The sequence below is a fragment of the Acinetobacter gyllenbergii CIP 110306 = MTCC 11365 genome, assembly GCF_000413855.1.
GTDB classification, from domain to species: Bacteria; Pseudomonadota; Gammaproteobacteria; order Pseudomonadales; family Moraxellaceae; genus Acinetobacter; species Acinetobacter gyllenbergii.
The window spans coordinates 57,672-106,828 of record NZ_ATGG01000024.1; the positions used below are offsets into that span (position 1 = coordinate 57,672).

Annotated in this window: 52 protein-coding genes, 2 tRNA genes and 1 riboswitch (1 of these 55 only partly in view); of the genes, 24 read left to right on the forward strand and 30 right to left on the reverse strand. The window is 42.8% G+C overall.

The window, feature by feature from the left end:
- Positions 1 to 119, forward strand: partial view of a tRNA pseudouridine(38-40) synthase TruA gene (gene truA, locus F957_RS06000; protein WP_016542416.1) — the end only. The gene continues 679 nt to the left of window position 1, outside the view; 119 of the gene's 798 nt are visible here — the last part of the coding sequence; its start codon lies beyond the left edge, outside the window; its stop codon occupies positions 117 to 119.
- 46 nt (positions 120 to 165) lie between these two features.
- Here truA and F957_RS05995 read toward each other — a convergent pair whose 3' ends face one another.
- A complete protein-coding gene (locus F957_RS05995) occupies positions 166 to 1,173 on the reverse strand; it encodes an AraC family transcriptional regulator (RefSeq protein ID WP_004656037.1) in 1,008 nt (335 codons plus the stop codon).
- A 229-nt stretch (positions 1,174 to 1,402) separates the two neighbouring features.
- On the opposite strand from F957_RS05995, the gene infA reads away from it, so the two are divergent.
- Entirely contained in the window at positions 1,403 to 1,624 is a 222-nt protein-coding gene (infA, locus tag F957_RS05990; RefSeq protein ID WP_001284370.1) for a translation initiation factor IF-1, read from the forward strand.
- 62 nt (positions 1,625 to 1,686) lie between these two features.
- On the opposite strand, the gene F957_RS05985 is transcribed toward infA, so the two are convergent.
- Positions 1,687 to 2,058, reverse strand: a complete 372-nt coding sequence (locus F957_RS05985; RefSeq protein ID WP_004656039.1) for a lysozyme inhibitor LprI family protein — start codon at positions 2,056 to 2,058, stop codon at positions 1,687 to 1,689.
- A 175-nt stretch (positions 2,059 to 2,233) separates the two neighbouring features.
- On the opposite strand from F957_RS05985, the gene F957_RS05980 reads away from it, so the two are divergent.
- A complete protein-coding gene (locus F957_RS05980) occupies positions 2,234 to 2,632 on the forward strand; it encodes a hypothetical protein (protein WP_016542415.1) in 399 nt (132 codons plus the stop codon).
- Between the two features lie 54 nt (positions 2,633 to 2,686).
- Here F957_RS05980 and leuB read toward each other — a convergent pair whose 3' ends face one another.
- The 4 genes from leuB to leuC form a co-directional block, all read right to left on the reverse strand.
- Positions 2,687 to 3,766 carry a 3-isopropylmalate dehydrogenase gene (leuB, locus tag F957_RS05975; RefSeq protein WP_016542414.1) on the reverse strand — a complete coding sequence of 360 codons (1,080 nt, stop codon included), beginning with the start codon at positions 3,764 to 3,766 and terminating at the stop codon, positions 2,687 to 2,689.
- Between the two features lie 49 nt (positions 3,767 to 3,815).
- Entirely contained in the window at positions 3,816 to 4,391 is a 576-nt protein-coding gene (locus F957_RS05970; protein WP_004656044.1) for a hypothetical protein, read from the reverse strand.
- 135 nt (positions 4,392 to 4,526) lie between these two features.
- The gene (leuD, locus tag F957_RS05965) at positions 4,527 to 5,177 is read right to left on the reverse strand and encodes a 3-isopropylmalate dehydratase small subunit (RefSeq protein ID WP_016542413.1); all 651 of its coding nucleotides are present in this window, start codon (positions 5,175 to 5,177) and stop codon (positions 4,527 to 4,529) included.
- 12 nt (positions 5,178 to 5,189) lie between these two features.
- Positions 5,190 to 6,608 carry a 3-isopropylmalate dehydratase large subunit gene (gene leuC / locus F957_RS05960; RefSeq protein WP_016542412.1) on the reverse strand — a complete coding sequence of 473 codons (1,419 nt, stop codon included), beginning with the start codon at positions 6,606 to 6,608 and terminating at the stop codon, positions 5,190 to 5,192.
- A 376-nt stretch (positions 6,609 to 6,984) separates the two neighbouring features.
- Here leuC and F957_RS05955 point away from each other — a divergent pair, with 376 nt between their 5' ends.
- The 3 genes from F957_RS05955 to F957_RS05945 all read left to right on the forward strand — a co-directional run bounded on the left by F957_RS05955 (position 6,985) and on the right by F957_RS05945 (position 9,126).
- Complete coding sequence (locus F957_RS05955) at positions 6,985 to 7,533, forward strand: hypothetical protein (protein WP_016542411.1); 549 nt, start codon at positions 6,985 to 6,987, stop codon at positions 7,531 to 7,533.
- 468 nt (positions 7,534 to 8,001) lie between these two features.
- The gene (locus tag F957_RS05950; RefSeq protein WP_016660478.1) at positions 8,002 to 8,241 is read left to right on the forward strand and encodes a DUF2061 domain-containing protein; all 240 of its coding nucleotides are present in this window, start codon (positions 8,002 to 8,004) and stop codon (positions 8,239 to 8,241) included.
- 21 nt (positions 8,242 to 8,262) lie between these two features.
- A complete protein-coding gene (locus F957_RS05945; protein WP_016542409.1) occupies positions 8,263 to 9,126 on the forward strand; it encodes a LysR family transcriptional regulator in 864 nt (287 codons plus the stop codon).
- An 8-nt stretch (positions 9,127 to 9,134) separates the two neighbouring features.
- Here the strand turns inward: F957_RS05945 and F957_RS05940 are convergent, their stop codons facing one another.
- The 4 genes from F957_RS05940 to F957_RS05925 form a co-directional block, all read right to left on the reverse strand.
- Positions 9,135 to 9,923: a glycine-rich domain-containing protein gene (locus tag F957_RS05940; protein WP_016542408.1), complete on the reverse strand. Its 789-nt coding sequence runs from the start codon at positions 9,921 to 9,923 to the stop codon at positions 9,135 to 9,137.
- A 72-nt stretch (positions 9,924 to 9,995) separates the two neighbouring features.
- The gene (locus F957_RS05935; protein WP_016542407.1) at positions 9,996 to 10,742 is read right to left on the reverse strand and encodes a sporulation protein; all 747 of its coding nucleotides are present in this window, start codon (positions 10,740 to 10,742) and stop codon (positions 9,996 to 9,998) included.
- A 58-nt stretch (positions 10,743 to 10,800) separates the two neighbouring features.
- The gene (locus F957_RS05930) at positions 10,801 to 12,234 is read right to left on the reverse strand and encodes a DUF2252 domain-containing protein (RefSeq protein ID WP_016542406.1); all 1,434 of its coding nucleotides are present in this window, start codon (positions 12,232 to 12,234) and stop codon (positions 10,801 to 10,803) included.
- A 132-nt stretch (positions 12,235 to 12,366) separates the two neighbouring features.
- Entirely contained in the window at positions 12,367 to 13,017 is a 651-nt protein-coding gene (locus tag F957_RS05925) for an HAD family hydrolase (protein ID WP_016542405.1), read from the reverse strand.
- 184 nt (positions 13,018 to 13,201) lie between these two features.
- Between F957_RS05925 and F957_RS05920 the strand changes: the two genes are divergently transcribed.
- Positions 13,202 to 13,678, forward strand: coding sequence for an RNA pyrophosphohydrolase (locus tag F957_RS05920; RefSeq protein ID WP_004656060.1), 477 nt, complete (start codon positions 13,202 to 13,204; stop codon positions 13,676 to 13,678).
- Between the two features lie 93 nt (positions 13,679 to 13,771).
- The gene (gene ptsP, locus F957_RS05915; RefSeq protein ID WP_016542404.1) at positions 13,772 to 16,066 is read left to right on the forward strand and encodes a phosphoenolpyruvate--protein phosphotransferase; all 2,295 of its coding nucleotides are present in this window, start codon (positions 13,772 to 13,774) and stop codon (positions 16,064 to 16,066) included.
- Between the two features lie 77 nt (positions 16,067 to 16,143).
- On the opposite strand, the gene F957_RS05910 is transcribed toward ptsP, so the two are convergent.
- Positions 16,144 to 16,593, reverse strand: coding sequence for a hypothetical protein (locus F957_RS05910; protein ID WP_016542403.1), 450 nt, complete (start codon positions 16,591 to 16,593; stop codon positions 16,144 to 16,146).
- A gap of 584 nt (positions 16,594 to 17,177) precedes the next feature.
- On the opposite strand from F957_RS05910, the gene F957_RS05905 reads away from it, so the two are divergent.
- The 3 genes from F957_RS05905 to F957_RS05895 all read left to right on the forward strand — a co-directional run bounded on the left by F957_RS05905 (position 17,178) and on the right by F957_RS05895 (position 19,635).
- Positions 17,178 to 18,698, forward strand: a complete 1,521-nt coding sequence (locus tag F957_RS05905; RefSeq protein WP_016542402.1) for a catalase — start codon at positions 17,178 to 17,180, stop codon at positions 18,696 to 18,698.
- Between the two features lie 92 nt (positions 18,699 to 18,790).
- On the forward strand, positions 18,791 to 19,231 hold the full coding sequence (locus F957_RS05900; protein ID WP_016542401.1) for a thiol-disulfide oxidoreductase DCC family protein: 441 nt from the start codon (positions 18,791 to 18,793) through the stop codon (positions 19,229 to 19,231).
- Positions 19,228 to 19,635 (forward strand): DoxX-like family protein, encoded by a 408-nt coding sequence (locus F957_RS05895; protein ID WP_016542400.1) that lies wholly within the window; start codon positions 19,228 to 19,230, stop codon positions 19,633 to 19,635. The genes F957_RS05900 and F957_RS05895 overlap by 4 nt, the downstream gene beginning before the upstream one ends.
- On the opposite strand, the gene F957_RS05890 is transcribed toward F957_RS05895, so the two are convergent.
- Complete coding sequence (locus tag F957_RS05890) at positions 19,622 to 20,674, reverse strand: MBL fold metallo-hydrolase (protein WP_016542399.1); 1,053 nt, start codon at positions 20,672 to 20,674, stop codon at positions 19,622 to 19,624. The two genes, F957_RS05895 and F957_RS05890, sit on opposite strands and share 14 nt — an antisense overlap.
- Positions 20,675 to 21,064: 390 nt before the next feature.
- Between F957_RS05890 and F957_RS05885 the strand changes: the two genes are divergently transcribed.
- Positions 21,065 to 21,979 (forward strand): LysR substrate-binding domain-containing protein, encoded by a 915-nt coding sequence (locus F957_RS05885; RefSeq protein ID WP_016542398.1) that lies wholly within the window; start codon positions 21,065 to 21,067, stop codon positions 21,977 to 21,979.
- Positions 21,980 to 22,030: 51 nt separating this feature from the next.
- Here F957_RS05885 and F957_RS05880 read toward each other — a convergent pair whose 3' ends face one another.
- The 4 genes from F957_RS05880 to F957_RS05865 form a co-directional block, all read right to left on the reverse strand.
- On the reverse strand, positions 22,031 to 22,639 hold the full coding sequence (locus tag F957_RS05880) for a glutathione S-transferase family protein (protein WP_016542397.1): 609 nt from the start codon (positions 22,637 to 22,639) through the stop codon (positions 22,031 to 22,033).
- A gap of 52 nt (positions 22,640 to 22,691) precedes the next feature.
- A complete protein-coding gene (locus tag F957_RS05875) occupies positions 22,692 to 23,390 on the reverse strand; it encodes a helix-turn-helix transcriptional regulator (RefSeq protein ID WP_016542396.1) in 699 nt (232 codons plus the stop codon).
- A gap of 75 nt (positions 23,391 to 23,465) precedes the next feature.
- Positions 23,466 to 24,140 (reverse strand): HAD family hydrolase, encoded by a 675-nt coding sequence (locus F957_RS05870; RefSeq protein ID WP_016542395.1) that lies wholly within the window; start codon positions 24,138 to 24,140, stop codon positions 23,466 to 23,468.
- Complete coding sequence (locus tag F957_RS05865) at positions 24,137 to 25,069, reverse strand: RluA family pseudouridine synthase (RefSeq protein ID WP_016542394.1); 933 nt, start codon at positions 25,067 to 25,069, stop codon at positions 24,137 to 24,139. Before F957_RS05865 ends, F957_RS05870 begins: the two co-directional genes overlap by 4 nt.
- 432 nt (positions 25,070 to 25,501) lie before the next feature.
- Here F957_RS05865 and F957_RS21675 point away from each other — a divergent pair, with 432 nt between their 5' ends.
- The 5 genes from F957_RS21675 to F957_RS05845 all read left to right on the forward strand — a co-directional run bounded on the left by F957_RS21675 (position 25,502) and on the right by F957_RS05845 (position 31,700).
- Positions 25,502 to 25,648 (forward strand): hypothetical protein, encoded by a 147-nt coding sequence (locus F957_RS21675; protein ID WP_016542393.1) that lies wholly within the window; start codon positions 25,502 to 25,504, stop codon positions 25,646 to 25,648.
- A 211-nt stretch (positions 25,649 to 25,859) separates the two neighbouring features.
- The gene (locus F957_RS05860; RefSeq protein WP_016542392.1) at positions 25,860 to 29,216 is read left to right on the forward strand and encodes an Rne/Rng family ribonuclease; all 3,357 of its coding nucleotides are present in this window, start codon (positions 25,860 to 25,862) and stop codon (positions 29,214 to 29,216) included.
- Positions 29,217 to 29,412: 196 nt separating this feature from the next.
- Positions 29,413 to 31,254: a long-chain-acyl-CoA synthetase gene (locus F957_RS05855; RefSeq protein ID WP_016542391.1), complete on the forward strand. Its 1,842-nt coding sequence runs from the start codon at positions 29,413 to 29,415 to the stop codon at positions 31,252 to 31,254.
- A gap of 174 nt (positions 31,255 to 31,428) precedes the next feature.
- Positions 31,429 to 31,504: transfer RNA gene (locus F957_RS05850), tRNA-Lys, on the forward strand.
- Positions 31,505 to 31,624: 120 nt separating this feature from the next.
- Positions 31,625 to 31,700: transfer RNA gene (locus F957_RS05845), tRNA-Lys, on the forward strand.
- Between the two features lie 122 nt (positions 31,701 to 31,822).
- Here F957_RS05845 and hemW read toward each other — a convergent pair.
- Positions 31,823 to 32,977 (reverse strand): radical SAM family heme chaperone HemW, encoded by a 1,155-nt coding sequence (gene hemW / locus F957_RS05840; protein ID WP_016542390.1) that lies wholly within the window; start codon positions 32,975 to 32,977, stop codon positions 31,823 to 31,825.
- Between the two features lie 139 nt (positions 32,978 to 33,116).
- Between hemW and F957_RS05835 the strand changes: the two genes are divergently transcribed.
- The 4 genes from F957_RS05835 to F957_RS05820 all read left to right on the forward strand — a co-directional run bounded on the left by F957_RS05835 (position 33,117) and on the right by F957_RS05820 (position 36,921).
- A complete protein-coding gene (locus tag F957_RS05835) occupies positions 33,117 to 33,578 on the forward strand; it encodes a DMT family transporter (protein WP_016660479.1) in 462 nt (153 codons plus the stop codon).
- Positions 33,579 to 33,608: 30 nt separating this feature from the next.
- On the forward strand, positions 33,609 to 34,967 hold the full coding sequence (locus F957_RS05830; RefSeq protein WP_016542388.1) for an MATE family efflux transporter: 1,359 nt from the start codon (positions 33,609 to 33,611) through the stop codon (positions 34,965 to 34,967).
- 196 nt (positions 34,968 to 35,163) lie between these two features.
- A complete protein-coding gene (locus F957_RS05825) occupies positions 35,164 to 36,456 on the forward strand; it encodes an ABC1 kinase family protein (RefSeq protein ID WP_016542387.1) in 1,293 nt (430 codons plus the stop codon).
- Positions 36,457 to 36,666: 210 nt separating this feature from the next.
- Positions 36,667 to 36,921, forward strand: coding sequence for a type B 50S ribosomal protein L31 (locus tag F957_RS05820; RefSeq protein ID WP_004656092.1), 255 nt, complete (start codon positions 36,667 to 36,669; stop codon positions 36,919 to 36,921).
- A gap of 91 nt (positions 36,922 to 37,012) precedes the next feature.
- Here F957_RS05820 and F957_RS05815 read toward each other — a convergent pair whose 3' ends face one another.
- The 3 genes from F957_RS05815 to F957_RS05805 all read right to left on the reverse strand — a co-directional run bounded on the left by F957_RS05815 (position 37,013) and on the right by F957_RS05805 (position 38,870).
- Entirely contained in the window at positions 37,013 to 37,342 is a 330-nt protein-coding gene (locus tag F957_RS05815; RefSeq protein ID WP_016542386.1) for a DUF190 domain-containing protein, read from the reverse strand.
- Positions 37,343 to 37,358: 16 nt separating this feature from the next.
- Entirely contained in the window at positions 37,359 to 37,739 is a 381-nt protein-coding gene (crcB, locus tag F957_RS05810) for a fluoride efflux transporter CrcB (protein ID WP_016542385.1), read from the reverse strand.
- 132 nt (positions 37,740 to 37,871) lie between these two features.
- A riboswitch (Fluoride riboswitch) is annotated at positions 37,872 to 37,938 on the reverse strand.
- A gap of 80 nt (positions 37,939 to 38,018) precedes the next feature.
- Entirely contained in the window at positions 38,019 to 38,870 is an 852-nt protein-coding gene (locus F957_RS05805) for a DUF2071 domain-containing protein (RefSeq protein ID WP_016542384.1), read from the reverse strand.
- Between the two features lie 140 nt (positions 38,871 to 39,010).
- Here F957_RS05805 and F957_RS05800 point away from each other — a divergent pair, with 140 nt between their 5' ends.
- A complete protein-coding gene (locus tag F957_RS05800) occupies positions 39,011 to 39,343 on the forward strand; it encodes a HopJ type III effector protein (protein WP_016542383.1) in 333 nt (110 codons plus the stop codon).
- Positions 39,344 to 39,388: 45 nt separating this feature from the next.
- Here F957_RS05800 and F957_RS05795 read toward each other — a convergent pair whose 3' ends face one another.
- The 5 genes from F957_RS05795 to F957_RS05775 form a co-directional block, all read right to left on the reverse strand.
- Complete coding sequence (locus tag F957_RS05795; protein WP_016542382.1) at positions 39,389 to 39,991, reverse strand: flavin reductase family protein; 603 nt, start codon at positions 39,989 to 39,991, stop codon at positions 39,389 to 39,391.
- A gap of 18 nt (positions 39,992 to 40,009) precedes the next feature.
- On the reverse strand, positions 40,010 to 40,420 hold the full coding sequence (locus tag F957_RS05790) for a GFA family protein (RefSeq protein WP_016542381.1): 411 nt from the start codon (positions 40,418 to 40,420) through the stop codon (positions 40,010 to 40,012).
- A gap of 124 nt (positions 40,421 to 40,544) precedes the next feature.
- A complete protein-coding gene (dctA, locus tag F957_RS05785) occupies positions 40,545 to 41,807 on the reverse strand; it encodes a C4-dicarboxylate transporter DctA (protein ID WP_016542380.1) in 1,263 nt (420 codons plus the stop codon).
- A gap of 118 nt (positions 41,808 to 41,925) precedes the next feature.
- Positions 41,926 to 43,128 carry a TIGR03862 family flavoprotein gene (locus F957_RS05780; protein WP_016542379.1) on the reverse strand — a complete coding sequence of 401 codons (1,203 nt, stop codon included), beginning with the start codon at positions 43,126 to 43,128 and terminating at the stop codon, positions 41,926 to 41,928.
- Positions 43,121 to 43,765, reverse strand: a complete 645-nt coding sequence (locus tag F957_RS05775) for a class I SAM-dependent methyltransferase (protein ID WP_016542378.1) — start codon at positions 43,763 to 43,765, stop codon at positions 43,121 to 43,123. Before F957_RS05775 ends, F957_RS05780 begins: the two co-directional genes overlap by 8 nt.
- 90 nt (positions 43,766 to 43,855) lie before the next feature.
- Here F957_RS05775 and F957_RS05770 point away from each other — a divergent pair, with 90 nt between their 5' ends.
- Positions 43,856 to 44,047: a DNA gyrase inhibitor YacG gene (locus tag F957_RS05770; RefSeq protein WP_016542377.1), complete on the forward strand. Its 192-nt coding sequence runs from the start codon at positions 43,856 to 43,858 to the stop codon at positions 44,045 to 44,047.
- A 27-nt stretch (positions 44,048 to 44,074) separates the two neighbouring features.
- Here the strand turns inward: F957_RS05770 and F957_RS05765 are convergent, their stop codons facing one another.
- From F957_RS05765 to F957_RS05745, 5 genes are all read right to left on the reverse strand, one after another.
- Positions 44,075 to 44,719: an MBL fold metallo-hydrolase gene (locus F957_RS05765; protein ID WP_016542376.1), complete on the reverse strand. Its 645-nt coding sequence runs from the start codon at positions 44,717 to 44,719 to the stop codon at positions 44,075 to 44,077.
- A 29-nt stretch (positions 44,720 to 44,748) separates the two neighbouring features.
- Positions 44,749 to 45,765, reverse strand: coding sequence for a ferrochelatase (gene hemH / locus F957_RS05760; protein WP_016542375.1), 1,017 nt, complete (start codon positions 45,763 to 45,765; stop codon positions 44,749 to 44,751).
- Positions 45,766 to 46,130: 365 nt separating this feature from the next.
- The gene (locus F957_RS05755; protein WP_016542374.1) at positions 46,131 to 47,159 is read right to left on the reverse strand and encodes a DUF4062 domain-containing protein; all 1,029 of its coding nucleotides are present in this window, start codon (positions 47,157 to 47,159) and stop codon (positions 46,131 to 46,133) included.
- 95 nt (positions 47,160 to 47,254) lie between these two features.
- Complete coding sequence (murI, locus tag F957_RS05750; protein WP_016542373.1) at positions 47,255 to 48,142, reverse strand: glutamate racemase; 888 nt, start codon at positions 48,140 to 48,142, stop codon at positions 47,255 to 47,257.
- 43 nt (positions 48,143 to 48,185) lie between these two features.
- The gene (locus tag F957_RS05745; protein ID WP_016542372.1) at positions 48,186 to 48,809 is read right to left on the reverse strand and encodes a DUF1285 domain-containing protein; all 624 of its coding nucleotides are present in this window, start codon (positions 48,807 to 48,809) and stop codon (positions 48,186 to 48,188) included.
- A 186-nt stretch (positions 48,810 to 48,995) separates the two neighbouring features.
- On the opposite strand from F957_RS05745, the gene F957_RS21275 reads away from it, so the two are divergent.
- The coding region (locus tag F957_RS21275; RefSeq protein ID WP_016660480.1) for an NAD(P)-binding protein at positions 48,996 to 49,157 on the forward strand (162 nt) is incomplete at its 3' end.

Consider the following 49,157-nt stretch of genomic DNA (forward strand, 5'->3'; position numbering starts at 1 on the left):
CCGCTGCAGGTATTACCGCGCCACCTGATGGTTTATATTTTATTCAGTCTTATTATCCTGATGAATTCGACTTACCTCAGCTACCTTTAGGGCCACACTGGTTGAATTTAGCTGAATAATAAAAGGCCTTATCACTGTGATAAGGCCTTTTTTATTTGCAACCAATTAACGTTGTTTACGCTTGCGATATTCAACAGGCGTTTCATTGGTCCAGCGCTTAAAGGCGCGATAGAAGGTACTTGGTTCAGAGAAACCCGTTAAATACACAATACGTTCTACACTTTCATTGGTATTTGCTAATAGCTTTTTCGCTAAACGGCAACGATAATCCGAAAGAATTTGCTGGAAGCTGGTATTGGCTTCGCTGAGCTGGGTTCTTAAACGACGTGGCGTGATATTCAACTGTGCCGCCACTGTCTCCAATGTGGTTTCACCACTTTCAAGAGTTGAACCAATGGCACGGCGCACTTCACCCACTAAATCATAACGTGCTAGTTCTTGTAATTTTTCAATCGCCAATTGCTCATGCAATTGCAATAACTCAGGTTCTGCTTGCCATAACGGATAATCCAGTACAGCGGCATCAAAATAAAGACGGGTTTCTTTTTGCCCCAGGCTCACTGGACAACCATAGACTCTAAAGTATTCGTCATCAGCAGCACCCTCATTGAAGTTAAAATCAATATAAATTGGGTGAAACTGACCTTCAGTAATAAATTTAAAGAAACGTAAAATGCCTGACATGGCACATTCAGAGAAATGACGGTTAACTAAATTATCTGGCCAATACTGTTCGCCATTGCTTAAATAGCAGCGACCATCTTCAATCACCAGTTTGGCGTCAAAAGCATCACTGATCAGACGTTGATAGGCCAAAGCACGCTTCAAGCCTTCGCCAAAGGTTTCACTGCTGATAAAGAGATGTTCAATGACTTGACCACGATATAACGGTAAATGCTCACCCAGATGTAGCCCAATATCAGGATCATTACTGACATCCTGTGCAGCAATCCAAAATGCATTTTGTGCACTTAACGGCGTTCTTGCATTGGTATCCACCTGATTTAATGCTACACCGGCCTTTGTTAAAATCTCTTCAGTTGGTAATCCTGCTTTACGAATTGCCTGATAACCAAAGCGCAATACAACTGATGCATCTGTTAGCTGACCCACGCAGTGCCCTTCCCTGTAGATACGTTATTATGACAATGAACAACAATTTTAGATTAACGTTGATTGACCAAACTGACAACAATATTCTGCTTATTTTGTTAAAAAAATTCCAAGATTGTCTGACAGTTTCTTTCGGTTAATATCTGACAGCCTCTCACCGACTTGATCTTGTAAATTTTAAATAAATTGACTATAATTTGCGCCTTCCCAATTTGATCTCAGGTAGGCTATGGCCAATAAAGAGGAACTCATTGAGTTCGAAGGCGTTGTCACCGAAACGCTTCCTAATACGATGTTCCGTGTACGTTTAGAAAACGGTCACGAAGTTATTGCTCACATTTCTGGTAAAATGCGTAAACACTATATTCGTATTTTGACAGGTGACAGTGTTAAAGTTGAAATGACGCCTTATGATTTGACGAAGGGTCGTATCACTTATCGTGCACGCTAAGTCAGATTAGTGAATGCAAAAAAGCCACATTATGTGGCTTTTTTTATTGCTCATGCGAACGTTTATTCACTCAGGCGTGTCGTTTTACAGCCCACTGTCTGACATTCACGGATACGCTCTTGCAACCAGTTGTTGCGTTCTTGCGTTGCATTCAATTGGCATTGCACATAAACCGTACTTTTGGAGTCATCACTACACTCTGCATCACGATGGCGAATCCACGCCAGTTGTGATTTTTTCAAAATTTTTTGTTGTGTATCACTCAGTTGTTTGCGTAATTGCTGATAGTTTTTATTTAAATCAGCATCTGCACTAGCAAAAATTTTATTGGTGCAGTAGATATCATCATAAGTATTACGGGCATTTTCGCAGTTATCAGCATAGCTCAAAGTTGCCATTGCCCCACAGATCAAGCCAAATATTATTTTGCGCATGAAGTTGTCCAAATCGCTTAATTATCATCATTATCTAAGCATATTTTTCTGGGCTTGAACATTGCCCAAAAGTAGACAAGATTGTATCTTTTTAGCAATTCACAGAAATGCTCTCGACACTCCTGCACTTTTGCCATTGAATAAAAAAAGATCAAAAAGATAAAGGATGATCATAATGAAAAATTATAAGTATCTGTTGTTCTGTACACTTCTCGGTTTACAAGCTTGTGCGACATCAAAGCAGCCAAATATAAGCCTGCCCGACTATCTAAAGCAGTTTATTGGGCAATCTGCGAACACCATCCAGCAACAGCTCGACTTAAAACCCTTAGGTTTCCAAACATTAGCCCGACCAGTTAAGCAAAATAATCAACTGATTTATACCGTGATTCGTCCCATCCGTATCCCAATTCCGATAGCACAATCAACCGAACTTGGCGCTCAGAATATTCCGATTCAAAGTGCTGGCAATGCAGGCAGTGCTTATGATCTGAACTTAAAATGCCATATTATTTTTGAGCTTGATCAGCAACAAATCGCACGATCTATTCGTTATGAAGGTAAAGCCTGCTAATCAAAGCAATAAAAAAACGCAGCTATTGCTGCGTTTTTTTATAGACTTCAGTGCTTAGTTTAATGCTGCAACCACAGCTTCACCCATCGCATCTGTCCCGACTTTGTTCATGCCTTCAGACATAATATCGGCGGTACGTAAACCTTGGTCTAAAACTTGACCGACCGCATCTTCAATCGCTTTTGCAGCCGCTTCCTCACGGAAGGTATAGCGCAGCATCATCGCCACTGAAAGTACCGTCGCCAATGGATTGGCAATATTTTGACCTGCGATATCTGGCGCAGAACCATGACATGGTTCATACATGCCTTTGCCATTTTCATCTAAAGACGCCGATGGCAACATCCCAATCGAACCGGTCAACATCGCTGCTTCATCAGACAAGATATCACCAAATAAATTGCCTGTGACGATGACATCAAATTGCTTTGGTGCACGCACCAATTGCATTGCCGCATTATCCACATACATATGCGATAACTGGATATTTGAATACTGTGCTTGCTGTAGGTCAGTGACGGTTTGCTTCCACAACTCAGTTACTTCAAGAACGTTGGCCTTATCCACCGAACAGACCTTGCCACCACGCAATCCAGCCAACTCAAAAGCGACTTTGGCGATACGTTTGATTTCACTTTCTGAATAGACGTCAGTGTTATAGCCTTGTTTCTCACCATTTTCGAGTTCACGAATACCACGTGGTTGACCAAAATAGATCCCCCCCGTTAATTCACGAACAATCAGAATATCAAGGCCAGCAACGATTTCAGGTTTTAAGCTCGATGCATCTGCCAATTGTGGATACAAAATCGCAGGGCGTAAATTGGCAAATAGATTGAGTTCACTACGAATTTTTAACAAACCGCGTTCGGGACGGATTGAACGCTCAATGCTATCCCACTTCGGACCACCAACCGCACCCAATAAAATCGCATCGGCTTTTTTCGCCTGTTCGCTGGTCACAGCAGGATAGGGTTCGCCATGTGTATCAATTGCAGAACCACCAAGCAAACCATGTTCCCATGTCAAAGCTAAATTAAATTTATCATTGACCTTGGTTAAAACCTTTTCAGCAGCAGCTACGATTTCAGGACCAATGCCATCACCCGCTAAAATTAAAATATGCTTAGACATCTATTCTACTTCCAATTTTCCTATGTGCAACGAAGACGCTGCGAGCCAATTAAACCTTTTTCTCAACAAACTCACCTAAACCGGTACTGACGTCAAATGGACGGCAGAAACGGCGAATGGTGTGTTGCTCTTGCTGTAAATCCACACACAATGGATCAGGTACGGAAACATTAAGCAAACTACCTGAACGACGTGTTCGATCTCGGTACATTTTAAAGGTATAGCGCACATGCGGTTTAAATGCATGAATCACATGGAAAGTTTCGGAACGGTCAGGAGAAATAGGATAAAAGCGAATCACGACTTCGTATTGCTTGGCTGGCACACTTAAATAGACCTGCTGTTTGCGGCTAAATACTGAGCCATGTAAGCGTACAATACCGCGTTCCATTGCCTTTTGGCTAATCCGATGAGTCTTTGCATCAATGACATCGATATCACCAATACGTTCAAACTCACAATTCTCAACACCTGAACAATATAAAGTTGTGTTGTCCGCCTTACTTTCCAATGTGTTCTGTGCAATACGAACTTGATCCACCACATTGGGTGCATTTTGACACGCAGTCAAAGTCGTAACAGCGCCTAGACACAGTAAAATACTGCGAGCGAGTCTTCTTTTCATTATTCAAGCCCAGTCCTCATGTCTTGTAACATGTAAGCAAAATATTATCCGCTAGCATGTTAACAAGAGTTCAATCTCTGCGCTACGCCTATGTTAAAAATGTCTAAAACCTAGTGTAATTTCCCTGATCCAAACCTAGGCTTGGATCTCTTGAAACACCCATGGACGTGCTTGTTTCGCCTTTGCTTCAAAAGCACGAATATCATCTGCCACTTGTAAAGTTAAACCGATATCATCCAAACCATTCAATAAACAGTGCTTACGGAATGGATCAATTTCAAATTTAAATGCTTCACCCGTTGGGGTTCGAACTTCCTGAGCCTCTAAATCAATTGTTAACTGATAGCCCTCATTCTCAGCACATTCCTTAAATAACTGATCCACCACCTGTTCAGATAAAATCACAGGTAACATGCCATTTTTAAAACAGTTATTAAAGAAAATATCAGCAAAGCTTGGCGCAATGACGGTACGGAAACCGTATTCATTCAATGCCCACGGCGCATGCTCACGACTAGAGCCACAACCAAAATTGGTCCGTGCTAATAAAATACTTGAACCTTGATAACGCGGTTGATTTAACACGAAGTCAGGATTCTTTGGGCGTTTACTAATATCTTGACCTAAATAACCTTCATCCAAATAACGCAATTCATCAAATAAGTTATCGCCAAACCCTGTACGTTTAATCGACTTTAAAAACTGTTTTGGAATGATTAAATCGGTATCGACATTGGCACGATCTAAAGGCCCAACAATACCTTGCTCTACAGTATATTTTTCCATGCTTGTGCTCCTTTAGAATGAACGAACATCAACAAAATGACCTGCAATCGCGGCTGCGGCTGCCATCGCTGGGCTGACCAAATGGGTACGTCCGCCGTTACCTTGACGACCTTCAAAATTACGGTTTGAGGTCGAAGCACAATGTTCACCCGGCTGTAATTTATCTGCATTCATTGCTAAGCACATCGAACAACCTGGTTCGCGCCATTCAAAACCTGCTGCCAAGAAGATTTGATCTAAACCTTCTTGTTCGGCTTGCTGTTTCACCAAGCCCGAACCTGGCACGATCATCGCCTGTTTGATGCTCGACGCAACCTTACGTCCCTTCACCACATCTGCAGCAGCACGAATATCTTCAATCCGCGAGTTGGTGCATGAGCCAATGAAAACGCGGTCTAACTGAATATCAGCCAAAGCTTGACCTGCAGTTAAGCCCATATATTGATAAGCACGGGTCCAGTCATTGCGTTGTACATCATCTTTGGCTTGTTCTAAAGTCGGTACTGCTTGTGAAACAGGAATCACCATTTCAGGAGAAGTTCCCCAAGACACTTGTGGCTCAATCTCTGCACCATTCAAAACCACCACCGCATCAAATACGGCATCTTCGTCTGAATGTAAGGTATTCCAGTATTCAACCGCTTGATCCCACTGTTCACCTTTTGGTGCATAGTTACGATCTTTGACATAGGCAATAGTTTTATCATCGACTGCAACCATACCCACTCGAGCACCCGCTTCGATCGCCATATTACATACAGTCATACGACCTTCAATCGACATATCACGGAACACTTGGCCACCAAACTCAATGGCATAACCTGTACCGCCCGCAGTCCCAATTTTGCCAATAATAGCTAACACCACATCTTTTGAAGTGACACCAGTACCTAATACGCCATCAACACGCACCAACATGTTTTTCGACTTCTTCTGTACCAAACACTGCGTTGCCAACACATGTTCCACTTCCGACGTCCCGATACCATGTGCCAAACAGCCAAAAGCACCATGTGTCGCTGTATGCGAGTCACCACAGACCACGGTCATTCCCGGCAAAGTTAAACCTTGTTCTGGGCCAACGACATGGGCAATACCTTGACGGATATCATTAATCCCGAACTCAACGATATTAAAGCTTTTACAGTTGTCATCTAAGGTTTGTACCTGAATACGAGAGGTATCATCTTCAATCCCTGCGATGCCCTGTTCACGCTCTTTTTTAGAGGTTGGTACGTTATGGTCAGGTGTTGCAACGTTAGCACTTAAACGCCAAGGTTGGCGATCGGCAAGCTGTAAGCCTTCGAAAGCCTGAGGGCTGGTCACTTCATGTAATAAATGGCGGTCGATATAAATTAAGCTCGAACCATCATCGCGTTGTTTTACTAAATGGTCATCCCATAATTTGTCATATAATGTTTTGCCTGCCATGTCGTCGCCCTCCATCGTGCTTGCCATTGGTCTGGGTATTTTTGATCTTAAATTGATTATAGCAATCGCTTCACATAAATCTAATTTATCATTTTTATAAATTAACAAACTTTTAGGAATGATTCTCAATTCCCTTGATAAACTTAATGTACTTTATAAGATACGAATACCTTTTGAATAATTCATAAAATAGCTATCCGCAAAATAACTAATTTTATACAATATTTCACAAATATATAAAACAACTCATACCTTAGGATACAAAATCAATGCAGAAAGTGATATTCTTATCTTTATAGCTCTATTAACTGGATGTGCAAGCACCCAAACCCAAAAACTGAATATAAATGCTGTAAAAGCATCAAATCCAACATCCGTGATTATCTCTAAACGAGAGAAACCACCTTTCCTTGCAACTACAGCATTAAATGTACAGTTTGCTCTTCTTGGAGTGGCTGCTCAGATATCTAGTGGTAACAAGATCATTAACGAAAATCAGGTAGAAGATCCCTCAATCTATATCGCTAACGAGCTATCGAAAACACTAGAGAGTCAGCTAGGGATAACGAATATCACAACAAGCACATCTAAAACTACAACGAATAATGTTAAGACACTTGCTGAACAATACAAAGGCGCAGATCTTTTACTCGACGTCCAAACCACACACTGGCAGTCTATTTACTACATTTCAGATTGGAATAACTATAAAGTTTTATACGCTGCAAAACTAAGATTGATTGATACGAAGAATCAAAAAGTCCTTGCTGAAAGCAGTTGTTCAAAAAACCAAGACGACAAAGAGAACTCACCATCTTATGACCAGTTAATTGCAAATAATGCTGCTGTATTAAAGGCCGCACTTAAATCACATGCAGATGCCTGTATCAGCGAGTTTAAAACAAATGCTTTAAGCTCAATCTAAAATTTCATATTAACGCTAGCCCAAAGCACTCGTTTGGGTTAGCCTGATACAGATAGAATCCCCCTTAACTGAATGATCATCCTATAACTTGTCATACAAAGTTTTATCTGTTTGAGTCTTGCCAGCCATATCGTCACCCTCCACCGTGCTTGCCATTGGTCTGAGTATTTTCATCTTGGATTAATTATAGCAATCACATCACATAAACCTAATTTATCATTTTTATAAATTAACAAACTTTTTTGGAATGATAAATTGAAATTTTAGATCCTGATCATCTCATTAAATAAAAAATTTTAAATCATCTTCGCTGAGCACATTTCATACGTGCTCTGGTTTTGAGCTACTTATTTAAATGAATCACTTCACGATTTATAAATCCAATCGTCCTAAATTGAAATTTCTTTTTTACATTTTATTCGATAATGATTATTATTTACATTAATAGAGCATCTTAAGGGCATTCCCATGACTCGTATTCAAAAATTTGTACATAACAATCGTCGAACTTTTAAAAAAACTTTAAGTTATTATATTGTACATATTAGTGTGGCAATGATGGTTGCTTATGTGATTACAGGAAACTTTTGGATTGCAGCAACCTTAAGTTTGCTTGAACCAACAGTACAAGCCTTTGCTTTTTTCTTTCATGAGAAAATTTGGAATCATTTCGAATTTAAATTAAATAAAGATACTCAACAGCTTTAAAATTTCTTTGGATACTTTTGTATGAATCTCGCTGCTTTTGAAGCATTTGTTAAAGTCATGGAAACCGGTTCAATTTCTATCGCAGCAGAACAATTATTTATTACCCAACCCGCAGTCACTAAGCGGATTCATAGCCTAGAAGACTACTTCGGGGTCAAACTGTTTGAATCAGCCGGCCGGGGCATCCAACCTACTCATGCCGCACATTCTCTATTACCTAAAGTCCGGACTTGGCTGAATGAATTAGGGGAAATTCATCATACCTTGAGTCATGAACAAGCGCAGGTGCAAGGCCGTTTAAAGATTGGCACCAGTCATCATATTGGTTTACATCATTTAGCTGAACCGCTTAAAAACTTTGTGCAGCATTATCCCCAAGTGACCTTGGATGTGCATTTTGTCGATTCAGAACAAGCACATGAACTGGTTCTGGCCGGTGAACTGGAACTGGCATTTTTAACCCTACCGCCCGTTGGGGATGATCGTCTGAATTATGTGACCATCTGGAATGATCCATTGGTGTTTGTGGCTGCGCCCTTCCATCCTTTGTCACAACACCCCCAACTCAAACTTGAAGACCTGATTGCCTACCCAAGTTTGTTACCTGCTGCACAAACCTATACCAGTCAAATCACTTTGTCTGAATTTGAACGGAATGGCTTAAAACCGAAAATCACCATGAGCAACAATCCCTTGGAATCCATTCGAATGTTGGTCTCGATTGGTCTCGGCTGGTCGGTGTTGCCAAAAACCTTAGTCAATCAGGATTTAAAACAACTTGATTTAAAACTAGATATGCAACGTCAACTGGGTATGGTTTGGCATCCTGCACGAATTCAATCTAAAGCGGCTGAAGAACTGATCCGTATGATGCATGTCGGTTAATTTCAGGATTAGTCTCCCCCACCACCACCACCACAACTGCTGCAACTACTACAGCTATTGCTGCTACTGCTGCAGCTTGACGAGGATGACGAAGATTGTGCTTGCAGGTATTGCGCATAATCCTTGGTCATCAATTCAAGATTAAAATACTGTCCATCCTGCCAATTTAAAGCTTGATCAATCGCAAACAGTCTCGGTAATAGCGTGGTATTTCTTGGCTGATAGGCATGTAAACCGCAACTGTTCCGCCACGCGGCGAATAACTGTTGTGTTTGCTGTGTGGATGTTGTGCTCGCATCATAGGGGTTATGATGAAGCTGTCGACCAATAAGCTGTTCACACAAGTCTTGATACTGTTTTGGAAATTCCAGCATGACATGCCATAGGCTATCCACGGCATGTGAAGGCATGGCATAGGCCTGTTTTTGTATGACATGCAAAGCCAAGTAGTCCTTAAATCCAGCTTCGATCAATTGTCGTTGTTTTAGACCCAGTTCTGGATAATAGAATCTGAATTTATTCCAAAAAACTGGATCGAATTTGAATTGCTCAATCTTTTGTAATTGTTTAGATTTAGAACGCGCAATCAAGGCAAGATTCAGCACAATCACTGACCATAGAAAGGGCAAGATCACCCAAGCAGTAAACAGCTGTTGCTGCCAACTGTACATCAAAATCAATAGCAAGATCGGGAGCGCGATCCATCGCATTTTGATCATCGGTTGTTGTCGTTTTAATTGCAATAATGTATCGAGCAAGATGGAAGTCTGAGCTTCCTGATTTATTTTTATTTTCATGGCTTGATCTTAAAAATAAATGATGACAGTAATATGACAAAAAAACCTCCCCAAAGGGAGGTTGAAGCAGACTTATCCAATCTGCAATAAACGGCGAATTTGCTGGGTCATCTGAGCGACATCTAAGAGATGATGCGGAATGGTCATCGACAATAATTGATCTGAGCGGAAACGGCGGTCAATCTCAAGCATGACATGGGTTTGATGCGCTTCAGCAACAAAAGACACTTCAACCTCATTAAAGCCACTGAACATAGTTGAAGATACAAACTCTAGTTCTTGGTAGCAGCCAATCGTCGATCTAAAGTGATGCGCTGTGAGTTGTCCTTTTTCGACATCCACCGTCGACAAAACAAATCCACATTGCTGCATCGCTTGTAAAAACATTTGCATGGCGGGTGTTGGCAAGATTCTTAAATAATCACGATCCGTTGCGTCTACGCCCCAGTCTACATCCAGACGGGTATTGATCCAGACCCGTGTTGCATTGCGGCGGCAAGCAACTTCGGTGATTGGTGTTTCATGCGGGATTTCCATGGTAAAAGGAACATGGTGTGATTGATGTGCAGCCAATAGAAAATTAGAACTGATTAACCATTGATCCAAAACCAATGGTTGATTAAATTCATGATCACCAGACTCGACCTCCGCCATGGTCATCAGTTGCAAATACAGACCTTTTATATCTTTATCGGTTGAGCCACCTTTAAAGTTAATCTCACCGCGTAGCGTCTCTCCTGCCTGTAAAGTCGAATTAAATAAACGGGTTTCAACAGTGACACCTTGCAGGCCCAAGCCTGACATAATTTTACTAAACATTTTTCTCTTTTTCTCTCAAATCAAGACTATTCTTCTATCTGTTCTAACAGGCCTATGATTAAAGGACATCATCGCCAGCGAGCTGAATCTTAGCATCTGCTACCGCATTCATAAATTGCTGATAGTCATTGAAATTACGTTCAGCTGACTGGGTCGCATAATCCTGTAAAACTTCAACGATGGTACTGCCTTCACCTAAATATCCCATCAATACATCCGCATTGCCGGCTTTGGCATGTGCATGGGCTAAAGCGAGACCACAGCTTTCCGCATATTCATAAAAATATTCATCATCCATATCAGCAAGATCAACCGAAATTTTCATATCTCGTAACTGACGCACATGGAAATCTTGTTGTAAGCTGGAAAAGCCCAAGAAAATATCACTAGCCGCTTGCATCAATTGCTGTCCATGAATCACTCGCTCGCCTTCATGCTCAACCTTATCTTTAAATAGCGGACTGAGAATTGAAGGGTTGGCTTCTTTCATTTGTAAAATCAATGGTTCACGGTCTGCATCTTCAAATAAGGCAATCGCTGAACGGGTTCCGACACTACCGACCCCCACCACTTTCAGCGCTACATCGGTCCGTTGATAACGATCAAACAACACCTGTCGATCAAATTTCAATGAATCGCGATATCGTAGAAAGAATTCATCGACCTGCTGAGCAAAAGGTTCATCGGCTTTGGGATGCCACAGCAAAGGAGCATCATCAATAAAATGTCTAAACCCAGTTTCAGCATCTTGTTGAGTGAGCTTTGGTAATACTGAATGCGCATTACGTTTTTGAGCTGAATCTAAATGCTTGGCGCGTATCTTCCTCAGTTTTCGGCATTCCGTGTTCTCTAATAAAGTCGTGGCATCGACCTTTTCATACCAAACTTGCAATGGTGATAAGGCCATATTTTCAAGCAAGTGTTTGCGGTAGCTATTCAGCATGGTTTTAATGGCTTTTAAACCACTGCGCTCTCCCAAACCAATGTCTTTGGCCGCAATCACAAAACTGGTCACCAGACGTTTTAAATCCCACTCAAATGGCGCAACCAAGGTCTCATCAAAGTCATTGATACCGAATAACAGGTTACGTTCAGGACTGGCAAAACCGCCAAAGTTACTTAAATGGCAATCACCACAAATTTGCTGAAACAAGCCAGAATTGTATTGTTCCCATGCTTGGTCAAACAGCATCAATGCAGGCATTCCACGATAGAACGTAAATGGCGAGACACTCATCCGCTTGGCACGAATCGGCTGTAATTGTGCTAGGCGTCCTTGATTGCTCCAATCATAAAGTGTTAACGCCGTGGTACCTTTGGGGCGTACTGAAAGTTGAGCCAAGTTTTCACGTGGAACTTTTTTTCGTTGTGTCTTACCTAATTGAAAGCCTTCGCTTTTGCTTAATAACTTGCCTTGATAACGATGTCGTGTGAGATCAATACTCTCTGCGGTCCAGAGTTGTTTTGGTAATTTTATTTGTTGTTTTGGCATAACACCCCCTATAAATCCAGTAGTGTTATAGCAATAATTTGAGTGAAAACGATAATAATTTTTTTTAATTCGATTTAGAACACTGCCAAATATTCCATTTCATCCGGACATATTTGGCAGCAAATCAAAACTTTAGATCGACCAGTCTTGAATGTCCCAAGCCTGTTCCTGCGCTAGCTTTTCTAAACGATCATCTGGATTGACCGCAATTGCATGGGTGGCATATTCCAGCAAGAAACGGTCGTTGATTGAATCAGAATAGGCCCACGACTCGGTCACGGAGCGACCAGCCAACCACTGATCCAGACGCGTAAGCTTGCCTTTTTGATAACACGGAATCCCTGTCACCTTGCCCGTATACTGTCCATCCACCACTTCTGCACTGGTGGCTATAATCTCGGTAATGCCAAATTCACGGAAAATCGGTGCGGTAATAAAGTCACTGGTGGCGGTGATGCCGACAATGGCATGACCAAGATCTTGATGTTTTTTAATCGCCTCAAAACCTTTAGGGCGCATTTGTGGACGAATCACCTTTTGCATAAACAACTGATGTAACTCAGTTAAATAGGCATTGTCATGTTTGGTCAGGAATTCGAATACAAATTCATTATAGGCAATCGGGTCAAGCTGTCCCGCTTTATAGTCTTCATAAAACTTGTCATTCATTTGACGATGATGAACTGGATCAACCAAAGCCTCATTGACCAAAAACTCTCCCCAAGAATGGTCAGAATCGGTATTTAACAGCGTATGATCTAAATCAAACAAAGCCAATTGCATAGAATTTCTCGTTTAAACTGAAAATTAAGAAAAAAAATGTAAATCTATCTCCGCTAGTCGATAGAAATTCGTTAAGATCATAGCAATTTTTAAACATTTTACTTTGACCTTTTTCGAGTTGGACAAGAAGAGTGACTGTCCCCGAGATCAAAGTCAACGATATAGACAAAATTTAGGTAGCCAAATGATCGACTCAGAAGGTTTCCGACCCAACGTCGGGATCATTTTGGCAAACGATGACGGACAAGTTTTATGGGCAAAGCGCATTGGTCACAATGCTTGGCAATTTCCACAAGGAGGGATCCAATTTGGTGAAACCCCTGAGCAGGCACTTTTTCGTGAACTGAGAGAAGAAGTCGGTTTATTGCCCGAACACGTCCAAATTATAGCGCAAACAAAAGGTTGGCTGCGTTATCGTTTGCCACATCGGTACATTCGGTCAGATTCAGATCCGGTATGTATTGGACAAAAGCAAAAATGGTTTTTACTGAAGTTAACGGCATCGCCCCATCATATTCAGTTAAACCTATCAGACCCACCCGAGTTCGATGAATGGCAATGGGTGAGTTACTGGTACCCATTGGGTCAAGTGGTCAACTTCAAACGCGATGTTTACCGTAAAGCCATGATGGAATTATGTTTACAACTACCTCAGCGTTAATTGTCAAAGAATCATCACTTTAAGCAATGATTTTTGACAAGAGAGCTGTTATAACTAGGCCTATAACGATTCAATAAATTGGAGTAAACATCCATGTCAAACATGCAACTCGACACGCTTAGACGCATTGTGCAAGAAATCAATGCGTCCGTCAGTTTGCATGATTCCTTGGACATTATGGTCAATCATGTGGCCGATGCCATGCATGTCGATGTCTGTTCAATTTATTTATTGGACGAGCGTAATCGTCGCTACGTGTTAATGGCCTCTAAAGGATTAAAAGCTGAGGCAGTTGGCACCGTATCGCTCAGTGTCGGTGAAGGCTTGGTTGGCTTGGTGGGGCAACGTGAAGAAATTGTTAACTTAGACAATGCGCCCAAACACGAACGCTTTGCCTATTTGCCTGAAACAGGTGAAGAACTATTTAACTCTTTCCTTGGCGTTCCTGTCATGTATCGCCGTAAGGTGATGGGCGTATTAGTCGTTCAAAATAAAGAATCACAAGACTTCAGTGAAGCGGCGGAATCCTTTTTGGTGACTTTGTGTGCACAACTCTCAGGGGTAATCGCCCATGCACATGCGGTCGGCAATATTGATGTATTCCGTAAACCTAGCAACGGGCCAAGCTATAAAACCTTCCAAGGGGTATCGGGTGCTGGCGGTGTGGCTCTCGGTCGTGCCATCGTACTTTATCCCCCTGCTGATCTCGCTGCAATTCCTGATCGTGAAGCCGAGGACATTAGCGATGAATTGGAATTACTCGATCAAGCCATTGCAGCAGTACGTTTAGAGATACAATCGCTTGATGACAAAATGCAAGATTCACTGATGTCAGAAGAGCGTGCGCTGTTCAGCGTATTCTTGCGCATGTTAGATGAAAATGCCTTACCAAGCGAAATTAAAGACCATATTCGTGCAGGCAGTTGGGCACAAGGTGCTGTACGTAAAGTCATCGATAAACATGTGGCGCTGTTTGCGCAAATGGAAGATGACTATCTGCGTGAACGTGTCTCTGATCTGAAAGATCTTGGCCGCCGAATCTTGGCCTGCTTGCAAGAAAATGATACCAGTCACCGTGAACTCAGTCCTGACAGTATTTTGATTGGTGAAGAGATCAGTACCGCAGCTTTGGTCGAATTGCCCGTCGATAATATCGCAGCGATTGTCACTTCTGAAGGCGCTGCCAACTCGCACATGGTCATCGTTGCACGTGCTTTGGGCATTCCAACTGTGGTCGGGGTAACCGAATTACCGATTACTACACTCGATGATATCGAGATGATTGTAGATGCTTATCAAGGCCGTGTCTTCGTCAATCCACCACGTCGCCTACGTCAGCGCTATAAAGAAGTTCAAAAAGAAGAAGAACAAATCGCCAAAGATTTAAAGCAATACGAAACCAAAGATGCGATTACCCCAGACGGTGTCTCTATTCCTTTATTCGTCAATACCGGTTTGATGATTGATGTGGTTCGTGGTGTACAGCGCGGTGCCAAAGGTGTGGGACTGTACCGGAGTGAAATTCCGTTCATGCTACGTGAACGCTTCCCTGGTGAAGAAGAACAACGGGCCATCTATCGTCAACAGCTCAGCCATTTTGCCAACAAGCCTGTGATCATGCGTACCCTTGATATTGGTGCGGATAAAGACCTCCCTTATTTCAGTATTGAAGAAGAAAATTCGGCTTTGGGTTGGCGTGGTTTACGCTTTACGCTGGATCATCCTGAAATTTTTTCTGCACAAATTCGGGCCATGCTCAAAGCCAGTATTGGCCTAAATAATTTACATATCTTATTGCCGATGGTGACCAGCGTCAGTGAGGTTGAAGAAGTACTCTATCTCTTAGAACGTGACTGGATTGCAGTACAAGAAGAAGAGCAAGTCAAAATCACCAAACCGAAAATCGGCATCATGGTCGAAGTACCGAGTGTGCTGTTACAGATTGATGAATTTGCTGAGTTGGTCGACTTTTTCTCGGTGGGCTCTAACGATTTAACCCAGTATTTACTGGCAGTCGATCGGAATAACCCACATGTTGCCAACGTCTATTCACATTTCCACCCATCAGTACTACGTGCCTTAAAGCGCTTAGTTGAAGATTGTCATATCCATCAAAAACCGGTCAGTGTTTGTGGTGAAATGGCGGGAGATCCGCTGTCGGCCATTCTATTGATGGCAATGGGCTTTAATACTTTATCGATGAGCTCAAGCAATATTCTGAGAGTCCGCAAAGCGATTTGCCATGTCCCAATGAGTGATGCCAAAAAACTCTTGGATGATGTACTGCAAATGAATAACCCACTGGTGATTAAAAGCTGGCTGGAACATTATTTCAAAACTCACGGCTTGGCTGATATGGTCAAATCCAATCGCATGCTCAATGTCTAAACGAGACATTTCGATATAAGACCAAACATAAAAAAGGGCGACTCGTTCAACACCGTCGCCCTTTTCAATATATCTCTTTATTTTACTGAACGCAGGTAAATCTGCTGTTTAGCACCATTCAAACTCACGCTCGGAAATTGACGATCATAATCAATCAAGATGGCATCTTTACCCGTTAAATTTTTGGCATCTGATTCCCAAGTCACATAGTATTTGATTTTAGCATCATCACGGACTGGTGGCTGAATGCGCTGACGGTGATCCGCTGGGACGGTAAAATCAACGCTAAATGGTACTTGAGAGATTGCAACTTTTTTCTGTTGAATCAAGGTTGCTGGAACATCCGCGATCTGACTGTCCACGGCATATAAACTTACGGTGCCCTGTTGCGGAGTTACGGTATAACTACCTTGACCCACAAACTCAACCTTCACGGAATTTGCTTTAGTCTCATCTTTTTGTGGCATGGAAGTACAACCTGCTAAAACAGTTAAAGACAACCCGAAACCTAATGCTAGTTTTTTCATTTTTTTAATCTCTTTAAAGATAATCCAAAATAACATAGCAAACGTTAAAATATGAAAGCTTTACATATTTGCTACTCAGCTTTCGATGTCAGAAACCCCAAGCAATTGATTAACTTTTATACACAACAAAAACCATAACAGAAACCGTTCTGGGCCTTTTTACATAACTCCAACATGTAAAGGCGCTATTTTTCAGCAAAAATGGTGGCTCTCAAATTTTATTAATCTAGCGTCCGATTCAGTTTTCATTAAAACCAAGCAAAGTAGTAAGTCTTTATTTTTAAATTATCTTTTATCTTTTTTTAACAATTTTTATATCCACAAATACGCTACTCATGTTTAAGATTTAGACAGCTTCAATCGAATAAAGCATTTATGACATCAACTTTAATCCATTGGAAAAAAAGCTTTCATCAACCTAGAGTAAAAATACAAAGGATGTGAACTTGATCATTATAAATCGCACTTAGGCATCTGATATTTCGATACCCAATTTGCACATGAGACAGTTAAGCATTCATATCTTTGAACGGTCAAACAATTGAGGTGACCTAGCTCACAGGTCATCTTGATGGAGATAGAATATGAGCCAAGACGATAAAAAATGTCCTTATAGCCACTTAACCACTGATTTTGGTGCACCTGTGGTTGATAACCAAAATAGTATGACCGCTGGCGCTAGAGGACCGTTATTAGCCCAAGATTTATGGCTAAATGAAAAACTTGCCAACTTTGTCCGTGAAGTGATTCCTGAGCGCCGTATGCATGCTAAAGGTTCTGGTGCATTTGGTACATTCACCGTCACCCATGATATTACGCAATATACCCGCGCTAAAATCTTTAGCGAAATTGGTAAAAAAACCGAGATGTTTGCGCGCTTTACCACGGTTGCAGGTGAACGCGGTGCAGCAGATGCAGAACGAGACATTCGTGGTTTTGCTTTAAAATTTTATACCGAAGAAGGTAACTGGGATATGGTGGGAAATAACACCCCTGTATTCTTCTTGCGTGACCCGCGTAAATTCCCTGATTTAAATAAGGCCGTTAAGCGCGATCCTAAAACCAACCTACGTAGCGCAACCAATAACTGGGATTTCTGGACTTTACTACCCGAAGCGTTACATCAAGTGACCATCGTGATGTCTGATCGTGGTATTCCTGCAAGTTATCGTCATATGCATGGTTTTAGTAGCCATACCTACAGCTTCATTAATGCTGCCAATGAACGTTTCTGGGTAAAATTCCACTTTAGAACGCAACAAGGGATTAAAAACTTAACCGATGCAGAAGCTGGTGAATTGGTGGGTCAAGATCGTGAAAGTCATCAGCGTGATTTATTTGATGCGATTGAACGTCAAGACTATCCAAAATGGACGCTTTTCGTGCAAATCATGCCCGAGCAAGATGCCGAGAAAGTTCCGTATCACCCATTCGATCTAACCAAAGTATGGCCTCACGGTGATTATCCACTGATTGAAGTTGGTGAGTTTGAACTAAATCGGAATTCTGAGAACTTCTTCTTGGATGTTGAACAATCTGCTTTTGCTCCAAGTAACCTAGTACCAGGCATTAGTGCTTCACCAGACCGTATGTTACAGGCACGCCTGTTTAACTATGCCGATGCTCAACGCTATCGCTTGGGTGTGAACTATCAACAAATTCCAGTCAATGCTGCACGCTGCCCTGTACATAGTAATCACCGTGATGGCCAAGGTCGTACCGATGCCAACTATGGCGGCTTACCGCACTACGAACCAAACAGCTTTGGTCAATGGCAAGAGCAACCTCAGTACAAAGAACCGCCATTAAAAATTAATGGTGATGCTGATTTCTGGGATTACCGTGAAGATGATAATGACTACTTCAGCCAACCACGTGCCTTGTTCGAATTGATGACACCTGAACAACAAGATGCATTATTTGGTAATACGGCTCGTGCCATGGGTGATGCCTTAGACTTCATCAAGTATCGTCATATCCGTAATTGCTATGCTTGCCATCCTGCTTATGGTGAAGGTGTAGCGAAAGCATTAGGCATGACCGTTGCAGATGCTCAAGCTGCTCGTGAAACCGATCCAGCCCGTCATTTACCTAGTTTTCTGTAAACCTTAAATATTGAAATAAAAAGCCATCCTCGGATGGCTTTTTTAATGCAGTTGAGTGACAATTTATTCAACACCCAATTAGAACAATAAATATGCTGAAATCATTAGAACACCTAATCCAAAACCATGACATTATTCTGTTTGATGCAGAGTGCGTGCTATGCTCAGCTTGGGCAGATTTTATGATCAAGCATGATCCACACTGCCAATTCAAACTGGTCTCGGTGCAATCCAATCTGGGGCAGCAGTTATTAACGCGATATCACTTCCCAACTGACCAGATTGAAACCATGCTGTTACTAGAAAAAGGTCAATGCTATACCGAATCGACGGCCTTTCTTCGTATTATGCAGCGACTGGATTTCCCTTATCGCAGCTTGAAATATGCCCGTCTTGTGCCTCAAGCCATCCGAGATTTTGCTTATCGCCGTATCGCCTTAAATCGCTATCGCCTGTTTGGTAAAACGGAACAATGTTATGTCGTGACCCCAGATATTCAGCAGCATTTCCTCGTGGATGAACTTGTCACATGAACAGCGAAAACCAAACCATTCAGCAGATCTTAAGGTTTTGTCAGTGGGTGATTGCCAGCCTTTGGATGTATCAGGGCCTGATTCCCAAGTTAATTTTTCAGGTGCAAGATGAGCACTATGTTTGGCAGCAACTCAATATCGCTCCATCATATATTGCTTGGATGATTTCACTTTCAGGTCTCGCCGAAATTATTTTTGGTAGTCTTTTTTTATGGATCCAACATAAATATCTGCACTGGCTCAACATCATCAGCCTGATTGGCTTATTGATTGTCGTTTTAGTGATTTATCCAGACAAGATCTATCAGGCCTTTAACCCTGTGGTCATGAATATTGCATTGGCAAGCCTTTCTGTGATTTCACTGTGGTGTATCAAAGCATTACAAAATGCTAAGCACGGATAAAGTGCCCTTCACGAATACAATAAAATGGATTGACCAATTTTGAAGACGATTTCATGGCTTGCTGCAGTTCATGTTCAGGCGCATCACGATCTTCATCCGTAAGCTGGAAGGTACGGTAATGTATCGCCAAAGAACGATGGGCATGCAGATCTAAATGGGCATGAAAAGCATCTTGCGGATTCATATGCACATAACGCATCAGCATACGTGGCTCATATGCTCCGATCGGCAATAACGCCACTCGCGCGTCACCATAACGTTCATGGATCTGTTTAAAGTGGGTGGAATAGCCGGTATCACCCGCAAAGAAACAATGGCCTGTTTTGGCGAGTAAGGAGAAACCGCCCCACAAAGCCCGATTTTGATCTCTCACCCCACGCCCAGAAGTATGCTGTGCAGGTGTATACGCGATCTTCAACTCATCATGAAACGGAATTTCCTGCCACCAATCCATTTCAATCACATGTAAATGCTTAGGTAGATAATAGCCATTGCCCAAGCCCGTATAAATCGGCATTTCGAATTTCTGATGTAACCATTCTAAAGTCGCCAAATCCATATGATCATAATGATTGTGGCTTAACAACACCCCATGAATGCTTGGCAAATGCTCTAAGGCAATTCCCGCAGGACAGACACGGCGTGGGCCATTGCCCTGTTTCGGGCTGACATACTCACACCAGACAGGATCGGTTAGGAAATTATAAGGACCAATTTGAATAAGCACCGTGGCATGACCCACAAACCAAATTTGCCAGTCATTCAAATCGGCATGCGGGCGGTTCTGCGGCAGCTCCAACATGTGATTACGCAAAGTCCATTCATGTGAACGGTCTACATTCCAGGTATAAGACTGTCGTGTCGCCAGCCATTTGAGCAAACCTTTACGATCAAATGGGGTTAAGGGTTTCTGTAAATTATAAAAACGGTCAATGCCACAATGGTCAGAAGCCTCATGTGGAAAAGGAGGTTTCCCCCAAGTATGGCTCAAGCAAGATTGTGTCGGCAATTGGTAGGTTAATGTCGGCTTATCTTTCATGTAGGTCTTCTTTGGTGGAATCTCATCGCATGAGGTGAATGGTTTGGTATACCGTTTAGGTCATGGACTATTTTTTAATGCGATCGCCTTTCAAATCGTAATGATTTTTTTAGGATTCTCGTTTTATTCCAGTTTCTAACATCGGTCTTTGATCCTAACATAAGCTTATGCCATATGTTGATTTTCTCTCGCTGAGTCAACACAATTTTACCGAACTAATAAGGCATAATGACAATTCAGTCCCAAGTAGAAATAAATCATTTTTGCTATTTTTTATATTTTAGAAAAAAGCATATTGTATATAAAACAAGCTTAGATATAATGCGGCAACAGTATGATTTTCTCACTATCATAAGCAAAACAATAATAAAACATTCTTGGACCCGTCTTATGGAATTACGTCATTTACGCTATTTCATTACCGTCGCTGAGGAGCTGAGTTTCAGTAAAGCAGCACTCAAACTACACACTTCTCAGCCCTCTCTCAGTCAGCAAATCAAAGACCTCGAAGATGATGTTGGTGTGCAACTGTTACATCGCACCAAACGTAAAGTTGAACTAACCGATGAAGGTCAGGTATTCCTCGAACAAGCTCGACTGACGCTCACACAGGCAGACAAAGCGGTGACCATGGCACGACAGGTGGCTGCGGCCAAAGTGCAATGCTTAAAAATCGGTTTTGTGCCCTCTGCCGAGATTCGGATTTTCCCTTATATCTTGCCGCGTTTAAGAGTTCGCCTACCCAAACTACAAATTCGAACGCTCAATCTCAAAGAAAGCGATCAAATCAATAAGCTTAAAAAAGGCGATTTAGACCTGATTTTTATTAATCAAAAATTTGAAAATGAAGCATTTGTAAGTCAATTGGTCATCAAAGAAGCTTTAGTGTTTATGCTGCCGAAACAACATCCTTTAGCACAGCATGCAGAGATCAACATTGCCCAATTACAGGACTTACCTCTGACCATTTTAACCCACAAGCTGTCTCAACCTTTGGCACGAATCATTACCCAGTACATTAAACAGCAGCAAATTCATTTTCAAAGTATCGATGAAGCCAGCACCATTGCAGAGGCTATTCAAGCGGTACATTCAGGGCATCGTTGTGCCATTTTACCGGCCTATATCCAAGCATTAGCCACTGACCAAATCGTCGTCAGACCGCTCAACCACCCGCTGCCCTGTCTAGATGTGTTTATCAGCTATCAAAAACAAGACCCAAGTGAGGCAACACAACAGTTCATTGAAGAGATTCAACGGGTATTTGCATTCGATCTCATCACCAATCTCAAACCAGAAGAGTAAATATAAAAAGCCGAACGAATCGGCTTTTTATTGGATGAGGAAACTTTCAGCTTAGGCGTTACTAAAAAATTCAGCAAATTTTTGATAGCTTGGTCTTTGTTTCATGTTGTCCAGATAATGCTCAATTGCAGGATGCGATTCGATCTCCCCCATTTTTAGCTGCCAAAATAACATGGCCGCAACCGTGACATCCGCGGCCGTAAACTGCTTGCCACATAAATAGGGATCAACTTCACTCAGTCCTTGCACAAAGGCATTGTAGGCATCCTGATAATCCCCATATCCAACAGAAGATTTTTGCTCAGGTGCGACATCCACACCGAGCATTTTATTAGTCGAAGCAGCTTCCCACGGCCCTGAAATAAAGAATAACCAACGATAATACACGCCACGCTTGGGGTCATTCAGTGCTGGTGCCAATCCTTTGTCCGCAAATTTATCCGCCAGATAAGCACAAATTGCATCCAGCTCATACACCACCACATCACCATCGACCAGCACAGGGACTTTGCCAAAAGGATTGATTTTCAGATATTCAGGCGTTTTCATCTCAGTTTGAAAAGCCACTTCGATACGCTCGCATTCAATGCCCAGTTCGATCAGCAACCAATCAACCACGACGCCACGCGAAAAATTATTGGTATAAAGTTGAAGAGCCATTTTGATATTTCCTTGGTGAGTTATTCTTATTTCAATGTAAGTGTTTTGATTGTCAGTTTTTGTCAGTAGTCGAACGACACACTTCCTGTGTCCACCAGCGTTGAAAGAGTTGTTGTTTGAATTGTGGGTACAGCTCCTGGCTCAGCGCCAATTGCTGAATGCGATCAATTCTAAAATGACGAAAACCTTGACGTAATTCGCACCATGCTGCCAGTACAATTCGATCATTAAAATAGCCCAGTGCAAAAGGCCACAATGTACGGGAACTGACCCGTTGCTGCTCATCCGCATAATCGACAACGATTTTGACTTGCTGGCGGATGGCTAAGCGCACCTGCTCCACCAAAGCTTCATTTACAGGTAACCAGACATTGATTGATCTTAATGTCGTGTGTTCTAGCATGTGCTGGCAGCGCTCTGGCAAAACTGCATTCAGTTTGGCAAGCACAGCCGTTGAAGCCGACTTTAGGGCCAGATCAGGAATATCGTTCAACCAGTTCAGAGCCAAGAAAATCGCTTCGATTTCGGTTTCATTCAATGTCATCGGTGGTAATAGGAAATCTTGTTTCAGCTGAAAACCCAATCCAGCTGCGGCATCAATACAAACGCCTTGCTCACGCAAGGTATCAATATCGCGATAGACACTACGCTGACTGATCTGTAAACGCTCTGCCAACACCTGCGCGGTCACCGGATAGCGATATTCTCTCAGCAGCTGTAATAGATTAAGTAAACGGATTGAACGACTCATACGATCCCTATTGTTATTATGAATGATGGGAATACGAACCCTCCCATCATTGTCGTTTCATCTGATTCGGATAAATTAACTCTCGGTTAAGGCAGCCACATTCAACACACTTTGCAAATAAGCATGTAGATCCTGCACATTGTGCGCAATGGTCAAGGGTTGATATTGCTGCAAGGTTTCAATGCTATGCACCCCATAACTGACCCCAATCCGTGGCATATTCAGATTTTGTGCCATTTCCAAGTCATAACTGGTATCCCCCACCATCACAGCACGGTCAGCAGTGACATCCATTTCAGTCAAAATTTCCTGCAACATCAATGGATCTGGCTTGGATTTGGTTTCACTGGCAGCACGGGTAATATCAAAGATCTCATCACTATTGGTTTGTGCCAAAACCCGATCTAGGCCTTTACGACTTTTGCCTGTTGCCACAGCAAGCTTTAAACCTTGCTGTTTTAAATCCGCGAGCAACTCTGCAACGCCGCTAAACCACGCATCCCCTTTGGAGTTTGCCACATAATGGTCTGCATAACATTGCAAAATATCTTGCTGTAAATGCGGAACTTGTGGAAACAGGATTTGCATGACTTCAGGCAAACCTAAGCCAATAATACTTTTTGCAGCTTCATCCGTCAGCGGTTGTTCAAATTGCTGTGCTGCGTATTGCAAGCTTGCTACGATTTGCCCAACCGAGTCGAATAAGGTGCCATCCCAATCAAAAATCACCAGTTCGATATTTTGACTCATTTCTGCTTTCTCAACTGATCGATCACCTGTTGCATATCTTCAGGCATGGGCGCTTCAATGCTTGGATAGTTTGGAATATCTAAACGCATCGCATGTAAGCACAAACGGCGGGCTTCTGGACCCGTATAGGCCGTATTATGGCCATATTTATCATCCCCAACCAAAGGATGACCAATACTGAGACCATGCACACGGATTTGATGGGTACGACCCGAGAGTGGTGATGCATGCACCAAAGTCGCGGCTTTAAAACGTTCAACCACTTTCCAGTCCGTCTTGCTCGGCTTACCCTCTTTGGTCACACGAACACGACGCTCACCATTGGCCAGTTCATAACGCAATAAGGGTGCATCAATCATTTGCTGATCTAGGCTGACTTGACCTTTGACAATTGCGGCATAAGTTTTTTGAATCTTATGCTCACGCAATAAGTCTTGCAGTAATTTTAAAGTACTGCGCTTTTTACTAATCATCACCAAACCAGAGGTATCACGGTCAATACGATGGATCAGCTCCAGATATTTTTTACCAGTTGCGGCACGCAAGGCTTCAATCAAGCCATAAGCCACACCACTGCCACCATGTACCGCAATCCCTGAGGGTTTATTGATCACCAACAGCCCTTCATCCTCATACACCACACGACTGAGTAAACTTTGCGCTACACTATCGCTTACTGGAGCAGCCGTTTCATCCTTTTGTTCATAACGAATTGGTGCAACCCGAATCTGGTCGCCAATGTTCAATCGCGTTTCGGCTTTTATTCTTTTTTTGTTTACGCGTACTTGTCCTTCACGAATCAAACGATAGATTCGACTCTTCGGTACACCTTTTAATCGGGTAAATAAAAAATTATCTATTCGCTGCCCGTCTTGATGCTCATCCACGTCAAACCAAGTGACACTTTGCCATTGTTGTGTAGAATTCATACGCTCGATTAATCCAAGATTTGCTAAATATGATTAAAAAATGATCATTTAGCTAAGTTATTTCACAAGAAACCTAAACTTAGCCCATAGGCAGATGCTGCAAGGTTTGATATATTCAGCGCACGGATACCGCCGTAAGTGAGCATCAAATCAGAAATTTTATTTAGATAAAATTTTCAATCGATGAGATATTCACCAACAACTCGGATAGGTCCTAAAGAATTATGCCGACGCCGAAGGCTTATTATATCGGCAAAATGGCAAACTGTTGCGTTTAATTGTGCATCAGCACATACAGTTTGTTCAGAAAAAATATGTCGCCAGCAATTTGCTGGTTATTAAACGTAAACTGATCCACATCAGACAATTTGCTCCCTGATGTCGCATTCAGGCTAAAGCGTTGATGCATTGGAACTGCTAAGCAGAGATACGATGATCATTCCGTATCGAGACTTCCAGATGGATCGACTTCAATGCTTAATGACAGTGAAAGTCACCATCCAATGCACCGCTCACCCGCCAGTGAAGCGTACAGGAAACTTTGATTATGTCGGATCTAGTGATATTTCACAGATGTAAGACATGCCATGAAATATCAACGGATTCCAGATTGAAGCAATATTGCTGACATCGAAATAACCGTATCAGAGCCCACAGCTGGATATTTACAGTCAGTGGTTTCAGAGCGACCTATACAACGTTGCTTCTGAGTCTTGATCGCGCCAATGAGATGTTTGCTCAAAAATATTGGGCTTGTTGTTTGTGTGCATCACTATTAGGTGTCACACCCATGAAACGTATGTTGATTAATGCAACCCACGCCGAAGAAGTTCGCGTTGCACTTATCACTGGTAATCGTCTTTACGATTTCGATTTAGAGAATCGTACACGCGAACAAAAAAAATCAAATATCTATAAAGGTCATGTCACTCGCGTTGAACCGTCTTTAGAAGCGGTTTTCGTTGAGTACGGCGCACAGCGTCAAGGCTTTTTGTCTATGCGAGAAATTGCAAACTCGTATTTCAAAGCTGACCCTCGTCAAACTTCAAATATTCGTGAACTCATTACTGAGGGCACTGAATTACTGGTTCAAGTTGAAAAAGAAGAACGTGGCAACAAAGGTGCTGCGCTTTCAACCTTTATTTCACTTGCAGGCCGTTACTTAGTTCTGATGCCGAACAATCCGAAAGGTGGCGGTATCAGCCGTCAAATTTCAGGTTCAGTACGTGAAGAACTGAAAGAAATTTTAGCCTCTTTAAATGTACCGCGTGGCATGAGCGTGATTGTTCGTACTGCGGGGATTGGCCGTACTCAAGAAGAGCTTCAACTCGACTTGCAACACTTACTTGACCTTTGGGCACAAATCCAAGGTTCAGCAAGCTCTGGCCCATCACCGATGTTGGTGCATCAAGAAGCAGGTGTGGTGACCCGTGCGATCCGTGATTATTTACGTGATGACGTAGCTGAAATCCTGATTGATAGCGAACAAGCCTATAACGAAGCGTATAATTTCGTAAAAGCAGTGATGCCACGTCAGTTAGACAAATTAAAAACCTATACCTTGAATGAGCCATTGTTTGCTCATTTTGGAATTGAAAGCCAAATCCAAACGGCTTATGAACGTGAAGTAAAACTGCCTTCTGGTGGTTCAATCGTCATCGACCAAACCGAAGCCTTGGTTTCAATCGATATTAACTCGGCGAAATCAACCCGTGGTCATGATGTTGAAGAAACGGCGTTAAACACCAACTTAGAAGCAGCCGAAGAAATCGCACGTCAACTGCGTTTACGTGATATCGGTGGCCTAGTTGTCATCGATTTCATCGACATGACCAAAGACCGTAACCAGCGTATGGTTGAAGCGAAATTACGTGAAGCGACACAAAGTGACCGCGCACGAATCCAATTCGGTCAACTGTCACGTTTTGGTCTGATGGAAATGAGCCGTCAGCGTTTACGTCCTTCTTTAGAAGAAGCCACAGGTTACGTTTGCCCACGCTGTCATGGTACGGGTATGGTGCGTGACTTACGTTCGTTGTCACTTTCAATCATGCGTAAGGTTGAAGAAATTGCTTTACGTGAACGCCAAGGTGAAGTTCAAGTTGAAGTGCCTGTTGAAATCGCAGCGTTCTTATTGAATGAAAAGCGTCATAGCCTAGTGTACTTAGAACAAACTTCAAATGTTCGTGTGACGGTATTGCCTCACCCACACTTGGAAACACCACACTACCAAATCCAGTTCAACCCTGATGGTTTTGCACCGTCAAGTTATGAACGTACTGAAGCCACTCGTTCTAGCGAAAAAGAATTGGGTTATGAGTCTTCAGACTGGCATTTGGAAGATGCAGAGCATCACCATGCGCCTGCTGCGCAAAACCAAGCTGCTGCACCACAGAAGAAAGGCGCTGCTCAGCAACAGGCCGCTCAAGCAAAACAAACTCAAGCAAGCACACAAAAGTCAGCTAGCCCTTGCGCTTGGTTAGAGAACCTATTTGTTCAAAAACAAGCTCAAACCACTGATCAATCCCGTTCTGCTCAAAATGCAGCCGCAGCGATTGAACAAATGGTGAATAACGGTGCGGTAAGCCGTGGCCAGTTTGGTCAAGTCAACGTGCCAGTTGTAGCTGAAACTGCTGCACCAGCAGCGACCGCAAACAATGCTTATATTTCACAAAATCCTGTGAAACAAGAAGCGCGTGAAACTTTTGAGAAAGACGAAAAATCTCATCGTCCAAATCAAAACCAGAAGAAGCGCAAGCACAAAGAACAGCGTGAACAACACGCACATGCACATGAACAACAAAATCAAGTGCATGAAGAAGTGGTTCAACTGTCACGCCAAGAACAGCGCCAAGAGCAACGTGAGTTAAAGCGTCAACAAAAACGCCAACAACCACAAGAGTCTCAAAACCAGCAACAACATCATGATGCTGCTCAAGGTCATGAGTCTGCGCCGTTGCCACGTCGTGACCGTAACCAGCAACGTCCAAATCGCCCAAATCGTCATCGCGATCAAAGCGTATTGAATGAAGCTCCTGCTGCAACTGAAGCACCAGCAAATCCACAACAAATCAAAGTGGATGTAGTCGATGCGCCACGTAGCGAACCAATGAACACAGCACTGGTTGTGAATATTGATCAAGGTCAAAGCGAAATTGTTGCATTGACGCCACAACAGACCAATGCGCCAGCTGCAAAAGCAGAAGTTGCAACAACTGTTGTAGAAAAAGCTGAGAAAAAACCTGTAACTCAAGCAGAACCAGTGGTTGCAAAAGAAGCACCTGCTGCTGCGGTAGAAGAGACTGCTCAAGCACCGGTGAAACGTGCCAGTAATGACCCACGTTCACGCCGTCGTCAACGTGGTCATCAATCAGCTCAGAAAGCAGTTGTTGTACCCAAAATTGCACCATCGCAAATTCCAGCGTTGGGTCAATACACCTTGGGTAGCTTGATTCGTCATGTTTACGGTGAAGATTGCACCATTTTGATTGAGCAATTTGGTTTGATCACTACGTTTAACCGTGCCCTACAAAAGTTTGCTGAACAATATGCAAGCTCTTTAGTGGTAGAAACAGCGGTTGAGGAAGAAAAGCGTCCTGTAACACGTGATGCTGAGCTTCCAAGTCAAAAGTCGACTGAAGAAGCTGAACCAGCGCCAGTGTTAGCATTAACACCACCTGAAGCTGCGGCTATTCGTGTTGCCAATGATCCACGTGAACGTCGTCGTTTGGCTAAACTTGCTGCGGAACAAGCGAAAGAAGCACACGTTGCATCAACTGCTGCTCCAGCAGCACCTGTTGAACACACTGAAACGCAAGAAGAAGTGAAAGCAGCAGAAACAACGATTGTTGCAGAAGAAACGGCAGTAGCTGCACCTGAGCAACAACCCTTAGAACTTGCTAGTACTGAAGTTGTCGCAGAAGTTGCACCCGTTGAAGCTGAAGCAGCTGAACCTACCGTAACTACTGAGGTTGAAGCCGTAACTGAAACTGTTGCAGAACCTGTTCAAGCTGCTAAAAAAGCTGAACAAAAGCCAGCAGCAACAGAAGCAGAACTTGAAGATGAAGCAGCGAAAGCGGAAAAAGAGAAATCTAGCCGCCCTCGTCGCCCGCGTGGCCGTCCACCTAAAAAAGCCACAGCTGAGTGAGTCATTTGCTAAATTGCACTCAATAAGGCGAAGCCTAGTCATTCCGATGACTAGGCTTTTTTGTTATTTTGTTAAAATTAGGTTGATTGCTCTAGGCACTTACCATTACAAAACAGCATCAACAACAATGGTGTGAATGGTTGTGTTCTAACGGATAGCCATTTCTTGGATTGATCGAAAAATAAACAGGATTGATATGAGCCAAACTACGCAGACCGATATAATTACTCTTGGTGATGTTGCTACTCGACTTCCAAACTTCATCACTAAAGTCCCTCATATCCTCAATGGTCTTAAACAAGCATATTTGCGAACACCAACGTCTCCCGCGGGTTTAGGTATTGCCTTTGAAAAAGCAGTCAAGCGCAACCCTCAAGGCATCGCACTGTTATTTGAAGATCAAAGCTATAGCTATCAAGCACTCAATGAATGGGCAAACCAAATTGCACATTACTATTTATCGCTTGGTGCAAAAAAAGGCGATGTGATTGCTGTGATGGTAGAAAACCGTCCTGAACTGATTGCCAGCATTGTAGCTTTGGCCAAAATCGGGGTCACGATTGCCCTCGTCAATACCTCACAGGTGGGTAAAGTACTTGCACACAGCATTAACTTGGTCAATCCAATTGCCGTAATTGCGGGTGAAGAAGTTCGCGCTGCCATTGATGAAGCACGTCAAGACTTAAAGGTCGCTCAAGATCGTTTTCACTGGTTTGCAGACCAAGAAACGCGTAAACATGCAGGTACAGCACCGCAAGGCTATGTGAATCTTGCCCAACAAATTGATCAGTTTCCAAAATTCAATCCATCAACCACTCGTACTGTAAATGGCAAAGATGGATTGTTCTACATCTATACTTCAGGCACTACGGGCTTACCAAAGGCCGTAATTTTCACACATAGCCGCTGGACGCTCGCTTATGGCACCTATGGCCACATTCTCAATCTCGGTAAAGATGATGTGATGTACGTGACGCTCCCGCTTTACCACGCAACCGGTGTGGTGGTGTGTTGGTGTGGTGTGATTGCAGGTAGTGCCACATTGGCAGTACGCCGTAAATATTCAACCAGTGCGTTCTGGAAAGATGTGCAAAAGTTCAATGCTTCTGCGATTGGTTATGTCGGTGAATTGTGCCGTTATCTGATTGATGCGCCAGTTACAGAACAAGATCGTGCGCATCGTGTGACCAAGATGATTGGTAATGGCATGCGTCCAAATATCTGGGGCAAGTTCAAAGAGCGTTTTGGTGTCGAAGAAGTGCTTGAACTTTATGCATCAAGCGAAGGCAACGTTGGTTTTAGCAACATCTTCAACTTTGACAATACGGTTGGCTTCTCTCCAACACCGTATGCAATCGTTGAATTCGACAAAGAAAAGAATGAACTGGTCCGCGATAAGAAAGGTTACTGTAAGAAAGTGAAGACTGGTGAAGTGGGCTTGCTGATTGGCAAAATCACCAGCCGCTCACCTTTCGATGGCTATACTGACCCAGAAAAAAACAAGTCGGTGATTTTGAAAGATGTGTTTACCCAAGGTGACTCCTATTTCAACACCGGTGACTTGGTGCGTGATATCGGCTTCCGCCATGCCCAGTTTGTGGATCGTTTAGGTGACACCTTCCGCTGGAAAGGCGAAAACGTTTCAACCACAGAAGTTGAAAATATGGTCTGTGAGTATGAAAAGATCGTAGAAGCAGTGGTTTACGGCGTTGAAATTCCAAATACCAACGGTCGCGCAGGTATGGCAGCGATTACCTTGGTTGATGGTGCGGCACTCAATGATGCAGATTTAACCGATATGGTCAATGTATTCAAAAAATGCTTACCTTCTTATGCGATTCCAGTATTCTTACGTGTTCAAGAGAAAGTTGAAACCACAGGCACATTTAAATACCAGAAGAATAAACTGAAAGAAGATGGCTTTAATCCAAGCAAAACTTCTGAACGTTTACTGGTTTTATTACCAGGTGCAAGTAGCTACACTGATGTAAATACAGAGATCTTTGACAATATTCAGAGCTATCAATACCGTTTCTAGTTTATTTTTTAGCTAAACAAGAGGAAATCGTGCTTTTTATAAACAATCATGCACATGTTTTTAAATTTCCTCTTGTGTTAGCTGAATAAGTTGCTAGAATACGCAACATCAAAACGAAGACGCATTTAGAACGAATTAGTTTTAATTGTGTGGCATGTTTAAACACTTGCTTATGGGTCGTTAGCTCAGCTGGTAGAGCAGCGGACTTTTAATCCGTTGGTCCCGCGTTCGAATCGCGGACGACCCACCATCTAATGTTTTGATAGTTTGTAAAATGTATTTTACAAATGCCTGTAAGAGGTTAAGCTACAGAAAATCATAGATTTTCTCTTGCGCTCAGGTAAAACGTTGTTTTACTTACCCTCGCTCAGGGTCGTTAGCTCAGCTGGTAGAGCAGCGGACTTTTAATCCGTTGGTCCCGCGTTCGAATCGCGGACGACCCACCAAATTCTAAAAAGCCTCATCATTGATGAGGCTTTTTTATTGTCTGCTCAATTTCTTTCAAAAAAATGACAGATTCATTTGAATGACTTTAAGCATCCATGCCTAAAGCATCACAACCGTTTAATTATAAAAATTTCTCTAGCACCGAGTTTAAAAAGATATGTCCTTGCTCAGTACAGGCAATTTGGTTTGCATCAGCAATCAATAATTTTTTCTCACGCAACTGATTCAGGCTTTCGCTCAAATCATCCAATTCAAGTCCTGTGCGCTGAGTATAAGTATCAGCAGCTACACCTTGATTTAAACGCAAGGCATTCATCATAAATTCAAAAGGCAATTCTTCTGCCTCAATCCGCTTCATTTGCACGTGTTCAGCAGGCACTTTGGCTAAATAGTCTTTCGGTAAACGGGTTTTCTGAAAACGATAAATGCCATCTGGTCGGGTGACTTTGCCATGCGCCCCGGCACCAATCGCCAAATAATCACCAAATTGCCAATAATTTAAGTTATGCGCAGATGGCTGTTCTTTACGCCATGCTGAAACTTCATAATTCACATAGCCATTGGCTTTTAAATATGCTTCACCTTGTTCTTGAATATGCTCTAGCACTTCATCTTGCGGTAATACTGGCTGAGTGCGGAAGAAAACAGTATTGGGTTCAATGGTCAGTTGATACCAGCTAATATGCGTTGCACCCTGCTCCACAGCCAATCTCAGGTCGGTTAAGGCCTGTTCTTCACTTTGTTGGGGTAAACCATGCATGAGATCGACATTAACGCGCTCAAAGCCAGCCTGACGCGCCTGTTGAATTGCATCCAGTGCATTATTGGCTGAGTGGATACGACCAAGACGCTGTAAGTGGTCTGGATCAAAACTTTGCACACCGAGTGATAAGCGATTAATCCCCACTGCTAGATAATCGGCAAATGGATCATGTTCCACCGTACCTGGATTGGCTTCTAGTGTAATTTCACAATCGGCTTCAAAGTCTAAACGTGCTTTGAGTTGATCGAACAACCATTGATAACCTTGTGCAGAAATCAGTGACGGCGTTCCCCCACCAATAAACACACTATGAATCGATCGGCCTTGTGCCATTTCAATCTGCGTCTCAAAGTCAGCCACTAATGCCACAAGATATTGCTGTTCCAAATCCAATGACAATTGCCCATCTGGAACGGCATGTGAGTTAAAGTCACAATAAGGACATTTACGTACACACCACGGCATATGGATATACAAGGACAGTGGGATATTTGCAGGATTTAACAGACTCAAAATACAAGCTCAATAATAGAACCTGACTATTTTAACATGACTCGGCTCGGTACAGTTGCAGCTTCAATACGGGATACAACTTATCATCCCCTACGGATTCAGTTAGACTGAAAGCAGAAAGAACAATTAGACCGATAATATGATGAAAATTTCCAGCCAATTGCTATTTATTCTGCCCCTAGCTTTAGGGATTGGAATTGCAATGGCCTTTCAAACGGCAATCAATGCACAACTTCGCGAGTATCTCAACTCACCACTACAAGCCGCCTTACTTTCCTTTTTTATTGGGACGATTATTCTAGCCCTGCTGGTTTATTTCCAAGGTGCAGCTAAACCGAGTTTAAGTGAACTTTCCCAAATTCCATGGTTTCTCTGGTTAGGGGGATGCCTTGGGGTTTATGCAATCAGTATGAGCATTTATACTGCACCTAAACTTGGATTTTTAACTTTCTCGGGTTTAGTGATTTTCGGGCAACTGGTCATTTCAATGTTGATTGATCACTTTGGCTGGTTAGGTACAGAAAAAACACCAATCAATTGGCAACGCCTGCTGGGCAGTATTGTGATTTTTATTGGTGTGCTATTCACACTACAACGCTAAGTCTCCCTCATTTTAATAAGAGTATTTTTTGTGTCCCATGCCACAACCAAGCGGTTTGAACTTAAACAGCTGTTCCATTTGATGTTTCCGATCCTGATTACACAGTTTGCGCAAGCTGGATTAGGTTTAATTGATACCATTATGGCAGGGCATCTGTCTGCCACCGATTTGGCCGCGATTGCCGTGGGTGTTGGTCTATGGATTCCAGTCATGCTGCTCTTTGCAGGAATCATGCTGGCAACAACACCTTTGGTGGCAGAAGCCCGTGGTGCAAGAACCCCTGAAAAAATTCCAACCATTGCCCGCCAGTCTTTATGGGTCGCTGTGATTCTCGGTATTGTAGCGATGTTGATTCTGCAATGTATGCCCATGTTCCTACCGCTCTTTGGTGTGCCTGAAAGCTTAATACCGAAAGCGAGCCTATTCTTACACGCGATTGGCTTTGGTATGCCTGCAGTGATGATGTATGCCGCACTACGCAGTTATTCTGAAGCATTGGGACACCCACGTCCTGTCACAGCCATTAGCTTGATTGCCTTACTGGTCTTGATTCCGCTGAACTTTATCTTTATGTATGGCTTTGGGCCAATTCCTGCACTAGGCAGCGCAGGTTGTGGTTTTGCAACGGCAATCTTGCAATGGTTGATGTTTATCACTTTAGCGATTTATATTTCCAAAGCCAAAGCCTATCAACAGGCGCCGATCTTCACCAAGTGGGAAAAACTTGATCCCGTGTGGATTAAACGCATTTTAAAACTGGGTTTACCGATTGGCCTCGCCGTATTCTTTGAGGTCAGTATTTTCAGTACTGGGGCGATTGTACTGGGTCCGCTCGGTGAAAATGCCATTGCAGCCCATCAGATTGCCATTTCAGTCACCTCACAGCTGTTTATGATTCCGCTGTCCTTAGCCATTGCCTTGACGATTCGTGTTGGCATGTATTATGGCGAACAAAACTGGCATGCGATGCGACAAGTACAAATCGTGGGATTGATCACCGCTACGATCTTTGCTGCCTTCACCATGACCTTGATTGCGCTTGCACGTCCCTATATCGTGGCGATTTACACCACGGATATCGATGTGATTCCAGTGGCGATGTATCTGCTTTGGTTCGCGATGGCTTATCAGCTGATGGATGCTTGGCAAGTCAGTGCCGCAGGTTGTTTACGTGGCATGCAAGACACGCAAGCGCCAATGTGGATTACCTTAATGGCGTATTGGGTGGTAGCCTTCCCGATTGGTTTGTATCTGGCTCGCTATACGGCTTGGGGCGCTGCGGGTGTCTGGCTCGGCCTGATTATCGGTTTAAGCATTGCCTGTGTACTGCTAATCGGCCGTTTATATTTGAACAATAAACGTTTGGCACAGCGTGCCCTCAATACATAAAATTAACTCGCATTGAGCGTTATTGATTCAGGGCAGCATGGATGCTGCTCTTAAACTCATCCTCTCATTCAATACCTCCATTCCCCCCTTTCACAGCATACTTACATCACTTAACATTTTGGTATAGGCAATTTAAGTTTTGTCGCCTATGATCAAAGCATCACGTTGAAACTGGATCACCCGAGGTCAAGTCCATATGGCAAAACATGCAAGCTCTCCCAGTAAGCGTTTTTTAAAACTGGCTGGCATGACCGCAAGTATTGCCAGCAAAAGCGTTGCCAACTCCATTCGTAATCTCACCGCAGATGAAGAACAAAAAAATGCTGCTCGCAGCAAATTGTTCCAAGACATCGGCTTACAAATTGCCGACACCTTAGGTGAGATGAAAGGTGCGGTGATGAAAGTCGGGCAAATTGCTTCGCAATATAAAGACATCTTCCCACCAGAAGTCGCGAAGGCGATTGCCAAACTGCAACGTCAAGCCCCTGCCATGCCTTTTGCTGCAATTCAGCAACAAGTTGAAAAAGAGTTGGGCAAACCGTTAAACCAGATTTTTAGCTCGTTTGAGACTGAACCTTTTGCTGCTGCCTCGATTGGTCAAGTACATCGTGCAGTACTGCCAGACGGTCAGGCTGTGGTGGTGAAAGTGCAATACCCTGGGGTAGATCAAGCCTGTGAAAGTGATTTAAAACAGGTTCGTCTGGCTTTACGTTTAATGGGTGTATTGAAAATTGATAAGAAGCTGCAAGATCAACTGTTTCAAGAAATCCAAGACAGTTTATCTGCCGAACTGAATTATGAAATTGAAGCACAAAACTTAGAAGTCTTTAAAACCTTCCATGAAAAGTTGGATGATCAAATCATCATCCCCACTGTCTATAAAGACTATTCATCGCGTCGGGTACTCACGCTCAGTCTTGAACAGGGTGAATCGATTGAAACCGCCAGCACTTGGTCAGTTGAAACCCGTAATCAAATCGGTCGTCGCCTGATTCGCGCCCTAGGGCAGGAAATGTTTTTCTTGAAACGGTTCCATTGTGACCCACATCCCGGCAATTTTGCGTTCCGTGAAGATGGCAGCGTGATTATTTATGATTATGGCAGCGTTAAAACCCTTTCACCTGAAATCATTCAGCACTTCAAAGCACTGGTCAATGCAGCCCGCCAAGAGGATATTGCTCAGGTTGAAGATCTACTGGTTGAACTGCATTCGATTGCTGAGAAACAAAAATTCCCAACTGAACTGTATACCCAATGGATTGAAATCCTGTTGCGTCCATTAAGCACCCATTATGACTTTGCCAAGAACTCATCGCATCACGATGGCATGCTATTAGTGAAAAAATCCCTGAAATACTGGGATGTGTTTAAGCCTTCTCCCGATACCTTAATGGTCAACCGAACCATTTCAGGACATTACTGGAACCTGATTCACCTCAAAGTGCATGACAATCTCAAGGATTTATTTGAAGAATTGGTCCCGAACTAAATGTCATAACAATGCCAATCAGATGATTGGCATTGTTATTTCATTCATATTCAAACTTTTAACAAATCAAATGGCTTGAGCAAAGTTCCATATCTCATGCTCGCGGATTCATTGTTTACAAATAAATTCCAAAAAAACTTGAAATGAATAAGATTGACGGCATATATTGTTATGTTATAACATTTCTATTAATAATAGGAGTCATTCAAAATGCGTAAAGATATCCACCCTGCTTATCAACAGGTCTTGTTTCACGATACCAATGCCGATGCTTACTTCTTGATTGGTAGTACGCTTCAGACCAAACAAACCAAAGAATATCAAGGTCAGGTCTATCCTTACGTTACCCTTGATATTTCCAGTGCTTCACATCCGTTTTATACAGGTGAAGTTCGTCAAGCCAGCAATGAAGGTCGTGTCGCAAGCTTTAACAAACGCTTTGCACGCTTTAACCGTAAAGCTTAATTTTCATTTAAGTTTCACACATTAGGCTGTAAGCATTAGAAGTCTAAGGCTATCTCTCCTCCACTTAGACTTCTTTTTTTATGCCTCACTTTCAAGAATCCGGCTTGACCTGCCCCACCACCCCAAATTCAATCGGTGTTTTGACATAAAACAAAGAGATTTCTTTGTCATTCAGATAGTTCATTAATTCTGTTGCCTGCTCATCTGTCACTGCAAACTGAATCTGCACAGGTCGATCCGCCAATTCAAAAAAACTAGCCGAATGAAATAAGCCTTGATGATCCACACCTTCCAGTCCAGCGAGCACTGTTGCTCCACGCAAATTCATCTGTTTCGCCACAGCCAACAACCACTCACTCATCTGTTGTCCCTGATAAGCCCGATTTTGTGCCGTATAAAAACTCAGTAAAAATCCATTCATTGTCATCACTCCAAAGCTATGCAGCACTCAGCCATTGATGCAAACTCATGCCCAAAATAGTAAAGATCAGCGAGCCAACCACATGAATCAAAATTGCTGCGCAGGCATACCCCAACTTACCACTTTGTAATAAAGCAATAATCTCGGCAGAAAAGGTCGAAAAGGTGGTTAATGCACCGCAGAAGCCTGTAATCACAAACAGTTTGTAATTTGGACTCAGTGAACTTTGAGAAAAATAAGAAATTGCAAAACCAATAATAAAGCCACCAACAAAGTTAACGGTGACTGTACCTAAAGGAATATTGGGAAAAATTGGATTGAGTTTTAAACCCAAGAACCAACGCAACCATGCGCCGAGTACCGAGCCTAAAGCAATGGAGATTAAAGGATAATACATGGCTTACTCCACACATCGCGCAGGAGATAAAGCGACATTTAACATGGATAGATCAACGTTTTTTTGATTATTTTTCATCAGCGAACTCCAAAATGGGAACAGAGCACGCACAAACCTACGCCCCCTGTTCAGGGTAACGTAGGCATCATTAGCCACAATGGCGGTTTGTAATAGGAGGAATGCCATCTCCTTTGTTCTAAAATAACATAATTTTTAGACAACTCAACCGCTGTTTTTAAGCTTCAAGCAACTGTGTATAAACATAAAGTTATCCACAATTTATGTGGTCTTAAATAAAACTTGCTCACCCAGCACTTCAAAATCCAGTGCAGGAACCACAAAAGCAAAAGCTTCAGCATCATGATCTAAACCGAATTGTTGCAACAATTGAGGAGCCTGTAATGTACGAACCTCAGCGGCTTGAATCTGTTGAAACTGAACTGGCATCTGAATATCCCCTTGCGACATGCGTGTCGGTTGATCCACCCATTCTGCCCATGCATGATCTTGATCAACCAAGAATCGAACTGCTTCGTCCCATGAGGAAAATAGACACTGCCATGCAGCAGGTAACTGTTTTTCACCTTTGATTTGCACATCACTCTTCAAGGAATAATGATCATCAACACTCATTTCAGTATGAATCACTTGTTCATCCCGTTGATGCCGAAACGTCGATGCATATTGTGCTGGCATCACATCACTGGCCAATCGCCCCCCCATCACATATAAGGCTTGATCAACCATGACCTGTTCAAAGATCACGGTCTTGGGCTGTGAGTCATCCAGATAAAAACGCCAGTTACTTTGTTTGGGTGAAGGCATCAGCTGGCGTAATTTCCCCAAGAAACTGAATCCAAAATGCTGATGCTGATACGTCAAAATGGTAAAAATGGTTTTCCCATCTTTTTCCCATAACGGTACGTATTTCGGATAGCGCAGACGTACTTGCTCAACATCAACCAACCAAGACAAATACACCACATTGCTGACCTGACTCTGCAAGCGCAGAAAAGGCAGTCGTCGCATGATCATACGACGGAGTTGCAACAGCAAACCACAACTTAAAATAGGCGCTAAAAGGCGAAATAAAGCGGTGGAAGTTGATAACTTTAAACGATGTCTATTCATTATTATTCAATAGATTAATGTTCTGTTTGAGCATAAACCGCTGAATCAACGACGTCTAGTTCAAATCGCTCCCAGCTTCTATTCTACAGTTTCAATGTTATGATGCTTGCCATTGATTCACTCAACATGGAATTTTTGAAATGGCGCAAAGCGTATTGGCACAACTTAAAGATGGCACAGCAAAATTTGCTGATGTATTGGCATTTATCGAAGCTCGTTATCAACATACCCCAACCGCTTTTCAAAATGGCGCACAATCGAATGCTGCAACCGAAAATCAAGGCAGTGCCAAAGTACTTAGCTTCGCCAAAATTGAAGGCTTGAGTCAAGCGGATACGCTCAGTTTATTTGCGGAGCATTATGCGTCTGTATTGGCAACACCAGAAGCCACCGACCATCAAAATATCCGCCAGTTTATGCAACATGGCTGGGATGGTGTCAAATTTGAAGCTGAAGCACTTACTGCAAAATAAGAAAAAGGAGGTTTAACCTCCTTTTTTTCTTTCATGTTTTAGGATTCAAGGACGCGACAATTTTCGCAAGTCTGTCGTTAAACTATAAAAATCTCCACCCATTTTGCCTACACTCTGAAGTTGCTGCTGATCAATCATTTGACCATTCCACAAATGATCAGCGACATAAATCGATTTCACATCCAGCAAAGCCACAGTACCTCCTGATGGCAGGCTACTGAGTTGAATCACCTCTCTTAACTGACATTCATAACGCACAGGTGCATGCTTCACTGCCAAGGCTGCAACCATATGGCTGGGTTCAGACTCGATCTGTGCAAACTCAAATTCGCTTTGCTCTGGAGGCAATAAAGCACAGGATAAATTCATTTTTTCCAACAAGGCCGTATTGGCGATATGCACCACACATTCTTTGGTTGCAATCAGATTTCTGATGGTGTCTTTATCCTGCCCATTTCTTGGATTGACTTGTGAATACCACAGAATAGGTGGATTACAACTAGCGACATTAAAGAAGGAATATGGAGCGATATTGGCAACGCCATCTGCGGATAACGTACTAATCCATGCGATCGGTCGAGGTGAAACTCCACCGACCAAAAGTCGGTAGATCTCATTGGGCTCTAAATCAGCAGTTTCAAAAATCATCGCAAAAATAAACCCACTTTAAGGACGTTCAGCATATTGCGGTAGATCATCAGCGATGCAATCCCACTCGGCTTTAGAAGCCGCAAAAATATGCATGCTCGGTTTTTGCTGCAAAGGCGTATCCAGAGTCCCGATTCTTAAACGATGTAATTCTGGCTGCGCATCCCGCGAACTGATCAGTGGAGAGCCACATTCGCCACAAAACCAGCGATACACACCCGATGCAGCAAATTTTTTAACCAGATGCTCACCCTGAGTAATTTTAAAATCTGCACTACTGATTGGTGCATTGGTTGCATAAGCCGTACCATTGGCTTTACGACAACGCTGACAATGGCATTGTATGATCTCACCAATTTCACCATGAATTTCATAGTGAATCCCATCACATAAGCAGCTACCACGATATATAGGCGAGATCTGAGTCATTGCACATTCCTTTGATGATTTTTCCACTAAAAATATAGGCTAGATCTCATCCCTATGCAAATTACAAATGGTATTGATTCAGAGCATTTCAATTTACTCCGACAATCTTTTGGATCGCCACCAACTAAATCTTTTGGCTTAAAACATCTTTGGCACGAGCATGATCAATATCCTTTTCCCAATGTGCAATCGCAACCGTTGCCACACAATTTCCAATCAAGTTGGTACACGCACGTACAATTCCAATAAACCAATCCACGGATAACAGCAAAACTAAACCAATGGTTGGAAGGCTCGGAATCACAGATAAGGTTGCCGCTAAAATAACCAATGCTGAACCCGGAATACCATGTGCACCTTTAGAGGTCACTAAAGAAACCAATAAAATGGCGAGTAGATCATGCAGGGATAAATCAATATTGCAGGCTTGTGCAATAAATATCACTCCAAGCGTTAGATAAATAGAAAATCCATCGAGATTAAAAGAATAACCTGTTGGAATGACCAAGCCTACGGTTGATTCCTTGATCCCGAGATTTTTCAATTTTTTCATGATCTGTGGCAGTACCGAATCAGAAGATGCCGTTCCCAATACAATCGACAGTTCTGCTTTAAAATAATTTAGAAATTTGAATATATTTAAACCTGAAATTTTAAGAATTCCACCTAGAACAATCAGCACAAATAGAATACAAGTCACATAAAATAGTAAGACTAAATAGCCCAGTTGCATCAGTGAATCTACTCCAAATTTTGCGGTGGTATAGGCGACTGACCCAAAAACACCGATTGGAGCTAGACGGATAATCAAAGCCATCATTTTAAAAAACACTTCGGAAAAGGCTTCAATTGCCTTGCAAACTAGTTCGGCAAAATGTTTTGGAATCATTAATAACGCGATACCAAACAGAATCGCGATCAATAAAACTTGTAAAATATCGCCACGGGCAAAGGCATCTACAAAGGTTTTTGGAATAATATGTAATAAGAAATCTGCGCCCGAACTCATGCTATGTGCACGTTCGGTATAAACATTTAAATCCTTGCCATCTAGCTTCGTGATATCAATATTCATACCGACACCCGGTTTAAATATATAAGCAATCGCAATTCCCAGAATCAATGCAATAGTCGTCACCACCTCAAAGTATAGAATTGTTTTTGCACCCACTTTTCCCATTTTTTTAAGGTCATTTGCACCATACAATCCAAGTACCACCACGCAGAAAACAATGGGTGCAATCAACATCTTGATCAATGCAATAAAGCCATCCCCTAGAGGCTTTAAAGCCAAAGAAAAATCGTGAAAGCTAATACCAATAATAATGCCAAGAATTAAAGCAAAAATAACTTGAAGAAATAGACTGGACTTAAACTGCTGCCACATTGAACATTCATCAATAACAAGATAAATCTCAACAGTGCAAGAAACTCGCCAACAAATAAAAATAGAGTGATTTAGAACATGAAAAATATATAAATTTAAGTCAATTCTTTTGAAAACATTATCTTATAGGACTGTGCTCTAAGCGTTGATGTACGCCTTCTCCCGCTGCACGCCCAGTTGCGAAACAAGCCGTCAGTAAATATCCCCCTGTTGGTGCATCCCAGTCCAACATTTCACCACAGCAAAAGACATAAGGATTGGACTGCAATTGCAGTTGTGGTGATACAGCACTTTGCTTGACCCCACCAGCACAGCTAATCGCCTCTTCGATTGGACGGAAGCCCTCTAAGGAGATTTGGAGCTGTTTGATTTGCTGTGCCATATGTTTGGCATCCGACCACAAGCTTTTTGCAACAACTTCACGCAACAGATTAATTTTGACTTGATCTAAACCCGCTTTACGCCAAAGATTGGTAAGAGATTGCTTTTTATTGCCCTGTAATTTTTGTTCTAACTGATCAATACTGACATCAGGTAGCAGATCCAGATGTAATTGTAGATTCTGCTGTTGCGACAATTCTGCTCTTAAATCACGACCGAGTTTATAAATCACGCCACTTTCAAAACCGTAATGAGTAATGATGATATCACCATGCGTTTGCTGTTCGGATTGTATCCATGCATTGACTCGCTTCAGTGGCTGACCAAAACACGCCTGCATAAACGGCGACCATGTTTTCAGCACACCGACATTACTGGCTTGAAAAGGCTCAATCTCACCTGAAGCCAGCCATTGCTGCCATGCCCCATCACTGCCTAATTGCGACCATGACACTGCCCCACAGGCCAAAATAATCGCGTCATAGTTTGCGCTAAAACGCTGGATCCGGTTTTCTATCGTGAGTTGGTTATTGGATATATCCACACAACGATGACGGTAATGGAAACGCACACCATCGGTCATTAAGCGTTTTAACCACGCACGAAGTAAGGGTGCAGCTTTCATTTCAATCGGAAAAACCCGACCAGAACTTCCTACATAGGACTCAATACCAAGCCCTTGCATCCAGTTCTGAATCCACTGTGCATCCCATTGCTTCACCCAAGGCCCCAACCATGCAGCATGGTCATAACGTTGTATAAACGTATCGACGGGCTCCGCATGCGAGATATTGAGACCTGTTTTTCCAGCCATCAAGAACTTACGCGCCGCCGAAGGTTTCTGCTCAAATACATCAATTTCATAGTCGTATTGGCTCAATACTTCAGCAGCCATCAAGCCTGCTGGACCAGCACCAATAATCGCAACACGCTTAGACATCAGATTGCTCTTGCGCTTTTTGACCTTGTAAAGGGGCAAAGTCATCAAAGCGCGTTACATAACCTTCTGGTTTGCGGATGATCAACTGTTGGCACAACTCACCGCGCTCTAAATATTTAATTTCAAAATGTGTTCGGGCAGAATCTGCTGCAATTTTTTGCTTTTCGAAGGGCAGTTTCCACAGGGCTATTAATTGCTGTTCCGCTTCATCAATATATTCAGGAATATTGCTTGCCAGTATAATCGTACCATTCGGTTGAAGGCGAGACAGTAGAAACTCGAAGAATGGCATATTCAGCCAGCGCTGTGCTGGGTTATGCGGTTCTGGATTTGGATAGAGAATAAAAAACTGTTGCACTTGCGCAGGGAACAAAGCATGCACTACCCAAGGTAATGCATCAGCATGAATCGGATTTAAATGCTCACGTGGCTCTAATTGGTGCTGCTTCTGCATCGCCAAAAATTTTTCTTTGGTTCGTTCAATTGCATACAACGTGGTGTGCGGATTTTGCCCCGTAAACAACAAGGCGTGCTTGCCTTTTCCTGCCCCAATTTCAACGCAGATCGGCGTATTGGGAATGGCAATAAAATCACGAGGGGCTTGCATACGTTGTGCTTGAAATTGACGAATCGACATAATCTCATCAAACTATCTAGAAATCGGCATAAGTCTAACAACTCACCTTACTTTTGCCTAATCTATTTAGTTTTGTTTTAGGAATTTTCTATGCCACGTACATTTCCCTGCCCGCGTTGCGGTGAAGCCAGTACTTGGGAAGGTAATGCATTTCGTCCTTTCTGCTCAGAGCGCTGTAAATTGATTGATCTCGGTGCTTGGGCCAGTGATGAGTACAAACTGCCCACACAAGATGCGCCACAAGCTGATCTGAAACGGCATGAAGATGATTATGAAGATTAATCATCTTCATGGTTAGTCGTGCCGAAATTAACCCGCTTTGCTTGCCACAAAAGGATTGAATTGCTTTTCATAACCGATAGTGCTCATCGGTCCATGACCTGAGATAAATTGCGTTTCATCTGGCAGGCTAAAGCATTCGCGTTGAATCGAATCTAATAGCTGTTGGTGATTGCCTTTGGGAAAGTCAGTCCGTCCAATCGAGCCTTTAAACAACACATCCCCCGTCCATAACAAGCCATGCTTGGCGTTATAGAACATGACATGGCCTGGAGTATGACCTGGGGCAAAACGAACCTCAAATTCATCCTCACCCAATGTTAAGACTTCACCACCTTCAAGCCATTGATCGACTTTAACGGGCTGTGGAATGGGGAAACCATAACGCGCTGAGACTTCTTGAATCATGTCCAACCAGAATTGGTCTTCTTTATGTGGGCCAATCACTGGGATTTTCCAAGTTTCAGCCAATTCGCCCACAGCTCCAGCATGATCAAGATGTCCATGGGTTAACCAGAGTGCCTTGACCTTGAGACCCAATGCGTCTACTTCTTTTTTCAACACCGCCGCATCACCACCCGCATCAATCAAAATCGCTTCTTTGCTTTCACTGTCCCACAAGATTGAGCAGTTTTGGGCAAACGCAGTAACAGGGACAATTTTGACTTGTAGCATAGAAACCTCTGGCGAAATAAAGCGTCGATTTAACGATGGGCTAAGGTATGAGTGAGTGCATCAAGATTAGCCTGAACCAGACTGGCAAGCAAATCTATATGCGCCTGATCTGCATTCAAGGCAGGAATATAGGCATAGTCACCACCACCTGCATGCTGAAAAATCTCTTTATTTTGCATTGCCAACTCTTCCAGCGTTTCCAGACAATCGGCTGAAAATGCAGGACTAATCACCTGTACGGACTGTACATTTTGCTCACCCCATTGTTGCAATAGTTGGTCAGTGTACGGCTTGACCCACTCTTGCTTCCCAAATCTTGACTGGAAGCTAATCGCCCATTCATCCTCGTTTAGATGTAAAGCCTCTGCCACCAAACGTGCAGTCACACGACAGCGATCGGCATAAGGGTCACCTTTATCCGCATAGGGCTGAGGAATTCCGTGAAATGACATCAATAATTTTTCAGCTTTACCATGCTGTAATTGATAGTTTAATACGCTATCAGCCAAGGCTTGAATGAACATCGGATGCTGATAATAATCTTTAATCAGCGTGATGCCAGGCAAATGGCGTTGCTGGGGAATCCACTTGGCGAATGCATCATATAGCGGTGCAGTTGAGGTTGCAGAATACTGTGGAAATAAGGGCAATAGAATCACATGTTCTTGCGGATTCTTTGCCAACTGATCTAACACGGTATAGATGCTGGGCTGCCCATAGGTCATGGCAGGAACAACCGTAAGCTCAAACTGATGATTTTCTTCTTGTAACCGCTGTTTAATCAGCAGTGTTTGTTCTAGAACAATTTCACGCATTGGCGAGTCATTTGACCAAACCGATGCATAAGCTTCAGCCACACGTTTCGGGCGAAAGGTCAGCACAAATAGATGCAAGATGATCCACCAAAGTAACTTGGGTATCTCAATCACACGAGTATCAGATAAAAATTGCTTTAGAAAGCGTCGCACAGCAGGTACAGAGGCTTCATCGGGCGTACCTAAATTTGCCAGAACCACTGTCACTTTAGGTTTTTGTGTCGCTAACATAGACCGTATCCGCTTTTCATTGAATTCATTCAATTACTTTAGCAGTTTTAGTGCTTTTTTCTAAATTGGATTTAGGGTCTGTTGATATTTCACCTTACGAGCTATAGCTCTCATTGCGACATGAGCCGTATACGGCTCAAGATTTGTTAGACGGTACAAGGCATGGCTTATGAAATTTAGAATTCTAAATGAATAAGGCATAACGTAGTAGCGGCAAAAATATCCCTGTCCCAAAGGGTTATGACTAAAACTGCCCCAAACTTCGTTATGAAACTTGACAAGGGGATCGCCATTGCCTACGTTTCATGCCTTGTCTGTGTGGTTTTAGTCGATAACGCAAGACATGGCTGAAACATCAGCAGCCCCTAGTGCATGGTCTTAAACTGAAAAACCCGATTACTGTCTAGGACATTACTTTCTAGTAATTTCTGCCCTTTCGCCGTTAGTTGCCACAACATCCGCTGACGATCATCTCGTCCAGTCGGCATGATCCATTCATTTTGACGCATCTGCAATTTAATCTCATGCAACGCCCGAATATTGACTTGAGCACGAGAAACCGCATGCGCTCTTGGCATCTCCTTACGTGCATCATCCAGACCTGTTTCATTTAAATATTCATTCATACGCTTAGAAAAATATTCTTCTGGTGTTGGAATCACAAAGGCCGAACCCAAGACATTCAGTAATTGTGCCCATGTCATTTTACGGTGCGGTTTAACTTCTTTGAAATTACCATCCTGATAAGCATGCATGCGATACTCAAAAGAATACAGTTCATGCATCGAGACTTTTGCAACATTGGTCAGTGGATCTGTTTCGCGGTTGCCCAGCTCTGTTTCGAGTTGTTTGACTTTGGCACGCAATGCATCAATTTCATCCCGCAATACCTGCGTATTTTGTGGACGGACCCAACCCACCACAGGATAACGTTCTAACATCTGCGGCATACTGGAGCGCACAGCGAGTTCTAAATCTCTTAATGTACGGTAACAAAAAACTTGATCGACTTCATGTTGAAGTTGCTTTCTAAATTCTTTAAATTTTTCTTTGAGTTCTGCTTTGGGATCATGCAATTTGCTATCACGCGATTCGGGATCTTCATGCATAAATACGATGACAGGCTTCTGTTTGGTCATCGCATAAATGTATTCCAGATGCATATAGCCCACACCTGAAACGGATTGCTCGCCATACTGGCTGCCTAATAGAATCACCACATAGTCACAATCATCAATCTGACGACGTGCAATCGAGGTACTTAAGGGTGTACGTTGCTCTAAACCCCAAGACAGGAATCCCATTCCCACAAGAGTTTGTGCCAAAACCGCTCGCTCTGGTTGCATTTCATTACCAGAGGTGGAAATAAAGACTTGATAACGAGTATCTTGCATAGGCGAAGCCCCAATTCATTTATCAATAATATCAAGTATGCATCTTGATTTTTATTAACAGCTAACCCCAATAAAATCTATAAAAACGGCACGATTTAGTGATTTTCCACCCTAATATCGTCCAGATTTTTAATCTTCCATGTAAATTGCTCAGGGATCAGATGTTGTAAAACTGCTTGCAGCGCTACAGCATTGTTCCCACTGACATAACATTCGATCCGTGTAATATTATGACGCAATTTGTCACATAATAACCCATTTTTAATTAAAATATACGCGGTTTGTCGCGCAACTGCTTGTCCAGAATCAATTAATTTTAATTTTTCATCAAAAACCTGACGAATTGCGTCCTTTAAAAAAGGATAATGGGTACAGCCCAAGACTAAAAAGTCAGCACCTTGTTGAACCACAGGCTGCAAAACTTGCTGCAACACCGTCAAACATGCAGGACTCATCTGTTGTCCTGCTTCAACAAAAGGGACCAATTCCAGATTGGTCACGGTCAGGACTTTAACCCCTGCTGGCTGAGCAAAATTCGCCATGACATCTTTAATCAGTTGCCCACGAAAAGTCGCCGGTGTTGCCAGTACCGCCACTACTTTGGATTGGGTCTGAATCACTGCAGGTTTTAAAGCTGGGACTAAACCAACAATTGGAAAACGCTCGCCATAATGGTCACGCAAATAATCCAAACTAAATGCAGAAGCGGTATTACAGGCAACCACTGCAATTTTGCAGCCTTGACGATACAGCCACTCTATCGCTTGTGCTGTGAGTTGACGGATTTCCTGATCGGAACGTGCGCCATAGGGTACATGTGCAGTATCGGCATAATATAGAATGCGTTCATTGGGTAAATGTCGGGCAATCTCTTGTGCTACCGATAATCCCCCCACACCTGAATCAAAAACGCCTATCGGTGCATCTGCTGATGCATGTGGCATAGGATTGAGTAAAAGAGGCATGGTTTGAACGGCAGTCATATACGCACGGATATTCGGTTATTCACTGGTTTAAGCTTAAACCTCAGGTGCTCAAATGCAAGATCAAATCACCACTTTTTAGTGTTAAAACCGTCTCGCCTTGCGCAGTTTCAGACAAACTGCCGTAGTTGATGAGATGATAAAAACTCTGCCGCTGGATCAAGGCATTGATCCCGAATCGAACATGCACATAGGGCCTTAACTCCCCCTGATATTCGCGCATAAAAATCGGATGCGCTTCATCGACAATAACAACATCCTGATTGCAAGTGGTCAGTTGTAAATAGGTCTTGCCTTCAAGCTCGACCTGATCAACCTGATTGATCAATAAAGGCTCATCTTCAACCTCGATTTCGATCTGCTCAACTGGGGTTTTGAGGTAGAATTTACCATCCTCTTTCCAGAGCACTTTGGTAAACAGGTCCAGAAGCGCTTGGCGTTTAACCAATTGACCTTCGTGCCACCATTCGCCATTGGCTTTTACACGTAGATCCATTTTGCCGCAATGCTTTGGGTGCCATTGCTCTAAAGGGGGAATTGACCTTTTGTGACTTTGCTGTACATCTTTTATGTATTGTGCAATGTCGATTAAGTTTTTATCATCAGAAAACATGATTTTTCCCTGATTTTCTAAAGGGTTTTGTGGAGAATCATTTTCATTTATCATAGTTTATGCCTTGCTGACGAGAAAATATGACCGCTCAGCCAATTGGCGAGATCAAGGTTTAAAACTATACTAGCCCAAACGTTTGCAAGCACATACTATCATTTGTGTTTGGCAATTCAGAACACTCATGGCAGCACCGAATCGCAATATTACGGTTGCCACCCCTAAAAATATGAGGAGTCCTACATGGAACACATCGAACGTGAAGCGATGGAGTTTGACGTAGTGATCGTAGGCGCAGGACCTTCGGGTTTATCTGCTGCGATTAAAATTCGTCAATTAGCGATTGAAAACAACCTGCCTGATCTTTCTGTTTGTGTTGTTGAAAAAGGCTCTGAAGTAGGTGCG

Bases quoted from the DNA above. Each gene is read 5' to 3' on its own strand.
- infA (WP_001284370.1), top strand. From the start codon at position 1,403: ATGGCCAATAAAGAGGAACTCATTGAGTTCGAAGGCGTTGTCACCGAA.
- F957_RS05985 (WP_004656039.1), bottom strand. From the start codon at position 2,058: ATGCGCAAAATAATATTTGGCTTGATCTGTGGGGCAATGGCAACTTTG.
- F957_RS05980 (WP_016542415.1), top strand. From the start codon at position 2,234: ATGAAAAATTATAAGTATCTGTTGTTCTGTACACTTCTCGGTTTACAA.
- leuB (WP_016542414.1), bottom strand. From the start codon at position 3,766: ATGTCTAAGCATATTTTAATTTTAGCGGGTGATGGCATTGGTCCTGAA.
- F957_RS05970 (WP_004656044.1), bottom strand. From the start codon at position 4,391: ATGAAAAGAAGACTCGCTCGCAGTATTTTACTGTGTCTAGGCGCTGTT.
- leuD (WP_016542413.1), bottom strand. From the start codon at position 5,177: ATGGAAAAATATACTGTAGAGCAAGGTATTGTTGGGCCTTTAGATCGT.
- leuC (WP_016542412.1), bottom strand. From the start codon at position 6,608: ATGGCAGGCAAAACATTATATGACAAATTATGGGATGACCATTTAGTA.
- F957_RS05950 (WP_016660478.1), top strand. From the start codon at position 8,002: ATGACTCGTATTCAAAAATTTGTACATAACAATCGTCGAACTTTTAAA.
- F957_RS05945 (WP_016542409.1), top strand. From the start codon at position 8,263: ATGAATCTCGCTGCTTTTGAAGCATTTGTTAAAGTCATGGAAACCGGT.
- F957_RS05940 (WP_016542408.1), bottom strand. From the start codon at position 9,923: ATGAAAATAAAAATAAATCAGGAAGCTCAGACTTCCATCTTGCTCGAT.
- F957_RS05935 (WP_016542407.1), bottom strand. From the start codon at position 10,742: ATGTTTAGTAAAATTATGTCAGGCTTGGGCCTGCAAGGTGTCACTGTT.
- F957_RS05930 (WP_016542406.1), bottom strand. From the start codon at position 12,234: ATGCCAAAACAACAAATAAAATTACCAAAACAACTCTGGACCGCAGAG.
- F957_RS05925 (WP_016542405.1), bottom strand. From the start codon at position 13,017: ATGCAATTGGCTTTGTTTGATTTAGATCATACGCTGTTAAATACCGAT.
- F957_RS05920 (WP_004656060.1), top strand. From the start codon at position 13,202: ATGATCGACTCAGAAGGTTTCCGACCCAACGTCGGGATCATTTTGGCA.
- ptsP (WP_016542404.1), top strand. From the start codon at position 13,772: ATGTCAAACATGCAACTCGACACGCTTAGACGCATTGTGCAAGAAATC.
- F957_RS05910 (WP_016542403.1), bottom strand. From the start codon at position 16,593: ATGAAAAAACTAGCATTAGGTTTCGGGTTGTCTTTAACTGTTTTAGCA.
- F957_RS05905 (WP_016542402.1), top strand. From the start codon at position 17,178: ATGAGCCAAGACGATAAAAAATGTCCTTATAGCCACTTAACCACTGAT.
- F957_RS05900 (WP_016542401.1), top strand. From the start codon at position 18,791: ATGCTGAAATCATTAGAACACCTAATCCAAAACCATGACATTATTCTG.
- F957_RS05895 (WP_016542400.1), top strand. From the start codon at position 19,228: ATGAACAGCGAAAACCAAACCATTCAGCAGATCTTAAGGTTTTGTCAG.
- F957_RS05890 (WP_016542399.1), bottom strand. From the start codon at position 20,674: ATGAAAGATAAGCCGACATTAACCTACCAATTGCCGACACAATCTTGC.
- F957_RS05885 (WP_016542398.1), top strand. From the start codon at position 21,065: ATGGAATTACGTCATTTACGCTATTTCATTACCGTCGCTGAGGAGCTG.
- F957_RS05880 (WP_016542397.1), bottom strand. From the start codon at position 22,639: ATGGCTCTTCAACTTTATACCAATAATTTTTCGCGTGGCGTCGTGGTT.
- F957_RS05875 (WP_016542396.1), bottom strand. From the start codon at position 23,390: ATGAGTCGTTCAATCCGTTTACTTAATCTATTACAGCTGCTGAGAGAA.
- F957_RS05870 (WP_016542395.1), bottom strand. From the start codon at position 24,140: ATGAGTCAAAATATCGAACTGGTGATTTTTGATTGGGATGGCACCTTA.
- F957_RS05865 (WP_016542394.1), bottom strand. From the start codon at position 25,069: ATGAATTCTACACAACAATGGCAAAGTGTCACTTGGTTTGACGTGGAT.
- F957_RS21675 (WP_016542393.1), top strand. From the start codon at position 25,502: ATGATCATTCCGTATCGAGACTTCCAGATGGATCGACTTCAATGCTTA.
- F957_RS05860 (WP_016542392.1), top strand. From the start codon at position 25,860: ATGAAACGTATGTTGATTAATGCAACCCACGCCGAAGAAGTTCGCGTT.
- F957_RS05855 (WP_016542391.1), top strand. From the start codon at position 29,413: ATGAGCCAAACTACGCAGACCGATATAATTACTCTTGGTGATGTTGCT.
- F957_RS05835 (WP_016660479.1), top strand. From the start codon at position 33,117: ATGATGAAAATTTCCAGCCAATTGCTATTTATTCTGCCCCTAGCTTTA.
- F957_RS05825 (WP_016542387.1), top strand. From the start codon at position 35,164: ATGGCAAAACATGCAAGCTCTCCCAGTAAGCGTTTTTTAAAACTGGCT.
- F957_RS05820 (WP_004656092.1), top strand. From the start codon at position 36,667: ATGCGTAAAGATATCCACCCTGCTTATCAACAGGTCTTGTTTCACGAT.
- F957_RS05815 (WP_016542386.1), bottom strand. From the start codon at position 37,342: ATGAATGGATTTTTACTGAGTTTTTATACGGCACAAAATCGGGCTTAT.
- crcB (WP_016542385.1), bottom strand. From the start codon at position 37,739: ATGTATTATCCTTTAATCTCCATTGCTTTAGGCTCGGTACTCGGCGCA.
- F957_RS05805 (WP_016542384.1), bottom strand. From the start codon at position 38,870: ATGAATAGACATCGTTTAAAGTTATCAACTTCCACCGCTTTATTTCGC.
- F957_RS05800 (WP_016542383.1), top strand. From the start codon at position 39,011: ATGGCGCAAAGCGTATTGGCACAACTTAAAGATGGCACAGCAAAATTT.
- F957_RS05795 (WP_016542382.1), bottom strand. From the start codon at position 39,991: ATGATTTTTGAAACTGCTGATTTAGAGCCCAATGAGATCTACCGACTT.
- F957_RS05790 (WP_016542381.1), bottom strand. From the start codon at position 40,420: ATGACTCAGATCTCGCCTATATATCGTGGTAGCTGCTTATGTGATGGG.
- dctA (WP_016542380.1), bottom strand. From the start codon at position 41,807: ATGTGGCAGCAGTTTAAGTCCAGTCTATTTCTTCAAGTTATTTTTGCT.
- F957_RS05780 (WP_016542379.1), bottom strand. From the start codon at position 43,128: ATGTCTAAGCGTGTTGCGATTATTGGTGCTGGTCCAGCAGGCTTGATG.
- F957_RS05775 (WP_016542378.1), bottom strand. From the start codon at position 43,765: ATGTCGATTCGTCAATTTCAAGCACAACGTATGCAAGCCCCTCGTGAT.
- F957_RS05770 (WP_016542377.1), top strand. From the start codon at position 43,856: ATGCCACGTACATTTCCCTGCCCGCGTTGCGGTGAAGCCAGTACTTGG.
- F957_RS05765 (WP_016542376.1), bottom strand. From the start codon at position 44,719: ATGCTACAAGTCAAAATTGTCCCTGTTACTGCGTTTGCCCAAAACTGC.
- hemH (WP_016542375.1), bottom strand. From the start codon at position 45,765: ATGTTAGCGACACAAAAACCTAAAGTGACAGTGGTTCTGGCAAATTTA.
- F957_RS05755 (WP_016542374.1), bottom strand. From the start codon at position 47,159: ATGCAAGATACTCGTTATCAAGTCTTTATTTCCACCTCTGGTAATGAA.
- murI (WP_016542373.1), bottom strand. From the start codon at position 48,142: ATGACTGCCGTTCAAACCATGCCTCTTTTACTCAATCCTATGCCACAT.
- F957_RS05745 (WP_016542372.1), bottom strand. From the start codon at position 48,809: ATGATAAATGAAAATGATTCTCCACAAAACCCTTTAGAAAATCAGGGA.